Below are 57,533 nucleotides of genomic sequence, written 5' to 3'. Positions count from 1 at the left end.
GCTCGATGGAAGATCACAACATCACCGGCCTGGCTTACTGGCATAACGGCATGAAGCAGCTGTCGGCGACTCAGCCGCTGCGCCGTCCTGAGGACGCCCGCGGGCTGGCCTTCCGCATCCAGCCATCAGCCGTGCTGGAGGCCCAGTTCGGGCAACTGGGTGCGCCGACTCAGAAGCTGCCGTTCGCCAAGGTCTATCAGGCGCTTGCCTCGGGTACGGTTCAGGGCGCCGAGAATCCCTGGTCGAACCTACACAGCCAGAACCTGCATAGCGTTCAGCCGTACATCACCGAGTCCAACCACGGGGTGCTCGACTACATGCTCGTCGCCAACAATCGCTTCTGGTACAGCATCCCGCACCGGGTTCGCGTCGAGTTGGAGACCATCATCGACGAGGTCACGTACGAGGTGAACAAGGAGGCCGAAGCACTGAACCAGGCGCATCGGGAACAGATCATGCGCTCGGGGAAAGCGCAAATCCTGACGCTCTCCAGCGAAGAGCGGATGGCCTGGCGCGAGGCAATGCGTCCGGTCTGGAAGCAGTTCGAGCCGGTTATTGGCGCAGACATCATCCGCGCCGCCGAACGGGTAAATCACTGATCGCGCCGCCCGTGCCCCATGGCGCCGGCCCTGCGGCTGGCGCCTGACCTCCTTGTTGCATGACGCAGGTCAGCTCGTTATAGTCCCGGCCCGCATCAAAGACCGAACCTGCACATTTCCTGGCCCGGATGGCGAAATCGGTAGACGCAAGGGACTTAAAATCCCTCGATGGCAACATCGTGCCGGTTCGACCCCGGCTCCGGGCACCAGTAACCACGCGGGTTCTAGCGATCAAGCAGAACCACTGCCATTTCTGCACTACTCATTTTTTCCGCAACTCGTCCCTCCCCGCCCGTCCTGGGCACGCCTACACCCTTACGCGCTACAGCCTGCCGACGCCTTTTTGCCACCTTCTTGGCTAGCAGCTTGGGTCGACCGTGAATGTCTTGGTCGTGTCGACCAGGCCCAGCTTGTCCAGCGTCCGTCGCCCAAGCAGCACCGGGTAGTTCATCTTGTCCCGGTCATTGAGCGAAAACTGCTCCTCGAACACTTGGTCGCCCAGGCAGATTTTCATCATGACCACCGGACGATCCTCCGCACCGGCGGCGCCACGGACGGTCAGATCGCGCACCAGCTTGCGCTCTATGCGATTTTCGACCTCCTCTTCCGTATCGATATCGTCGAGCTCCAATGTGAAGCGCACCCAGTCCTCGCCGTCTTTCTCGAACCGCTCGATATTCTCGGCGTGAATCGACGACGTCAGCGCGCCGGTATCGAGCTTGAACTTGGTGGCTACCTTGTCAGGAAATACCAGGCCCTCTTCGACCCAGCCGAAAACCTTCTTCGTATCGGCATACGCGGGCAAGGCCAGCCACTGGGCTGCGGCAAGAAGACAAACACCAAGGGCAAGGCGGCGTTCGGGATGCTTGTTCGATGGCATGTCGATCCTCAGACAGTAATTGGACGCACTGTTGAGTCGGTCAGCCTGAAGATGTTCCGTCGGATAGCCTGCCTGATGCCGATTCGCTAGCCCGAGGAGGCGTGAGCCTCTGATCCCTAATCGCTTGCACGTGCGAAGGCTATGCGACCCTCGCGCTGATCGAGGGTCGTCATTTCAGGAAAGTGAGATATCTGATAGCTGGCCTGCGGGCCGCACTATTCGTCCAGCCGAGGATCGATGGCACATCGAAACGAGCACAAACAAAAAGCCCCAAGTGCTAAGCACTTGGGGCTTTATTGACTGGAGGCGCGAACCGGAGTCGAACCGGTCTAACCGGATTTGCAATCCGGGGCATAACCGCTTTGCTATCGCGCCGTAAACAATAACGCCGCATAAGCGGCGTCATCGAATAATTTGGAGCGGGAAACGAGACTCGAACTCGCGACCCCGACCTTGGCAAGGTCGTGCTCTACCAACTGAGCTATTCCCGCGTCGTGGTGACGGGCGCCATTCTATCGGCTTGAGGCTTCCCGTCAAGCCCTTGATTAAAAAAAGCTTTATGAGCGCCGCTCGGTCGTGAGGTGCGGCCATGCAGCCATCAGGTAGGCAACCATTGACCAGAGCGTCAGCGCGGCCGCAACCACCAGTAGCGCGTAACCCAGCCAGACCCACGCACTCATAGTCGGCGGATTACCCAAGAGGATGACCAGCGCCGTCATCTGAGCCGCAGTCTTCCATTTGCCCAGATTGGACACCGCAACCTGGGCCCGGGCACCGAGTTCGGCCATCCATTCCCTCAATGCCGACACGACAATCTCGCGGCCGATGATGATCGTTGCCGGCAGACTCAACCAAAGGTTCGCATGTTCTTCCACCAGCAGTACCAAGGCGACGGCCACCATTAGCTTGTCAGCGACGGGATCGAGAAACGCACCGAACGGCGTACTCTGCTGAAGGCGCCTTGCAAGATAACCATCGAGCCAATCGGTCAATGCGGCGATCAGAAACACGAAGGAAGCGGCCAGGTAGCTCCAGCCGAAAGGCAGGTAGAACAGAAGGATGAAGATAGGGATCAGGGCGACGCGCAGGAGCGTTAAAAGGTTAGGGATGTTCATCAGCACGACCGATCCACTGGTTTAACGGAAGATTATTCACTGTGCAGCGTTGCATAAATCGACTCGGCGAGCTTCTTGCTGATTCCCGGCGCCTTGGCGATCTCGTCCAGGCTCGCCCTGCACAGTTCCTGAAGACCCCCAAAGTGCTTCAGCAGTTCGCGCCGACGCTTGGGGCCTACGCCCGGCACGTCTTCGAGGCTGGAGCTGCGACGCGCCTTGCCTCGACGCGCTCGGTGCCCGGTTATCGCGAAGCGGTGCGCCTCGTCCCGTATCTGCTGGATGAGGTGCAGCGCTGGCGACGTACCCGGCAAGGTGAACTCATGCTCGGCATCGTTCAGATAAAGCGTTTCCAGGCCAGGTTTGCGCGTCACCCCTTTGGCTACGCCCAACAGGACGAACGGCGGAACGTTCAACGCCTGCAGCACCTCGCGCGCCATGTTCAGCTGGCCCTTTCCGCCATCGACCAGCAGCACGTCGGGAAGCTTGCTCCCCTCCTCCGAGGCCTTGCGAAAACGCCGGGTCAGCGCCTGGTGCATCGCCGCGTAGTCATCCCCCGCCGTCACGCCTTCGATATTGAATCGGCGATAGTCCGACTTGAGTGGCCCCTCCGGACCGAACACGACACAGGACGCGACGGTCGCTTCCCCGCTGGAGTGACTGATGTCGAAACACTCCAGGCGCTTGGGCGGTTCATCGAGCCCGAGCGCATCGGCCAGGGCGAGATAACGCGCCGACAGGTGCTGCCGGTTGGCCAGCCTCGCAGCCATCGCCTGCTCGGCATTGGTGAGCGCCATCTGCTGCCAGCGAGCCCGGGTGCCACGCACTCGATGGGCGATGCCGATTTCACGCTGATGAACCGCAGCGAAAGCATCGACGAACACACCGATGTCTTCGTGTATCGCATTGACGATGATTTCGGTCGGAAAGTCGCGCTCCAAACTGCCGAGGTAATACTGCTCCGTGAAGGCCAGCAGGACGTCCGCCGCGCTTTCCTCGACGGCGACCTGCGGAAAAAAGTTCTTGCTTCCCAGCACGCGCCCACCACGCACCGTCACCAGATGGACACAGGCGCCGCCCGGGCTCGCTACCGCAGCCACCACGTCGATATCGCCGCTACCGCCTTCGATGTTCTGCTGGTCCTGAACCCGTCGGATGATACCGATCTGGTCCCGTATGCTCGCCGCAAGCTCGAAATCCAGTTCGCCAGCCGCCGCCTCCATGGCTTTCGATAGTTCTTCGGCCAGCGCATTGCTCCGGCCTTCCAGGAACATGATCGAATGACGAACGTCGACTGCATACTCGTCCGGTTCGACCAACTGCACGCAAGGCGCCTTGCATCGCTTGATCTGATACTGCAGGCACGGACGAGTACGGTTACGGTAATAGCTGTCCTCGCACTGGCGCACCTGAAACGCTTTCTGCAGGAGGGCCAGGCTCTCCCGGATGGCACCGGCACTCGGGTAGGGACCGAAATAACGTCCAGCCGCCTTCTTGGCGCCCCGGTGAATGCTCAACCGCGGAAAGTCGCCATCCGATAGATGAACGTATGGATACGACTTGTCGTCGCGAAGAAGGATGTTATAGGGCGGCCGCCATTGCTTGATCAGGCTCTGCTCGAGCAGCAGCGCCTCGGTTTCATTACCCGTGATGGTGGTTTCGATCTGGGCGATACGTGCAACCAGCGCCCTGGTCTTGGTCACCAGGCCAGTTTGTCGAAAATAGCTACTCAGCCGCTTCTTGAGATTCTTCGCTTTGCCCACGTAAAGCAATTTGCCGTCGCCATCGAGCATACGGTAAACGCCTGGACGACCGCTGCATGCGGCAAGAAACTCAGCCGGGTCGAAACTGGCCATCTAGTTGACGTTGTCCACCATGCCATGCCGCACTGCCAACAATGCGAGTTCGACGTCGCTGGTTATGGAGAGCTTCTCGAAGATCCGGTAGCGATAGGTATTGACCGTTTTCGGCGACAGGCAAAGTTTGTCGGAAATGGCTTGGACCTTGTGGCAGTTGGCGATCATCAACGCGATCTGAATTTCCCGCTCGGATAGCAGATCGAATGGCGAGCCATTCACCTGCGGCTGGAAGGATTTCAAAGCCAGCTGCTGGGCTATCTGCGGACTGATGTAGCGCTGCCCGGCGAAGACGAGGCGTATCGCCTGGACCATTTCTCCCAGCGCGGCACCTTTCGTCAGGTACCCGGCCGCACCGGCCTGCAGAAGTCGAGTGGGGAACGGATCTTCCTCACAAACCGTCACCGCAATAACCTTGAGATCGGGATGACTGCGAAGAAGCTTGCGTGTCGCCTCCAGCCCACCGATGCCTGGCATCTTGACGTCCATCAACACAACGTCTGGCTTCAACTCGCGGGTACGCTTGATCGCTTCCTCACCGGAATCAGCCTGCCCGATGACCTGAACCCCGTCGATGTCAGCAAGCATCCTGACGATGCCAGCACGAACCAGATCGTGATCATCGACCACAAGCACCCTAATCAAGCCACACCTCATCTTGCGAACGAAGGGTCGAACGACAACCCCAGCGAAAGGCGCACTCTAGCAAAAAAGGGCGGCGTCCGGACACAGCCGGGGGCGGCGAGGCGATGCTGATTGATTTGCGCGGGGAAGCGAGATATGGCGGAGGCGGTGAGATTCGAACTCACGGAAGAGTTTCCCCTTCGGCGGTTTTCAAGACCGCTGCCTTAAACCACTCGGCCACACCTCCGCAGATGCGGGCGGCAATGGTACCCGATCGACACAGACTGTCAAACACTGCGGCTTGGACCGCACCGCGGCTCTGTTATGATCGAGCCAAACTGCGATATCTCGAGGAGACAGCCATGCGTGAACCAAACTATGCGTTAAGCCACACGCAAACCGAGCAGGGGGAAGTCAGCAAAGTTCTACGCAACACCTATGGGCTGTTGGGGATGACCCTGGCTTTCAGTGGGCTGGTGGCTTACCTGGCCATGACGGCCAATGCGCCTTACCCGAATATCTTCGTTGTTCTGGTCGGCTTTTATGGTTTGTTCTTCCTTACGGCCAAACTGCGCAACTCCGCATGGGGGCTGCTAAGCACGTTCGCACTCACCGGATTCATGGGTTATACCCTTGGCCCGGTGCTGAACATGTATCTTGGCCTCGCCAATGGTGCTGAGCTGGTTTCGTCCGCATTGGCGATGACTGCGCTGGTGTTCTTTGGTCTTTCCGCGTATGTGCTGATCAGTCGCAAGGACCTTAGTTTTCTTGGCGGCTTCATAACGGCCGGGTTCTTCGTTCTGCTTGGCGCCGTGCTGCTTTCGCTCTTCGTTCAGGTGCCGGGGCTGCAGCTCGCAATCAGCGCCGGCTTCGTGCTGTTTTCCTCGGTCTGCATTCTGTTCCAGACAAGTGCGATCATTCACGGTGGCGAAAGAAATTACATCATGGCCACCATCAGTTTGTATGTATCCATCTACAACCTGTTCCTGAGCCTGCTCCAATTGCTTGGCATCTTTGGCAGCGATGATTAATCACAGCTGAGATCAGGGCCCACCGAAATGGGCTGCCTTAAATCGACGGCCTGAAGAAGCGACAACCAGTGCCCGTATCGGTCGACGATGCGGGCATTTTCATATGTACCAAACCCCTTTCGTGCTCCTGACAGTATGTCTCCGCTCTCGCTGATCGAACGAACAGCAGACGGTACAAGCTCCATGCTCTCCAATACGAGCGGACGATTCGTTATGCAGCCGGAAACTTACCTCTCGTGCATGCAACAACGGCTCGACGCCAGCCCAGCGATAAGAATGGCTTTTGATCATTCAACTGGGCATGGATAGTTGGCAGTGGCCTTTCCGTCAGCAGCACGCAACCGATCAGCCATAGCTGACCTGCTATCGATTGCCTTTGAATCAGTAAAAACAAACGCCCCGACACGGGGCGTTTGTTTAGTGCTTTATTCACAGCATGCCCACAACTTTCTAGGGCTTGGGCCGCTATTTTGTACTCAAACGATGGTTATTCCACCTGCCGATCGATCTCCGCCGTCGCTCGCAGCATTTCACGGTAAGCAGCAAAGGCCTGCTGTCCGGCGCGCGACGAGAGAAAACGGCGATATTCCTGCCGATCGGATTCTGAAAGCTCAAGCTTCGGCTGGCTCACACCCGACAACGACACCACAGCGAAGCTGCCGTCACCCAACGCAAAGCCGTCGAATTCCGGCTGCCCGTCGTCTGGCTTCGGCATCTTGAATACCGCCTGAAGAATGGCCGGGTCAACGCCCTCTTGAACGCGTGACGCTGCTTCCACCTGCTGCCATTCGATATCGGTCGGCTTACCGGCTTCGAGCTGCTCGACCAGCTCCTGGCCGCGCGCCTTGGCTGCTTCAGCAGCTTGCTGGGCTTTCAAACGCGCTTCGATTTCACTGCGCACCACGGCTAATTCCTGCACTTGCGGTTGCAGATGCTCCTTGACCCTGACGACAGCAACACGGCCCGGGCTCAATTCGATGACGCCGCTGTTAGCGCCGCCCTGCAACACCTCCTCGGCGAACGCTGCCTGAACGATCTTGTTATTAGCGGCGATTCCCTCGCCGCCCTCACGACCGAAAGGCTTGGAAGTCTGGACAACAAGATTCATCGCTTCCGCTGGCTGCTGCAGGTCTGAAGCTTCGAATGCCAACCCTTCCAACTCGCGGCTAGCTTCGATGAAGAGCCGCTCCGCCTCGGCCGTCTTGAGCTCCTCGAGTAATCGAGGTTCAAGCTCCTCGAAGGTCTGCGCCTCGGCGCCTCTTACGCCAGTCAGCTTGATCAGGTGCCAGCCAAATTCGGTGCGAATCGGTTCGGAAACCTTCCCCTCTTCAAGCGCAAAAAGCGTCTGCTCGAACGTCTCGTCATAAACGCCTTTTCCCGCAAAGCCGAGGTCGCCGCCCTCGGCAGCCGAACCAGGATCGTCAGAGATCTCTTTTGCGAGCTGAGAGAAATCCTCCCCTGCCGCCAAACGTTGTTCAATCGCCTCCAACTGGGCTTTGGCCTCCTCGTCAGAAGTGTCATCGTTAACTTCGATCAGAATGTGAGAAGCCCGGCGCTGCTCGGAGAGACTGCCTAGGTATTCATCGTAAGCAGACTGTAGCGCCTCGGCTGGCACTTCCGCTTGCTCGACGAAGTTGGCTTTATCGAGTATCAGGTACTCAAGGACAACCTGCTCGGGCGTCTTGAAAAGCTCTTTGTTTTCTTCGTAATACGCAGCCACAGCATCATCGGTAACCGAAACATCCGTTTTGGCCGGAACGATGTGATAAGCGAAGTCTCTCGTCTGGCGCTCAAGTCCGGCGAACGCATCGATCTGGTTATCGGTAACGAAGGCAGTGCCCGCCACCCCCGCGCGCAGTTGACCAATCAACATTTCCCCTTGCAGCAATTGCCGGAATTCCAAACGGGAATAGCCCATTTGCTGCAGAACTTGATCGAAACGCGCCACATCGAACTTTCCATTCACCTGAAACTCAGGCGTCTGCACGATCAATTGATCCAACGCCTGATCGGAAAAGGCAAAATCCATGTCCTGCGTGGCTTGCAGCAGGAGCATGCGTTCGATGAGTGAATTGAGCGCAGATTCACGCAGCAATTGGTCGTTCAGTAAGGCCGGATCGAAGTCCCCGCCTAATTGCTGCAACAATTGTCGCCGCTGGAGATTGACCGCCTGCTCAAGCTGAGTCGTGGCAATATCTTCTCCATTTACCGTTGCAACCGAGTCACGGTTTGCCGCCGCATTGAAGATGGCATCAAATCCAGTCAATGCCAGAAGAACGATGATGACGCCAATGATCGTCTTCGCAATCCAACCTTGCGAATTATCCCTTATGTTCTGAAGCATGCATCCCCCGAATATTTGCAGTCGGGCTACCCTCAAGGGGCCAATAAAACAAAGGCGCATCCATAAGATGCGCCTTTGTTAATAGCAGAAATCAGCCGTGTGCCAGTCAGCCAACCAGTGCGGCCCGCAAATAACGAAACACCGGCTTGCCACTACCCCACTGAAGCCAAAATCAGTTCACGGCATCCTTCAATGCTTTGCCGGCTTTGAAGCCAGGGATCTTGGCCGCATCGATGCTGATCGGCTTACCGGTCTGAGGGTTGCGTCCGGTGCGCGCGGCGCGTTCCTTCACTGCAAAAGTACCGAAGCCTACCAGCACCACGGAATCACCGGCCTTGAGTGCATCCGTTACGGAGTCGATCACCGCATCGAGTGCGCGGCCCGCGACAGCTTTCGGGATATCAGCAGATGCAGCGATAGCATCGATCAGTTCCGATTTGTTCACTCGTAGTCCCCTTTATTCCTGTTGAGTCATAACTTTAATTTTGGGTATTAAGCAAAGCGGTGCAGGAGTGGCAATGACACAAAGGGCCGTTTTATAGCAACGGCCCCAAAAAGGTGTCAAGGAAGCCTCTCCGCTAATGCGTGCTGATTCGCTCCTTGGAATCAGACTCACGCGAGTCATCCTTTGCGGTCATGCTGGGAGCCGCGTCTGGCAAGGGCTCCGGGGCGTATTGCAGCGCAATTTGCAGGACCTCGTCAATCCACTTCACAGGCCGAATCTCCAGATCCTGCTTGATGTTCTCGGGGATTTCTCGCAAATCGCGGCGATTCTCTTCGGGAATAATGACAGTCTTGATGCCGCCTCGGTGGGCCGCCAGCAATTTTTCCTTGAGGCCGCCGATCGCGAGCACCTGGCCTCTCAGAGTGATTTCGCCAGTCATTGCTACGTCTGCGCGCACCGGAATTTGCGTCATGGCCGACACCAGTGCCGTACACATCCCTATGCCCGCACTGGGGCCGTCTTTCGGAGTGGCGCCTTCGGGAACGTGAATATGGATGTCCTGCTTTTCATGGAAGTCAGGCGCTATGCCTAGGCTGGCGGCGCGGCTACGCACGACGGTCAGCGCCGCTGTAATGGACTCACCCATGACGTCGCCAAGCGACCCCGTCTTGATCAGGCGACCTTTCCCAGGCACCGAGGCCGATTCGATCGTCAGCAGTTCCCCACCGACCTGCGTCCATGCCAGCCCAGAAACCTGTCCGATCTGATCCTGCTGCTCCGCCAAACCGTAGCGGAATTTCCGAACACCGAGGTAGTGCTCGAGCAGATCCGGCGTGACCGTTACGCTGATTCGCTTGCTGCCGGCATGTTCTTTCACGACTTTACGGCAGACCTTCGCAATCTGGCGTTCCAGACTGCGGACACCTGCCTCGCGTGTATAAAACCGGATGATGTCGCGCAAGGTAGCTTCTTCGAACGTGACCTCACCTGCCTTGAGACCATTGGCCTCGGTCTGCTTGGGGGCGAGATAGCGCGTCGCGATGTTGACCTTCTCATCCTCCGTGTAGCCTGGAAGACGAATGATCTCCATACGATCCAGCAAGGGCGCTGGAATGTTCATGGAGTTGGCTGTGCAGAGGAACATCACATCAGAGAGGTCGTAATCGACCTCGAGATAGTGATCGTTGAAGTTGTGGTTCTGCTCCGGATCGAGCACTTCCAACAGCGCAGACGCAGGATCGCCACGCATGTCGCTGCCCATCTTGTCGATCTCATCCAGCAGGAACAGCGGGTTCCTCACGCCGGCCTTGGTCATCTTCTGAATGAGCCTGCCTGGCATGGAGCCGATGTAGGTACGTCTATGCCCCCGAATTTCGGCTTCATCACGTACCCCACCGAGAGCCATGCGCACGAACTTGCGGTTCGTGGCACGTGCGATCGACTCGGCCAGCGATGTCTTTCCGACCCCGGGTGGCCCAACCAGGCAAAGGACGGGGCCCTTGAGCTTCTTGACGCGTTTCTGGACAGCCAAGTATTCGAGAATGCGGTCCTTGACCTCTTCGAGGCCGTAATGGTCCGCGTCCAGTACTTCTTCCGCCTTGGTCAGGTCGAGGCGCACCTTGGTGGCTTGCTTCCACGGCACATTCACCAACCAATCGATGTAAGAACGAACCACAGTCGCTTCAGCCGACATCGGTGACATCTGCTTGAGCTTATTCAGTTCGGCTTGCGCCTTGGCCTGTGCATCTTTGCTGAGTCCAGCGTTATCGATGCGGCGCTTGAGATCGTCGATCTCGTTATGCCCTTCTTCGATGTCACCGAGTTCTTTCTGAATAGCTTTCATCTGCTCGTTCAGGTAGTACTCGCGCTGGCTGCGCTCCATCTGTTTCTTGACCCGACCCCGGATGCGCTTCTCGACCTGAAGCAGGTCGATCTCCGCATCGAGCAACGCCAGCACATGCTCGACACGCTCGGAGAGCTCCGTGATTTCAAGAATTTCCTGCTTCTGCTCGATCTTCAGCGCCATGTGCGCCGCCATGGTATCGACCAAGCGACCAGGTTCATCGATGCTCGTCAGTGACGACAGCACCTCGGCCGGAACCTTCTTTCCGAGCTGGACGTACTGCTCGAACTGACTGAGCAGACTTCTGACAAAAACCTCAGCCTCCCTGTCGGCCGATTCGGGCTCATCAATGACCGCTACCTTTACCGAAACATGGGTCTGCGCAGTCAGAAAACGCTGGATGCGCCCGCGCTGCTCACCTTCGACGAGCACCTTCACAGTGCCATCCGGCAGCTTCAAGAGCTGAAGGACGGTGGCAATCGTACCGACGTCATAAAGCGCTTCGCTGTCCGGATCGTCGTCAGCAGGATTGCGCTGCGCGACCAGCAGAATCTGCTTGTCGCCGGTCATGGCAGCCTCAAGCGCTGCAATCGACTTATCACGCCCTACGAACAGCGGGATCACCATGTGCGGGTAGACCACGACATCACGCAAGGGCAAAAGGGGCAGTTCTACAGTCATCGTCATATCAATATCGCTCTGCAGCGGCCTGTGGCCGTATTACGAGGGGCTTCGCTCGTGACGCCAAGCCCCAGCGAACAATGCGAAAAGGAAGCAAGAAAGTGAAAAGGGGCCACGCGGCCCCTTATATCGCTACGCCTCCGGCGCTACTTTCGCCGGCGGTTCCGCACTTTCATAGATAAGCAAAGGCTTCGAAGCGCCCTCTATCACGCTTTCGTCAATCACCACCTTGCTAACGTCGGTCTGGGAGGGAATGTCATACATCGTATCGAGCAGAACACCTTCCAGAATCGAACGCAGACCACGGGCACCGGTTTTACGCTCCAGCGCTCGCCGCGCCACAGCCTTGAGTGCATCCGGCCTGAATTCGAGGTCAACGCCTTCCAGTTCGAACAGCTTTCCGTACTGCTTGGTCAGAGCATTCTTCGGCTCGGTCAAAATCTGGATCAGTGCCGGCTCGTCGAGTTCATCGAGGGTCGCGATCACAGGCAGTCGGCCAACGAACTCTGGAATAAGTCCGAACTTGACCAAATCATCCGGCTCCACGGCTCGCAGGGATTCTCCGACCTTCTTGCCCGGATCCTTGCTTCTCACCTCGGCGTTGAAGCCAATACCGCCTTGGGCCGCACGATTCTGAATGACCTTCTCCAGGCCCGCGAAGGCTCCACCGCAGATGAACAGGATGTTTCTCGTATCGACCTGGAGAAACTCCTGCTGAGGATGCTTGCGACCGCCCTGCGGCGGCACAGAAGCAACCGTGCCTTCGATCAATTTGAGAAGGGCCTGCTGAACCCCTTCTCCCGAAACGTCCCGGGTAATGGAGGGGTTGTCCGACTTACGCGAAATCTTGTCGATCTCGTCGATGTAGACGATGCCCATCTGGGCCTTTTCTACGTCGTAATCGCACTTCTGCAGCAATTTCTGAATGATGTTCTCGACATCTTCACCTACATAACCTGCCTCGGTGAGCGTCGTGGCGTCAGCGATCGTGAACGGCACGTTGAGCAGGCGGGCCAAGGTTTCGGCGAGCAAGGTCTTGCCGGAACCGGTCGGACCGATCAGCAGAATGTTGCTCTTGCCGAGTTCGACGTCGTCCTTTTTGTCACGCTGGTTCAAACGCTTGTAATGGTTGTAGACGGCAACCGCGAGTATCTTTTTCGCGCGCTCCTGGCCAATTACATATTGGTCAAGGATGCCGCTGATCTCCCGTGGAGCAGGCAGTTTGTGCGCATTGCTTTCAGCCTGAGCTTCCTGGACTTCCTCACGGATGATGTCATTACACAGGTCGACGCACTCGTCGCAGATGAAAACCGAGGGTCCAGCAATCAATTTGCGCACTTCATGCTGGCTCTTGCCGCAGAAGGAGCAATAAAGCAGCTTGCCGGAGTCCTCGCCGTTGCGGGTATCAGTCATTCACTCAATCCAATCGGGAAGGCTTGCAAAACAAGATGAAGGCAATCGTGGGCTTTTTCAAGCCCACGGGTCGGGGAGAAAAGGCAGGCGGGCGGGTTAAACGGCTAGCTGGCGACGAGTGAGCACCTGGTCGATCAAGCCATACTTCACGGCTTCTTCACCACTCATGAAATTGTCGCGATCGGTGTCCCGAGCGATGACGTCCATCGGCTGCCCCGTATGCTCAGCCAGTACCTTGTTCAGACGCTCGCGGATGGTCAGGATCTCGCGCGCATGAATTTCGATGTCGGACGCCTGCCCCTGGAAGCCGCCGAGTGGCTGGTGGATCATCATCCGCGAGTGCGGCAAGCAGTAACGCTTGCCTGCCGCACCGCCAGCCAGCAGCAACGCACCCATGCTGCACGCCTGGCCTACGCAGATCGTCGATACGTCAGGCTTGATGAACTGCATCGTGTCGTAGATCGACATGCCCGCCGTCACCGAACCGCCTGGCGAATTGATGTACAGGTGAATGTCCTTTTCCGGATTTTCCGCTTCGAGGAACAGCAGTTGAGCCACGATCAGGTTGGCCATGTAGTCCTCGACCTGGCCGACCATGAAGATCACACGCTCTTTCAGCAACCGAGAGTAGATGTCGTACGCACGCTCTCCGCGCGCAGACTGCTCGATTACCATCGGGACCAGTCCACCGGCGGCCTGGATCTCAGGTGCTTGCATCATATTGCTGACCATGTTCCTAACGCTCTCCTAGTCATGCCTAAAAACATAAGCCAGCATGTCGCTGGCTTATGTCTGTATTCCCGCGCTCGGTACGAGCTTAGCCGGCCTGCGCCGCTTCGGCAGGCTTGACGGCCTCCTCGTACGAAACGGCCTTGTCGCTCACCTTGGCGTGCTGCAGCACGGTATCGACAACCTGTTCTTCGAGCACGACAGAACGAACTTCGTTCAGCTGATCGTCATTCTTGTAATACCAAGCGACAACCTGCTCCGGCTCCTGATAGGCCGACGCCATTTCTTCGATCATCGAGCGGACGCGCGCGTCATCAGGCTTCAATTCGTACTGCTTGACCACTTCGGCCACGATCAGGCCGAGTACCACACGGCGACGTGCCTGTTCCTGGAACAACTCGGCCGGCAGCTGGTCGGGCTTGATGTTGCCGCCGAACTGCTGGACGGCCTGCGCACGCAAGCGATTGACTTCGTTGCTGATCAGCGCCTGCGGAACCTCGATGGGGTTGCTGGAGACCAGTCCATCCATCACCTGGTTTTTCACTTTCGCCTTGATAGCCTGGCGAAGCTCACGCTCCATGTTCTTCTTTACCTCGGCGCGGAAGCCCTCCAGGCCGCCTTCCTGAACGCCGAACTGCGCAAAGAACTCGTCGTTGAGCTCGGGCAGGACCGGTGCGCTGACGGTATTGACGGTCACCGTGAACTCAGCGGTTTTGCCAGCGAGGTCGAGGTTCTGATAATCCTCGGGAAAGGTCGGATTGATCACGCGCTCTTCACCGGCCTTGGCACCCACCAATGCGTCTTCGAAGCCAGGAATCATGCGGCCCGAGCCAAGTACCAGCTGCGTTCCCTTGGCGCTGCCGCCCGCGAATGCTTCGCCGTCGATCTTGCCGACGAAGTCGATGTTGAGCTGATCGCCGTTCTCGGCTGCCCTGTCCGCCGCTTCGAACCGGGTGTTCTGCTTGCGCAGGATATCGAGCATATTGTCGACATCGCTTTCGGCCACATCGGCCTGGAGGCGCTCGATTTCGAGGCCCTCGAAGCCGGCGACCTTGAATTCGGGGAACACTTCAAACGTGGCTACGTACTCGAGGTCCTTGCCTTTTTCGAACACTTTTGGCTCGACCGACGGAGCACCGGCCGGGTTGAGCTTCTCCGCCACGACCGCTTCATAGAAGGTTGCCTGGATGAGATCGCCCAGCGCCTCCTGGCGGGCAGCCGCTTCGTAGCGCTGGCGGATGACGCTCATCGGAACCTTGCCCGGACGGAAGCCAGGGATCTTGGCTCGACTGGCAGTCTGCTGCAGACGCTTGTTGACTTCGGTCTCGATACGCTCGGCAGGCACGCCGATAGTCATGCGACGCTCGAGAGCGGAGGTGCTTTCTACAGAAACTTGCATGTATTTTCCTCGTTGCACAGACGTAAGCCGGCGAATCCCGCCGCAAAGTGGGCATGCATTCTAGTGGCTCGACCGAGATAAGTCACCTTCACGCAACCGCCTGCTCATAGGCAGGGAAATCGGCCTTTGAAACAGGCGATGCCGGACAGCCAGCGCTTGTCGAGTGAAGTCTCGCCCCCAACGTTCATGCGGTGGTCGCTGTTCGCAAACAGCGTTGGCCTATCCATTAGCCACAGGTGCATAGACTGTGGTGTCCATAATGCGTGTATTGGGGCCCTTCAACCTTCGATCGCCACGGAGCCAGCCTTCCACTTGCGCGGCGATTGCCCGGATTGCGCCTTGAATGCACGGGACAGGGCGGCTTCGCTGCCATAGCCAACTTCGGTTGCGATCACCTTCAACGGGCGGCCACGCAACAGGGCCTTCTGTGCCAGTCGCACGCGCCAACCTTGCAGGTACTGCCCCGGGGTGGTGCCGACCGTCTCGCGAAAAGTCGTGGCGAATACGCTGCGCGACAGGCCGGCTACGGTCGCCAGCTCGCTCAACGTCCAGTCCTGTGCCGGCTTCTCATGCATTGCCACCAGCGCGTTGCGTAGCCGCGGATGCGCCAGCCCGGACAGCAAGCCGCCCCGCATGTCGCCGCTTTCCATCAAATGTCGCAGCAACTGGATCATCACCACCTCCAACAGGCGCTCGACCAACGCGACGCGGCCGCAACGCTGTTCGAACGCCTCCTCAAACAGCAACGCCAGCACCGGCTCGGCACCGGCAAGGCGCTGCAGCGGCAGGCAGACAGCGTCCGGCAGCGCCGATGCGATGGGATTGCCTGCGCCGCCCGCAAACGTCAGGTGGGCGCAGACCATGTCCGCTCCGCGCTGCGGGTCGGTAACGAAGCGATGGGTCAACGGGCGCGGGAACAGCAGCAGGCTCGGTCGCTCGACCTGGAGCACGGTTCTTCCGTACTGCACCTCGACGGCGCCACTGCGCACCAGATGCAGTTGGCCATGTGCGCCATCGCTTTGCAGCGTATTGATGCCGCATAGCGCACCGGCATTAAACACTCGCGCACTGACAGGGAAATGAGCCATCAGTGCTTCAAGCCGATCGACCATTAAAAACTCCTGATCAATTTTTCAGGACTTTATATCACCATTCGTATCGATCATGCGGACACACTTCATCTCACCGGGCAATACCGACCGGCCATCAACCCGAGAGGAACTACCGCCATGAACGCTACCCTTCGCACCCTTGCCGCCAGCATGCTCGCGATCACGCTGCAGGCCGGCGCCACCGCCAATGCCGCGCAGCCTGCCACGCCCGCACAGATTGCAGACCGCGCCACCGTGGACGGCAACTACATCGTCACCGCCGACGGTGTGCGGCTGTATTACAAGGATTGGGGCCCAAAGGACGGCACGGTCGTCACCTTCAGCCATGGCTGGCCGCTAAACTCGGATAGCTGGGAATCGCAGATGATCTTCCTGGCCGATCAAGGCTACCGGGTGGTCGCACACGATCGCCGTGGCCATGGGCGTTCCAGCCAGCCGTGGGATGGCAATGACATGGACCACTACGCCGACGACCTGGCGGCGGTGATCGAAGCGCTCGACCTGGAAGACGTCACCACGGTCGGCTTCTCCACCGGTGGCGGCGAAGTGGCTCGCTACATCGGCCGCCACGGTACAGCAAAGGTCAAGAAGGCCGTGCTGGTAAGCGCCGTGCCGCCGATGATGCTGCAGACGGCCGACAACCCGGACGGCGTGCCGCTGAAAGTCTTCGACGGCCTCCGCGAGGCCTCGCTGGAAGACCGCTCGCAGCTGTACCGCGACATTGCATCCGGCCCGTTCTATGGCTTCAACCGTCCGGGCGCCAAGGTTTCGCAGGGGCTGATCGACAGCTGGTGGGCACAGGGCATGCAGGCCGGCCACAAGAACACCTATGACTCCATCGCGGCGTTCTCGGCCACCGACTTCCGTGAGGACCTGAAGAAATTCAACGTGCCCACGTTGGTGATCCACGGTGACGACGACCAGATCGTGCCACTCGATATCTCCGGCAAGGCGTCTGCCGCACAGATCAAAGGGGCTGAGCTGATCGTCTATCCGGGCGCCCCGCATGGCCTGACCGACACGCACAAGGATCGCTTCAACCAGGACTTGCTCGACTTCCTCAAGAAATGACGTCTGCTTCACCCCGCCGGCCATGGGCTTCCCATGGCCGGCCTCCTTCATTCAGTGGCCACCCCGCCTCGCATACCACACGACATTCCTCCCATGGATTGATTTCGATACAACCTGGCGGCTGACAAAGGCTCTGGAGCGAGGGCCGTCGTGATAGCGTTCAGTCCTTGCGTAAACCGCAACGGCTTACCCCTTGCTGGGGCCGAACCAAACTTTCCGCCATGAACGTGTCGCTGCGGCGTGCCTGGCTTGCCTCACCGCTGGAGTAGCTATGAATCGATCAAACGTTGCCATCCTGGCGCTAGCCACGCTGCTCAGCTTGACCCTGGCCGGTTGCGAGGTCGCCGAGGAGTCCGCACAGCAATTCACCGAGAAAGCCGAACAGGCCGTGCAGGAGCTGGCGCACGAGGCGGCGAGCGATACCCTTGATGCGCTCAACGAGCAGATCGATAAAGTGCAGAAGTCGACGACCGAGCTGTTGGGTCGACCGGAGGGCGAGACGGAGCAGGACAAGCCCGAGGCGCCGTCGGCATTGCCCCACGAAGGCATTGAGGCGTGAGTCTGCGCGACATACGCATCACGAAAGGGACATCGAGTCCATTGCAGATCGAAACGCTTCGAAGGGTTCAAGAGCCGGCGCGGCGGGCGCTTGGTGCCAGCCTGGCTGCTGGCGCCGCGCAATCGATCCAGCATGTCACCGCAGCCCGGCCGCTCTGTTGCTGCGCCACCAAGCCTTAGGCAACGAGCCTCTTCCAGCCACTGAATATAACGAACACCTTGCCGGCGCCTGACCTTGTTGCCGCCACGTACGGCCTCGCCAACGTGATCCGCACACCATCGTGGGAAAGCCCGGCACGCGCGGGCCTGATTTACGGCGAGCTTGTCGCTTCGGCGGCAGCCGTGACGGAGTTTCCGCTACCCCCGCCTTCTTCACCCTGCGCCCTTCCCCGCTCTGTCTGTACCTTCTAGCTAGCCACTCTGCTGTCGCCGCGACTCGAAGTCCGGCAAGGCTTGCCGCCATCAGCGAGCGCGCCATTCTCTCGATCGGACAAAACATAGAGGCAGCAAAAGCGGCGCAACCGGTCGGGCTGAGATCACACGAAACCAGTACACATCTCGCGCTCAGGAGCCGCTCGGATATCGCTATCAAGGAAACTCCGCCGCTGGGCCCATTGCCAAACGCAAGCCGCTGTCCTTGTTCGAGACAGGGCAATCGGCCCCACAGGCAGCGCCACCCAAGGATTTCCGATGAAACACACGAAACTCATCCACCATGGCGCGCGCGAAGGCGTCACGGGCTCCTGCCATCAACTCTGGATGGACGACACCTCGAGCCTGCTGATCGACTGCGGCCTGTTTCAGGGCACCGATGAGGGTCAGAACGACGAGTTGGCCCTGGATTTCCCCATCGAAGGCATCAAGGCTCTGATCGTCACGCACGTTCACATTGACCACGTAGGGCGAATTCCCAACCTGCTGGCCGCGGGCTTCGATGGGCCTATCCTGTGCAGCGAGCCCTCTGCCCGCCTGCTGCCGATCGTGCTCGAAGATGCGTTCCGCTTGTCGATCAGCCGCGACCAGGAGCAGTTGGAGCACTACCTCAAGGTCGTCGAGCAGCGCGTCATCGCGCTGCCTTACGACCATTGGTTCACCCTGCATGAAACCGTTACGGGGCAATGTCAGGTGCGCCTGCAGCCGGCCGGTCACGTGCTGGGGTCGGCTTACGTAGAACTGGAGCTGAGCTTCCATGAGACGAGCCATGAGCGGATCGTGTTCAGCGGCGACCTCGGGGCGCCCCATTCGCCCATCCTGCCCGATCTCGTACCTCCGGAACACGCGGACCTGCTGGTCCTGGAGAGCACCTACGGCGACCGCCGCCATGAAGACCGCGCGCATCGACGCGAGCGCCTGCAGGCGGCCATCGAGCGTGCACTGGCCGATCAGGGCACGGTGCTGATCCCGTCCTTCAGCATCGGCCGGACGCAGGAGCTGCTGTACGAGCTGGAAGAAATCCTCTTCGAGCAAAGCCAGTCGAGCGATGCGCAGGCCTCGGCAGAAGACAGGGGCAAGCCGGCCAAGGAAGAGTCGCCCGACATCGATTGGCCACAGATTCCCATCATTCTCGACTCACCGCTCGCCAGCCGATTCACCGCTACCTACAAGGAGCTGCAGGTCTTTTGGGACGACGATGCGCGGCACCGCCTGGAGGACGGGCGCAAGCCGCTGTCCTTCAAGCAGCTCATCACCGTGGACAGCCATGACGAGCACATGCGCATCGTCGCGCACCTTGCCGCAACGGCTCGCCCCGCGATCGTGATCGCCGGCAATGGCATGTGTTCCGGCGGGCGCATCGTCAACTACCTAAAGGCCATGTTGGGCGACCCGCGACACCATGTCGTGTTCGTCGGCTATCAAGGCAACGGCACGCCGGGGCGAGATATCCAGACGCACGGACCGGACGGCGGATTCGTCGATCTGGAGGGAGAGCGTATCGATATCCGTGCCAGCATCGACAGCGTTGGCGGCTACTCGGCACATGCGGACCAGGCCGATCTGGTCGGTTTCGTGACGCGCATGAAGCAATGGCCGAGCGAGATTCGCCTGATTCATGGCGAAGACCAGGCCAAGCAGCGCCTGGCCGAGGTGCTACGAGCGCGTTATCGCGAAGCGGGAAAGCAAGGACAGGTGACGATCCCTTAAGGCATGACACGGGGTATCGGCTTGCTGGCGCGCTGAATTGCCTTCTACAGTGATTATTCCTCTCTGTTCAGAAGCCTGCCCGATGCTCACCGATGCCCTCGCCCGCTTCCCGCGCCTCGAGCTGATTGACGGCGCCACGCCCCTGGAACATCTACCACGCCTCTCGCGTCACCTGGGTCGGGATATCTGGATCAAGCGCGACGACCTCACTCCGCTGGCCCTCGGTGGCAACAAGGCGCGCAAGCTCGAATACCTCGGCGCCGATGCGCAGGCTCTGGGCGCGGACGTGCTGGTCACTGCCGGCGCGATCCAGTCCAACCATGTACGTCAGACGGCGGCTCTGGCGGCCAGGCTCGGGCTGGGCTGCCTGGCGCTGCTGGAGAATCCGCTGGGGACGGCCGAAGGCAACTACCTCGGCAACGGCAACCGCCTGCTGCTCGACCTGTTCGGCTGCGAGATCGAAGCGGTCGCCAACCTGGACGATGCCGACGCCCTGCTGCAGACCGTCGCCGAGCGCCTGCGCGGCGCTGGGCGCAACCCTTACGTGGTGCCCATCGGCGGCTCCAATGCGCTCGGCGCCCTGGGTTACGTGCGCGCCGGCCTGGAGCTGGCCGAGCAGATGCATCGTACCGGCGAGGAGTTTGCCGCCGTGGTCCTCGCGTCTGGCAGCGCCGGGACCCACAGCGGCCTGGCCCTGGCGCTGGAATATGCTCGGCCGGGCAGCCGGGTGGTCGGCGTCACCGTGTCGCGGCTTCAGGCGACACAGCGGCCGAAGGTCGAAGGCCTGCTGCGAGGCACCGCCGAGCGGCTCGGCGTCGAGGTGCCGACGGGCCTCAGGGTCGAGCTGTGGGACCAGTATTTCGCCCCGCGCTATGGCGAGCCGAATGCCGACACCCTGGCGGCAATCCGCCTGCTTGCCGAGCAGGAAGGCGTGCTGCTCGACCCGGTGTACACCGGCAAGGCCTTCGCCGGCCTGCTCGATGGCATCGCCCACGGCGCCTTTCCCGGCCGGGGTCCGCTGCTGTTCCTGCATACCGGCGGTGCCCCGGCGCTCTTCGCCTATCATCCATGGGCGCTGTAAGCGCAGAGTTTTTATTCCTGAACGCTTGGTTACGATAACTTCTGATTGTTTTATCGAATAACAAGCTGCCTTTAGAGTTATATGACGTTTGTCCATTTTTATGAGGCCTGCCATGACATTTGCCACGCTGCGTCGTCGTTTCCTGCTCGGCGGCCTGAGCCTGCTGCTCGGCTCGAGCCTGTTCACCCCCGTGTTCGCCGCCGATCTGCTCGACGAGATCAGGGCCAAAGGCACCCTCGAGGTTGGCTTGGAGGGTACCTATCCGCCCTTCAACTATCAGGACGAGAACGGCCAGCTGACCGGTTTCGAGGTCGACTTCGCCAACGCCCTGGCAGAGGAACTGGGAGTCAAGGCGGCGTTCCAGCCGACCAAGTGGGACGGCATCCTCGCCGCCTTGGAATCAGGGCGCCTGGACGTTGTGATCAACCAGGTGACCATCTCCGACGAGCGCAAACAGAAGTACGACTTCTCCACGCCCTATACCGTCTCCGGCATCCAGGCGCTGACCCGCAAGGCCGATGCCGGCAGTATCAAGAGCCCGGCTGACCTGGCCGGCAAGAAGGTTGGGGTGGGCCTGGGTACGAACTACGAGCAATGGCTAAAGGAGAACGTGCCGCAAGCCGACATCCGCACCTACGACGATGACCCGACGAAGCTCCAGGACCTTGCCGTCGGCCGCATCGACGTGATCCTGGTCGACCGGCTGGCCGCCTTCGAGATGGTCGAGAAAACCGGCGATCGCCTGGCCGTGGCCGGTGACGCCTTCTCCCGCCAGGAGTCCGGCGTTGCCCTGCGCAAAGGCAACCCGGAGTTGCTCGCCGCCATCGACGCGGCCATCGCCAAACTGCGCGCCGACGGCACTCTGAAACGGCTCTCCGAGAAGTGGTTCGGGGCTGACGTCACGCAATGATCGAGGGCAACCTGCAGCTGGTGCTGGACTCGCTGCCCTTTCTGCTCAAGGGCGCCTTGTGGACCGTGGTGCTGAGCCTGGGCGGAATGTTCTTCGGCCTGCTGCTGGGCTTCGGCCTGGCCCTGCTGCGGCTGTATGGTTTTCGGCCGCTGCAGTGGCTGGCGCGAGTGTATGTATCGTTTTTTCGCGGCACGCCCCTGCTGGTGCAACTGTTCATGATCTATTACGGCCTGCCGCAACTGGGTATCCAGCTCGACCCGCTGCCGGCGGCGCTGATCGGCTTCTCGCTGAACATGGCCGCCTACACCGCCGAGATCCTGCGCGCCGCGATCGCGTCGATCGACCGCGGCCAATGGGAGGCGGCCGCCAGCATCGGCATGAGCCGCGCGCAGACCCTGTACCGGGCCATCCTGCCGCAGGCCGCACGCACCGCCCTGCCGCCGCTAGGCAACAGCTTCATCTCGCTGGTCAAGGACACCGCCCTGGCCGCCACCATCCAGGTGCCTGAGCTGTTTCGCCAGGCGCAGCTTATTACCGCACGCACCTTCGAGATCTTCACCATGTACTTGGCCGCCGCGCTGATCTACTGGTTGTTGGCCAGCGTGCTGGCACACTTCCAGGGTCGGCTGGAAGACCGGGTCAACCGCCACGAGAGGGACGCCTGATGATCTCCGTGCGCAACCTCAGGAAATCAATCAATGGCCAGGCGGTGCTCAAGGGCATCGACCTCGACATCGCGCCTGGCGAAGTCCTGGCGATCATCGGCCCCAGCGGTTCGGGCAAGACCACTCTGCTGCGCTGCCTCAATTTGCTGGAACCACCCAGCGGCGGACAGATCAGCGTCGGCGATATCCACATCGATGCCGGCAGACCGCTCAAGCCGCAGCAAAAGCTGATCCGCGAGCTGCGCCAGCACGTCGGTTTCGTATTCCAGAACTTCAACCTGTTCCCCCATCGCACCGCCCTCGAGAATGTCATCGAGGGCCCGGTGCAGGTGAAGAAGGAGCCGCGCAGCAAGGCCATCGAGCGCGGCCGAGCGCTGCTGGCCAAGGTCGGGCTGGATGGCAAGGAAGATGCCTATCCCAGGCGTCTCTCCGGTGGTCAGCAACAGCGCGTGGCGATCGCCCGTGCGCTGGCGATGGAGCCGGACGTCATCCTCTTCGACGAACCGACTTCGGCGCTCGATCCGGAGCTGGTCGGCGAGGTGCTCACTACCCTCCGCGGCCTGGCCGAGGAAAGGCGCACCATGGTCATCGTCACCCACGAGATGAGCTTCGCCCGCGACGTGGCCGACAGGGCGATCTTCATCGACGACGGGGTGATCGTCGAACAGGGCGACGCCAGGCGACTGCTCAGCGCACCGCAGCACGAGCGCACGCGGCAGTTCCTGAGCAAGTTCATCGGCGACCACCACGGGCACTGAAGCGCCCGTTCGCGCTGCCTCGATCGTTGGCCCTGGCTGAGACGCTAACGCAGTATCGGCGCCCTCGCCTTTGGGCGTGCCGGCCGCCACGAGCGCGGCCTATGGACCTGGACGCACCCTCGGCGCTTGGCGAACGGCTCGTCGGCCCTGGTTTGGCTTCGGCCTCTCTCTGGCAACGAATCGCCTTTGCCGGGTGCGCCGCGGAGGCGTCGGCCCGATTAGCCCCTCAATGCCGCTTCGATCGTCGCAATGTCGATTTTGCGCATGCCCGTCATTGCTTCGAATGCCCGCTTGGCCGCCGCTCGATCAGGGCTGGTATAGGCGGCCGTCAGTACGCGGGGCGTGATTTGCCACGACAGGCCCCACTTGTCCTTGCACCAGCCGCATTCGCTTTCCTGGCCGCCGTTATCGACGATCGCGTTCCACAAGCGGTCCGTCTCGGCCTGGTCGTCGGTGGCGACCTGGAACGAAAACGCCTCGGTATGTCTGAAGGCCGGTCCCCCGTTTAGCCCGAGGCAAGGGATCCCCATCACCCTGAACTCGACCGTCAGGACATCGCCCTGCTTGCCCGAGGGATAGTCGCCTGGGGCGCGGTGGACCGCGACCACTGCGCTGTCCGGAAAGGTTTCGGCATAGAAGGTTGCAGCCTCGAGCGCGGTACCGTCGTACCAGAGGCAGATGGTGTTTTTGCTGGTCATTTTTGGGCTCCAATTGACTGTTAACTGGATGTGGCTTCGCAGGTAGCGTGAAGCGCATATCTAGTCGTACAGGACTCGGTTAAGTCGACAAACCCCTCTCAGATTCATCGCGTCCGATGTGGCAGGCCGGGCATATGCCGCCCGTACTCTCGTTGCCGTCCAGCCTGCGCTTCGCGGATCGAAACGCATCCATTCAAGCTTTCCGGAAAACGGGGACGAAGAGCCTGGCGTGATGGTGTGCCGCTCGACGAAATGGAGCGAATGTGATTTCGGAGTAGGAGATTTCGGCCGAATGCATGATCCGACCTGACCGAGGTGCACCTGCCGGGCGGCGTGTCGGACGACCGCCTTGGGGTATCGCCCCGATGCGCTGAGGTGCGATGGTGCGGGACAAACCGCCAGACACAAAAAAGCCCCATTTACGGGGCTTCTAGAGTATTTCAGCGAAGGTCTGGAGACCTTGTGAAACCATCGATTGGTGCGGACGGAGAGACTCGAACTCTCACACCTTTCGGCACTGGAACCTAAATCCAGCGTGTCTACCAATTCCACCACGTCCGCGAATTGCGAAGTTAAAGCGCAAAACGCCAGGCACGAATGCCTGGCGTTTCGAATATGGGGTGGACGATGGGAATCGAACCCACGACACCAGGAGCCACAATCCTGTGCTCTACCAACTGAGCTACGCCCACCATATCGTTCTGCCCTACTCGTTGCGTCGCCGCTTGGCGCGCCCGGCAGGACTCGAACCTGCGACCATCCGCTTAGAAGGCGGATGCTCTATCCAGCTGAGCTACGGGCGCTCAATCTGCTTCTGCATGCAGGGCAGAGATGACGCTCGAATCAAGCAGGCTTCCAAAGCGCCGCCTGGTAAACAGGCTGTGCTCGGCAAGCGGGGCGCATGTTAAGAGGGGTTGCCGCCGGCGTCAACAACGAGTGCAAAAAATTTCTTTTTCATAAAGGGGTTAGACCTGGGCGCGGCATGCTTTGGAACTTGGGGAGCCGCGTGCGAGAATGCCGCCCCTTCGTCTTTTCACGGTTCAAGATTCATGACGGCACAACTGATCGATGGGAAGGAGATCGCGGCCTCCATCCGGTGCGAAATCGCCGCACGCGTTTCCGAACGGCGCGAGCAAGGGCTCAGAGCGCCCGGACTCGCCGTGATCCTGGTTGGAAACGATCCCGCATCCGAGGTGTATGTCGCGCATAAGCGCAAGGACTGCGAGCAGGTCGGCTTCACATCGGTCGCCCATGATTTGCCGGCGTCTACCTCGCAGGCCGCGCTGCTTGAACTGATCGATCGGCTAAACGAAGACGAAGAGATCGACGGCATCCTGGTCCAGTTGCCATTGCCGGCCCACCTGGACGCCTCGCAGCTGCTGGAGCGTATCCGTCCAGACAAGGACGTCGACGGCTTCCATCCCTACAACGTTGGCCGTCTCGCCCAGCGCATGCCGCTGCTGCGGCCTTGCACACCCAAAGGCATCATGCGCCTGCTCGAGTCGACCGGCATCGACCTGCACGGACTCCACGCCGTGGTGGTCGGTGCGTCGAATATCGTTGGCCGGCCGATGGCATTGGAGTTGCTGCTGGCAGGCTGCACCACCACCGTGACGCACCGGTTCACGCGTGATCTGAAAAAGCACGTGGAAGACGCGGACCTGGTGGTCGTGGCGGTTGGCAAGCCGGGACTCGTCAAAGGCGAATGGATCAAGCCAGGGGCAATCGTCATCGACGTCGGCATCAACCGGCAGGCCGACGGCACCCTGATCGGCGACGTCGCCTTCGAGACTGCCGCCGAGCGGGCCGCCTGGATTACGCCGGTACCTGGCGGCGTCGGCCCGATGACCCGTGCCTGCCTGCTCGAAAACACGCTCCACGCCGCCGACACCCTGCACCGCTAACACACCAATAAAAGGGCCGCCTCCACAACGGCCCTTTCGACTCAGCGGCCCGTTCCGGCAGGAAAATCCTGTCCGGGCGCCGGTCGCCCTTCGAGTGGTGGCAGCGCTTTGGCTTTCTCCAGATCGATACCGGCGCCCTGTGCGACACGACGGCCGTAGTCTTCGTCGCAGTGCCAGAAATGCCAGACCATTCGCAGCTGGATGTCTTCCGGGCAATCCTTCATGTCAGCGACCAAATTGTTGATCAGGTCGTCCCGCTCCCAGTCTTCGAACGTGCGATAGCGCTCGCCGGCCTGCGCATAGTCCGAGCGGGCCTTGGTGGTCTGATATCGACCGAGCGCGCCTTCGACCCACTGGGCATAGGGCTTGCTCGATAGCGGCGCCTCACGCAGGCCGCCCTGGCTGCTGGGCTCGTAGTTGACGTGAGGATTCTCGCCGCCGCCATCGACGGAGAACGCCATCTGCCCATCGCGCTGGTTGGTCGCCGTGTGAAATTTCGGCGCATTGATCGGCAATTGCAGATAGTTGGCGCCCACTCGGTAACGCTGCGTATCGGAGTAGGACAAGGTGCGGCCTTGCAGCATCTTGTCATCGGAGAAGTCGATGCCGTCGACCAGCACGCCCGTGCCGAACGCTGCCTGTTCGGACTCGGCAAAGAAGTTCGACGGATTACGGTTGAGCACCAGCCGTCCGACCGGCAACAGCGGGAACTGGTCCTCTGGCCAGCGCTTGGTGTCATCGAGCGGATCGAAATCGAGCTCGGGGTGCTCGCCATCCGCCATGACCTGGACGCACATCTCCCACTCTGGGAAATCGCCGCGCTCGATCGCGTCGTAGAGATCGCGTGTCGCGTGGCCCACATCCTTGGCCTGGATTTCGGCGGCCTGCTCGCTGGTCAGATTCTTCACCCCAAGCTTCGGCTGGAAGGAGAATTTGCACAGCACGGCCTGGCCTTGCTCATTGACCAGCTTGTAGGTGTTCACGCTGGAGCCTTCCATGTGCCGGTAATCGGCCGGGATGCCCCACGGGCTCTTCACCCAGGTCACCATGTGCAGCGCTTCGGGATGGTGCTGGACGAAATCGTAGAAGCGCCAGGCCTCTTGCCGATTGCTGATCGGATCCGGCTTGAACGCGTGGATCATGTCGGGAAACTTGATGGCGTCGCGAATGAAGAAAATCTTCAGGTTGTTGCCGACCAGGTCCCAGTTCCCCTCGACGGTATAGAACTTGATCGCGAAGCCACGGGGATCGCGCGCGGTCTCGGGCGAATCCTTGCTTCCGATCACGGTGGAAAAACGCAGGAAGACCGGCGTCTGCACGCCCGCCTGGGTCAGCACCTTGGCACGCGTGTATTTGCTGGCCGGCTCGTTGCCGATCTTGCCGTACGCCTCGAAAAAGCCATGCGCAGCCGTCCCACGCGCGTGCACCACCCGCTCGGGAATGCGTTCCCGGTCGAAGTGGGTGATCTTTTCGATGAACTGGTAGTTCTCAAGCGTCGCCGGGCCGCGCTCGCCGACACTGCGCAGGCTCTGATTGTTATGGACCGGATGACCCTGTCGGGTCGTCAGCGTCTTGGGATCGTCGCTCATGGCTCCTCCTCGGTTTATCGGTATTGGCTTCACGTACCGATACGTTGGAGAACCCCGCCGACCCTTGGTTCGCCGATCGACGATAAGCGTTGCCAATCGGCTTCATAGCGAAACGCCCTGCGATTGCAGGGCGTTCGAGGCGGCTACGCGATTACAGGCGGAAGCGAGCGACCAGTCCGTTGAGGTCGACCGCAAGCCTGGCCAGCTCTTGGCTCGCGGCGCTCGTCTGATTGGCGCCCGCCGAGCTCTGCAGCGACAGGTCGCGGATGTTGACAAGATTCTTGTCGACTTCGCGCGCCACCTGGGCCTGTTCCTCCGAAGCGCTGGCGATCACCAGGTTACGCTCGCTGATCTCGCTGATGGCGCGAGCGATCTCATCCAGCGCATCACCCGCCGCCTTGGCGACGTCGAGGGTACTGCGGGCGCGCTCGTTGCTCGACTGCATCGCGCTGACCGCTTTCTCGGCACCCTGCTGCACACCACCGATCATCTGCTCGATCTCATGGGTGGATTGCTGGGTCCGATGGGCCAATGCCCTCACCTCGTCCGCGACCACCGCGAAGCCGCGGCCCGCCTCGCCGGCCCGGGCGGCCTCGATCGCGGCATTGAGCGCCAACAGGTTGGTCTGCTCGGCGATGGAGCGGATCACGTCGAGCACCTGCGAAATGTCCCGCACCTTGTCCGCCAGTTGGCCGACCTCGCCGGACGTTGCCGTGACGTCATTGGCCAGGAGGTCGATCGACGACACGGTCTTGATCACCTGCTGGCGGCCTTGCTGGGCGATGCGATCCGAATCACGCGAGGATTCCGAAGTGGCCACCGCATTGCGCGCCACCTCATCGACCGCCGTGGTCATCTCGTTGACGGCGGCTGCGGCCTGCTCGATCTCGTGGTTCTGCTGATGCAGGCCACGGGTCGAATCCTCGGTCACGGCGTTCAGCTCTTCCGCGGCGGAAGCCAGTTGATTGGACGAGTGCGAAATGTTCTGGATGGTATCGCGCAGGCTTCCCTGCATCGTCCGCAGGGCCGCGAGCAGTCGCGCGGGCTCGTCCTTGCCGGTCACCTCGATGGTCTGGGTCAGATCCCCTCCAGCCACGGCTTCGGCGAGGGTAACCGCCTCGTTGAGCGGCTGGACGATGCTGCGGGTGAACGACCAGGCCAGCACGATGGTGAGCAACGCGGTGACCAGGATGGCACCGATGACCAGCGTGATCGCGCTTTCGTAGACGGCGCCAGAGCGCGCCGCGGCCGCGGCCGCCTCGTTGCGGTTGATCTCCAGCAGCTCCCTGAGCGCAGCGGTCATCTGGTCCGCATGGCCATTGATCGGGCCATTCTGCAACTCGATAGCCTCGTCACGCTGCCCAGCCGTTACAAGTCGCACGATCTCCCGCTGGATCGGCAGGTAACCGGCCAGCGCCTGATCGAATCGCTGATAGGCCTGGCGCTCGCTGTCGATCGTGACGCGCTCCCGGTAGGCCGCATTCTTGGCGTCGACCTGTTCATCGAGTTGCGTCAAGGTTTGTAGCGTGCCGGCAAGCTGTTGTGGATCCTGCTGCACCAGGGCTCGCATGGTGAGTGCCCGCAGCCGCATCGTCGCGGTACTCAACTCGCCCAGCGCGGTAATGCTCGGCAACCAGTTCTGGTCGACCTCGAGCGATTCCTTGCGCATGTCCGCCATTCGGGCCGTAGCGACGACGCCGAGCACCAATACGAGCAACGCGATCAGGCCGAAGCCCAGCGCGAAGCGATATGAAACCTTCAGATTCCGGAGAAACATCTCTACTACTCCAATAAAAGTGGTCGGCGGCCTTCCCCGGCGCCGTCCTGTCTCTTTTATCGGGCCATACAAGCTGAAACTTTAGGCAGCCAAACAAATGGCGCCAACTTGCCGCATGGCTATTTGATACCAAGTCGGGCAGCCAGACGATTGAGATTGGCCCTGTCCAGGCCGAGCGCGCGTGCAGTCGCGGCCCAGTTGCCGGCATGCCGTTCCAGTGCGATCGATATGAGCTGTCGCTGGTAGGCATCAGTGGCGTCACGCAGCGGCATGAGCGGCATTTCATGAACGGCCGCGACTGGCAGCACGGTCGGCATCGCCGCGGGCAGATCGAGGTCAGCGGCCGTGAGGCTCAGTATCTTCGGCCGCTGCGGGTGGCGCGCCAGGGCCTTGAGGCACGCCCGGCCGATCAGATGCTCCAGCTCCCTGACATTCCCGGGCCACTCATAGCCGAGCAGCGCCGCCTGCGCCTCGGCTGACAAGCGCAGGCTATCGACGCGAAGCCGCGGCCGGTTGTGCTCGAGAAAGTTACCGGCCAGCAACAGCACGTCGCGTCCACGCTCGCGCAGGGGCGGCACATGCAGCGGATAGACGCTCAGGCGGTGGTAAAGGTCGGCACGAAAGCGCCCTGCCCTCACCTCGTCGGCAAGGTCGCGGTTGGTGGCCGCGAGCACGCGTACATCGACGCGATGCTCGCGGTCCGAGCCGACACGCTGCAACTGGCCGCTCTGCAATACGCGCAAGAGCTTGGCCTGTATCGGCAACGGCATTTCGCCGACTTCGTCGAGGAACAGCGTGCCCCCGTCCGCCAGTTCGAACTTGCCGCTCCGCTCGCCCACGGCGCCCGAGAACGCACCGCGCACGTGACCGAACAGCTCGCTTTCCACCAGCGTTTCCGGCAGCGCGGCGCAGTTGAGGCTGATCAACGGACGGCGCGCACGAGACGACTGCGCGTGGATGGACTGCGCGACCAGCTCCTTGCCGACCCCGGTTTCCCCGCTGATCAGTACCGTGAGATCGCTTTCGGAAACCAGCCGGATTTCACCCAGCAGGCGCGCCATCGCCTCGCTCTGGCCGATCAGTTCGATCCGTTGCGCCATGCCAGCAACCTCGCGGAAGCGCTCGGCGAGCTCATGCTCGTCCTCGACCCGCCGGGCGAGACTGCTCATGCGCTCGCCCGCCTTCACCGTCGCGGCGGCCAGGCGCGCCACCGCTTCCAGGTTCTCCAGCGCGATCTGCCCGAAGCGCGCCGGATCGAGCGAGTCGAGCGTGAGCAGCCCCCAGGGCCGGTCATCGATGAACAGCGGGCATCCCAGGCAATCGTGCACCTCCAGATGGCCTGAGTGACAGGCGACCAGGCCATCGTAGGGATCGGCGAGGCCACAGTCGGCCGCGAACCGCGTCGCTCCACGCGCCTGCAACAAGGCGGCGAAGCGCGGATGGTCGGCGATCTGGAAGCGGCGCCCCAAGACATCGGCGCTCAAGCCGATGGCAGCGAGCGGTACCAGCTGATCGCCTTCGAGCTTGAGCAACGCAATGGCATCGCACGGCATGAGCGAGAACAACGCATCGAGCAGCCGGCGGTAACGCTCGGCTTCGGGCAACTCGCGCGCGAGATCATCGATCAGTGGCAGGAGCACCTGAATCAACGGGGTGGAAGCAGTCATTTCGACTCCAAATAAGTCATTTCGACTCGAACCGGTGCGAGTCTAAACGACACACACCTTGCCGCTAAGCCCCAATTTACGCGGTTTGCGTGTTGGCACGTTTGATGAAAGACAGGAAACACCAACACACCAACAGGGTTTCCCACATGCGCAACATTCTGCCTTTCGCCGTTCTGTCCCTCGCCTTCATCGCCTCGTCCGCGCACGCCGATCGCGTCGTCGAGGAAGTTTCCGACAACACCGCAGGGGGAGCCATCGGCGTACTCAGCGGAGTCATGGCCGGTGGTGCGGTAGGCGGACCGATCGGTGCACTCGTCGGCGGCGGCGCCGGTTTCTGGCTAGGACGCGCCGCGCAGGCCGAAAGCGGACTGAGCGAGCCGGCCTATGTCGTCGAATCGGCTTCGGGCGATCGCGAGGTGGTTCGTTCGCCGAATGCGCGTTTCGCCGCCGGCGACCTGGTCACGCGCAACGGCATTCGCATCGTGCCGGAACATTGATCGATCAATCGAGGAGTACCGCCATGCGCCACGACCCCATTGCCCTAAACCGCCTCGCCAATCTGCTGATGAGCAGTGGCCTCGGCCTGCTGCTCGTCGGCGTCCTGGGCGCTTACGTGCTGGATGGCAGCCTGACGCTGCCGGCCATCGTGCTGGCCCATGCGCTGACCATTCTTGGCCCTTCGCTGGTGAAGATCGGCTACGTGATGCGCCTGGCGGCCAGTCGTCAGGCCCGATTCGCCTGATAACGCGCTGCGCAATTACAGCCCAAAGGAACCTATCGATGAGCAATGAATTCGCGGGCCGTCTGTGCGTCGTCACGGGCGCCAGCTCCGGGATCGGCCTGGCGGTCACCCGCCGACTACTGGAGCAAGGCGCACGGGTCATCGCGATGGCGCGCAGCACCGACGCACTGGCGCCGCTCGCGGCCGAGTCGTACGGGCAGCTGATCACTTTCGATGGCAATGTCACCCGCCCGGACGATCTCGCCGAACTGGCCGAAATGGCTCGCCGGATCGGCCCGGTCGCCTGCGTCGTGCCCAATGCCGGCGTTGCCGAACTGGCCGATGCGCTGGATTGCGCGGCCTTCGAGCGGCAGTGGTCGGTCAATGGGGCGGGCGCGTTGAACACGCTGGCGGCGCTTCGCCCACATCTTTGCGAGGACGCGGCCGTGGTGTTCATCGGCACCTTCCTGGCCAACCGCAGCTTTCCGGGGCTCGGCGCCTACATCGCAACCAAGGCAGCCCTCATCGCACAGGCGCGTACGCTTGCCGTAGAGCTGGCGGCTTCGGGCATTCGCATCAACACCGTGTCACCTGGCCCTACCGCCACCGCCATCTGGGGCAAGCTTGGCCTGACGCCGGATGCGCTTGCCGGCGTCTCCGAGGCTGTCGATCCGCGCCTGCTCGGCGGCGGCTTTCTCGAGGCAGACGCCGTGGCGGACGTCGTGTTGTTCCAGCTGTCCCAAGGCGCCCGTGGCGTCTATGGCCAGGACTGGGTCGTCGATAAGGGCTACACCCTGGCGTAAGGCGTCATCCACAAAAACCGAGCTACCAACGGAGCCGATACCGCCCGAGAATCGAAGCGCCTGCTGCCGCAGCGCACCAGCCGTCGGGTGGATTCAAGCGCGAAGCGGGCGGCCCACGCCGTCACCGTCGCGCCTCAATGGACCTCGGCCTGGCGGCGTCGCGGCAGGATGTCGAGGAAGTTGTCCCGTGCCACGCCGCGCGCCGTGTCGTCCTCAAGCGCGTCGAGAAACGGGACGAACGCGTGCATCGCCTTGCCGAGGTTATCGAAGCTGCCCACTACATCGGAGCCCAGCATGAAACGCGTCGGGTACTTCTCGATCAACGCTACCCATCTGGGATCGGGCTGCTCGTTTTCGTCCAGCAGATAGGGGTGGAGCATCGTCCATGACAGGTCGATATAGAGATTCGGGTAGTCGGCGAGCAGCCGTGTCACGGTTTGCAGCAGGAAATCGAGCTTCTCCTGATGGCGATGAATTTCCATGCTGGTTCCGGCGTGCGCCCAGATGAAGCGGACATGCGGATGGTTGCGCAGCGGCTCCTCGATCTCCTCCAGGTACAGCGGGTTACGCTCGCGCTTGGAGGTGATGTTGGAGTGCACCATCACGGGCAGGTCGTACTCAGCCGCCAGGTGATAGACACGGGCCAGGGCTTCGTTATTGGCGCGCGGGGTGTCGCCATAGGTGAGCGCCGTGAGGTCATCGTGGCGGGTGAAAATCTCACCGATGCCCTGCCAGAAACCAGGGTGCAGTTCCAGCATGCGCCGGATGTGTGCGTCGGCATTCTTGTCGGTCGGATTGAAGCCGGTCAGGAAGGGATGAAAGCGCTTCTGCTGTTCTTCCGGCAGGCTGGTAACCGCATCATGGACGAACACATCGGTCGCGCTGAACCAGTAGGCCCCCGCATCATCCCCGGCGTAGTAGCGGGGCCGCTTGGGCTCGTCTTCATGCCACTTCTTGGCTACCGAGATACCGCTGATCATGGCGTGGTCGATGCCAGCCTCGTCCATGGCCTTGACGAGTCGTGTGATGCCGTCGGACTCCTGGAAGAAATCCACGTAGTGCAGATGGGCATCGCTAAAACGGTATTCACTGGCGACTACGGGTGCTGCAAGGGCAAGGCAGAAAGGCAAGGCGAAGCGGAACATGAACAAGCGTGCATCCTCGAGAAAGACGCTGCGTAGACACCGGCGCGCCTGCGCTCGTTCAGCCGTCATGCACGCCGGGGCCGGAGCCGGAAACGAAAAGACCCGCTCGAAGCGGGTCTTTTCCAGCCACTGGGGTCAGGCCGACATTTCCACCAACAGCTTGTTCAGCCGCTGAACATAGGCCGCCGGGTCCTTCAGGCTGTCGCCTGCCGCGAGCGCGGCCTGATCGAACAGGATGTGCGTCAGGTCGCCGAAGCGGTCTTCATCCGGTTCGGCATCGAGCTTCTCGATCAGCGGGTGTTCCGGGTTGATCTCGAAGATCGGCTTGGACTCAGGCACCTTCTGACCGCTGGCCTCGAGAATCTGGCGCATCTGCAAGCCCAGATCCTGCTCGCCGATCGCAAGGATCGCGGGCGAGTCGGTCAGTCGATGCGAGACCCGCACCTCGGCGACCTGCTCACCCAGCACCTGCTTCAGGCGCTCGACGAGCCCCTCCTTCGCCTTGGCCACTTGCTCCTGGGCCTTCTTGTCTTCCTCGGTATCGAGCTTGCCAAGGTCCAGGTCGCCGCGCGCAACGTCAACGAACGACTTGCCGTCGAACTCGGTGAGGTAGCTCATCAGCCACTCGTCGATGCGATCGGTCAGCAGCAGCACTTCGATGCCCTTCTTGCGGAAGACTTCAAGGTGCGGGCTGTTCTTCACCTGGGCATGGGATTCGCCGGTGAGGTAATAGATCTTGTCCTGGCCGTCCTTCATGCGCCCGATGTAGTCGCCGAGCGAAACCGACTGCTCGCCGCTGGCATCCGTCGTCGAGGCGAACCGCAGCAGGCCGGCGATCTTCTCCTTGTTGGCGAAGTCCTCGGCGGGGCCTTCCTTGAGGACCTGGCCAAAGGCTTTCCAGAAGGTTTTGTAGTCGTCTGGCTTGTCCTTCGCGAGCTTCTCCAGCATGTCCAGCACCCGCTTGGTCAGGGCCGACTTCATCGAATCGATGACCGGGTCCTTCTGCAGGATCTCGCGGGAGACGTTCAGCGACAGGTCGTTGGAATCGACCACACCCTTGATGAACCGCAGGTACAGCGGCAGGAATTCGTCGGCCTGATCCATGATGAACACGCGCTGGACATAGAGCTTCAGCCCTCTCGGCGCTTCGCGGTGATACAGGTCGAACGGCGCACGGCCGGGCACGTACAGCAGCGAGGTGTATTCGAGCTTGCCCTCGACCTTGTTGTGGCTCCACGCCAGCGGATTCTCGAAGTCGTGGGCGACGTGCTTGTAGAACTCCTGATACTCCTCGTCCTTCACCTCGGCGCGTGGACGGGTCCAGAGCGCACTGGCGCGGTTGACGGTTTCCCACTCGGGCTCGACCGGCTCGTCCTTCTCCTCGCCGTGATGCTCTTTCGGCAACTCGATGGGCAGCGCGATGTGGTCGGAGTACTTCTTGATGACATTGCGCAGGCGCCAGCCATCGGCGAATTCGCTCTCCTCGGCCTTGAGATGCAGAACGATGCGCGTGCCACGCTCCGGTTTATCGACCGTGGCGACTTCGAACTCGCCCTCGCCACGGGACGACCAATGCACACCTTCGCTGGCCGGCATACCGGCACGACGGCTGTAGACATCCACCTGGTCGGCAACGATGAAGGCGGAGTAGAAGCCGACACCAAACTGGCCGATCAGGTGCGAATCCTTCTTCTGGTCGCCGGACAGATTCTTGAGGAAATCGGCGGTGCCGGACTTGGCGATGGTCCCGAGGTGGGTGATCACATCCTCGCGGCTCATGCCGATACCGTTATCTTCGAGGGTGATGGTCCGGGCGTCCTTGTCGAAGCTGATGCGGATCTTCAGGTCCGCCCCACCCTCGAGCAGCTCCGGTCGCGCGAGCGCTTCGAAGCGCAGTTTGTCGGCGGCATCCGAGGCATTGGAAATCAGCTCGCGAAGGAAGATTTCCTTGTTCGAATACAGCGAATGAATCATCAGGTGAAGCAGTTGCTTCACCTCGGTCTGGAAGCCCAGGGTTTCTTTTTGAGTTTCCACACTCATGGTCATCAGAACTCCACGTGGTCGAAGGCAACCGCAAAGCGGCGATGTCACGCAGATGGGGCCGGCGTGCGGGATTTCAAGCCGCACGCCTTAAACCCGTTCGTCAGTCGAGCCGTTCCAGCAGCACGATTTCACCGGGCGACAGGACATAGGCGGCCTGCCCCGGGCCTTCGCGGGAGCGCAGTATCGAAAGCCGGCCCTCGGCATCGAGCCCGGCGAAAGTGCCGGAAGCGACGCCGCCTCGCTCGGTATGCGCGCGCAGCCGCTGGTGCAGGAAACGCTCGGGATGTCGGAGGACCGTTTCCAGCAGGAGCGGATCGTCACGGGTCGCGTGAAGCGCCTGTGGCGTCTCCGGAACGGCCGGCGCCGCAACGCGGGCAGGCCTGACGCGTTGACCATCCGTGGACACCTGCCAGCCGTCGGTGGCTTTCGTCAGCTCGAGCGTCAGCCGCCGCGCCTGGCCATCGATGCGCGCGTCCACCGTCAGGCGGACCTGCGTCGCCGGCCATTGCACCGGCGGCAACGGCGCCAGCTCGATCCGCTCGGTGGCGTAGCGACGCTGCAGATGGTCGAGCACGACGTAGGCCAGCGTCTGGTCGGAGTCGACGGTACGATCCGGGGGCATCGCAGCGAGCGCATCGCTAGCCAGTTTCACCTGGCCGCTCAGGCTGGTATCGGACGCCGGCGGAAGCACGAGGTGGAAATCGCCCGCCATCGTGCGAGGCGCTTCGGCCGTCAGGTCCAGGTGCAGGGTATAGCCACGGTCGAAGCGTTGAACCTTCGGTTCGCCGAATTCCGACTCGCGCCACCGCAGCTCGACCACCGGCAGCGCGCCGCGATCGGTTGGCAGCACGCCCAGGCGCACGGTGCTACCCGGCTCTTCGGGCAACTGGATCGTTACCTCGCGCATCGCCTGGCCCTCGGTGCCCTGGCGCAGCATCAGCGTTCGCCCCTCGAGCTCGGCCAGCGTCGGGGCGAAGGACTCACCGCGAAAGGTGCCGGTGAGTGCCTGGCCGGTTTCGTCGGCCGGCAGGCGTAACCACTGAAGGCTGAGCAGCGCTGCGAAGCGCTCGGCATCACGGTTCGCCAGCAGCGAGACACCGACGATCAACGGGACGAAGCCCAGGCAGAACACCAGCATGGCCCTGCGGGCTCGGTTCCAGTCGCGAAAGAGGTACAGCAGCAGTCCTGGCGGCAGAAGGCTGGCGCAGCCCCATAGCAGGCTGCGTTGAAAGGCAAGGCTGATCAGCCATACCAGGCCGGCCAGCATGAGCAGCAGGCCGCTCAGAATGAGCAAGGCATCCATTCGAAGTATCCCAGAGTCGATGAAATCGCCGCGCTGGGCTCAGGGCTCGTCGACCTTGAAATGGCAACGTGCGGTGGCGATGGGCTCGCTCTGGCGGGTTTGCCAGGCCGTTATCGAGACATTGGCAACCCGCCGCCCCTGTCGCCAGACCTGGCAAGCAGCGAAGGTGTCACGATAGTGACCGGCTCGTAGGTAATCTATCGAGAAGTCGATGATTTTCGGCAAATGTGGCGCACCCATGAACATCAGCAGGTGCAGCATCGCGGCATGCTCCATGAACCCGGCGATGACGCCGCCATGCAAGGCGGGCAGCATCGGGTTACCGATGTTTTCCGTGTTTTGCGGCAACCGGAAGACCATCTCGTCGCCCAGGCGCAGGCACTCGATGCCGATCAGCTGGGCATAGGGCACCAGCTTGATCAGTGCGTCATAGTCGTTGCTGGCGTGGGCCTGGCTGACCAGGTCATGCAAAGTCCGCCCGTTCACGCGTTCTGCCCTCCTGCCGCCGGATGCCCCTGGCGCCCCATCCGCATGAAGGTGCCGACGACATGGGCGATCGGCTGGTCGATGTCGTCCTGATAGGCAACGCCGCGGGTAAAGATCACCGTCGGCGTGACTCGGTAGCATTCGGCAAAGCCGAACACGTCCTTGCCCGGTTCGGCCGGATGCATGTAGTCGATGCGCAGATCGAGCGTGGGGCAGATTTCCAGCTCCGGCAGCGCACACGCCGTCGAGATGCCGCATGTGGTGTCCATCAACGTCGTGATGGCTCCGCCATGAATCCCGCCCGTCTCGGGATTGCCGATGATCTTTTCGCTATAGGGCAGGCGCAGCGTGAGCACATTCCGGTCGGCATGCTGGACGCTGAGGCCCAGCACCTGGCAATGGCGCAGGCAGGCAAGGAATTGCCGGGTGCGCTGCAGGATCAGTTCGTCACTCATCACTCACTCCGTTCAAGGCCGGGCATCTTAGCCGCACGCCCGGTTGCGACCTATTCCTTGATCGCCTCGCTGCTCAAGGTCGGCGTATACACCATGACGCTCAGCACGTCGGAATGAAATTCCCGCCGGTAGAGGATCAGCACGACGCCGGTCGCCACCACCATGAAGAACCAGGGGCTGACGAACCACGAGAGCACAGACATTCCGAAGTAATACGCCCTCAGGCCGAAGTTGAACTGGTTGGCCGCCATCGAGATCACGCGCGCCGTGCGCTGGGCGAAGGCCTTGCGCTCAAGGTCGCTGACATTCCGCTCGCCCACCATCGGCGCCGAGCCCACCAGCACGGCGGCGAAGTTGTATTGGCGCATGCACCAACTGAAGGTGAAGAACGCATAGACGAAAACAATCGCGAGGCACAGCAACTTCACTTCCGACAGGCCACGGCTGGCCGGTTGCACGAACGGCAGATCGGCCAGCAGCGACACCGCTCGATCGGACGCGCCGAGCGCCGTCAGGATGCCAGCCAGGATGATCAGCGTGCTCGACGCGAAGAAGGAGGCGTTACGCTCGAGATTGCCAATGACGTTGGCGTCGGCAATCCGGTTGTCGCGCAGCAGCATCCGCTGCATCCAGTCTTCCCGGTACAGGTGCAGCACGCTCGCCAGGCAGGCCGTATCCCGCGCACGCCAGCCGGCGTAACGGGTATAGCCGGCCCAGCACAGAACGAACCAGACGACCGCCAGCAGATGCGGCCACAGATGAGCACTGTCAGTCATGTTGTCCCCGCGGGTGATGACACGGCGGCGAGTATAGTGCGCCGCCGTGTCGTTCACGCAGCCGATATCAGGCCGGATGCGTTGGGCGTAGCCGATCGATGACAGCGGCGACCACGAGCGTGAGCATGACCGGCACGAGCCAGCCCAGGCTCTTGTCGGCCAGCGGCAGCTGGGTGAAGAACGCCGGCACCACCGCGTTCAGTCCGGCCGCTGCGAATCCATCGGCAATGCCGAATACCAGCGTCACCGCCATGACCGGAACGAACACGGTCGACGGTCGCCGCCACCACCGGCTCATCAGGCTCAGCCCGACCAGCACGATTGCCAGCGGATACAGACCGACCAACACCGGCACCGAAACGCTGATCAGCTGGGTCAAGCCCTGGTTCGAGACCAGCAGGCTGAACGCCGAAAACACCACGACGACGGTTCGATAGGACACCGGCAGCAGCGCGCTGAAATACTCGCCGCAGGCCGTCACCAGGCCAACGGCAGTCGTCAGGCAGGCGAGCGTGATCACCACGGCGAGCAACAGGTTGCCGGCCAGCCCGAAACGGTGATCGACATAGGCGGTCAGGATCTGCACGCCGTTTTCAGCGCCGGCGGCGATCTCATGACTGGTTGCCCCAAGGTAGAACAGCGCGAGGTAAACCAACGAGAGCCCAGCCGCGGCCATGAGGCCCGCCACGATCGTATATCGGGTGATCAGCCGAGGTTCGCGAATGCCGCGGCTCTGGACGGCGGTCGTGATCACGATGCCGAACACCAGCGCGCCCAGCGTATCCATCGTCAGGTAGCCATCGAGAAAACCCTTGGTGAACGGCGCGCGGGCATAGTCCGGTGCCGGCACACCGACAGGCCCGACCGGCATGAAGATCGCGGCGCCACCCAGCAGCAGCAAGGCGACGATCAACAGCGGCGTGATGAACTTCCCTACCCTGTCGACCAATTCGCCCGGCGTCAGCGATAGAAACAGCACCAGGCCGAAGTAGAGGCAGCTGAACACCAGCAGCGCCATGTCGGACACGCCGGTGAACGGCACGATGCCCATCTCGAAGGAGACAACCGCCGTGCGCGGCGTCGCGAACAGCGGGCCGATCGCGAGGTACACCGCCACGGCGAGCGCCACACCCGCTATTCGGCCGATGGGCGAAGTCAGTTGATCCATCCCACCGCCGACACGGGCGAGCGCCACCACCGTCAACAGAGGGAGCCCCACCCCGGTCAGCAGGAAGCCGATGGCGGTGATCCAGAGTTCGCTGCCAGCCGCCATACCGGCGCTTGGCGGGAAGATGATGTTCCCCGCGCCCAGGAACAGCGCGAAGGTCATGAAACCCAGTGCCACGACATCGTAGCCTTTCAAACGAGTCATCGAAAATTCTTACCGCAGGTGAATTGCCGGAGACTGCCAGAGCGTCGTCCGGTCCGTAATGCAAAGGGCCACCCGAAGGTGGCCCTTTGTGTGAAGCAGGCGCTTAGGCCTTCTTCATTTCCCAACCGGTCAGCTCGGCGAGTGCCTTACCGATGTCGGCCAGCGAACGCACGGTCTTCACACCAGCATCCTGCAGGGCGGCGAACTTCTCGTCCGCAGTGCCCTTGCCACCGGAAATGATGGCGCCGGCATGGCCCATGCGCTTTCCGGGCGGTGCGGTGACGCCCGCGATGTAGGACACGACCGGCTTGGTGACGTTGGCCTTGATGTAGGCCGCGGCATCTTCCTCGGCCGAACCACCGATCTCGCCGATCATGACGATCGCTTCGGTCTTGGGATCGTCCTGGAACAGCTTCAGGATGTCGATGAAGTTGGAGCCCGGAATCGGGTCGCCGCCGATACCGACGCAGGTCGACTGACCGAAGCCGGCGTCGGTGGTCTGCTTGACCGCTTCATAGGTCAGGGTCCCGGAACGCGACACGATGCCGACCTTGCCCGGCAGGTGGATGTGACCGGGCATGATGCCGATCTTGCACTCGCCGGGGGTGATGACGCCCGGGCAGTTCGGCCCGATAAGGCGGACGCCCAGCTCATCGCACTTGACCTTGCAGTCCAGCATGTCGAGGGTCGGGATGCCTTCGGTGATGCATACGATTAGCTTGATGCCGCCGAACGCCGCTTCCAGGATGGAGTCCTTGCAGAACGGAGCCGGAACGTAGATCACCGACGCGTCGGCGCCGGTCGCTTCGACCGCTTCCTTGACGGTGTTGAACACCGGCAGGCCGAGGTGAGTGGTGCCGCCCTTGCCGGGGGTCACGCCGCCGACCATCTGGGTGCCGTAGGCGATGGCCTGCTCGCTATGGAAGGTACCCTGGCTTCCGGTGAAACCCTGGCAGATGACTTTGGTGTCTTTATTGATCAGGACGCTCATTACTTACCCTCCGCGGCCTTGACGACTTGCTGGGCAGCGTCGGTCAGGCTGGTTGCCGCGATGATGTTCAGACCGCTTTCGGCCAGGACCTTGGCGCCCAGCTCCGCGTTGTTGCCTTCGAGGCGAACGACCACCGGCACTTTCACGCCGACTTCCTTCACCGCACCGATGATGCCTTCGGCGATCATGTCGCAGCGCACGATGCCGCCGAAGATGTTCACCAGAACGGCCTTCACGTTGCTGTCGGACAGGATGATCTTGAACGCTTCGGTCACGCGCTCCTTGGTCGCGCCGCCACCGACGTCCAGGAAGTTGGCCGGCTTGCCGCCGTGCAGGTTGACGATGTCCATGGTGCCCATCGCCAGACCGGCGCCGTTGACCATGCAGCCGATGTTGCCTTCCAGCGCGACGTAGTTCAGCTCGAACTTCTGCGCATGGGCTTCACGGGCGTCGTCCTGCGACGGGTCGTGCATCGCGCGCAGCTTCGGCTGGCGGTACATGGCGTTGCCGTCGATGTTGATCTTGGCGTCCAGGCAGTGCAGGTTGCCGTCCTTCTTGATCACCAGCGGATTGATCTCGAGCAGGGCGAGGTCGTAGTCCTGGAACAGCTTGGCCAGGCCGACGAAGATGTTGGTGAACTGCTTGATCTGGTCGCCTTGCAGGCCCAGCTGGAATGCCAGCTCACGGCCCTGGGAAGGCTGAGCGCCAACCAGCGGGTCGACGGTGGCCTTGAGAATCTTCTCGGGCGTCTCGTGGGCGACTTTCTCGATCTCGACGCCACCTTCGGTAGAAGCCATGAAGACGATACGACGGCTGGAACGATCGACCACGGCGCCGAGGTACAGCTCCTTGTCGATGTCGGTGCAGGATTCGACCAGAATCTTGCTGACCGGCTGCCCGTTGGCGTCCGTCTGGTAGGTCACCAGGCGCTTGCCGAGCCACTGAGCGGCGAAGGCCTTGGCCTCTTCCTTGCTCTTGACCAGCTTGACGCCACCGGCCTTGCCGCGGCCGCCCGCGTGGACCTGGGCTTTGACGACCCACATGTCACCGCCAATCTTGTCGCATGCCTCGGCCGCTTCGTCCGGGCTGTCTACGGCGAAACCCTTGGAAACAGGCAGGCCGTACTCAGCGAACAGCTGCTTACCCTGATATTCGTGAAGATTCATGCTTTTCTACCGTCTTCGTTGGTATTGCGCATTTTCGGCGCTGCGTGAGCCGCGCCACCTTCAGGACGCGTCCTCGCCACGCGTCGAATGACCACGGCACCGTGATCATTCGATTCGAGACAGGCGACAGCGCCCCGTGATGACTGCCAGACCGACAGTCGGACGGTGTCCGCGTGCCGAAGCACGACGGTAGCCGCCGATGTTTTCTTATTGTTTAGCGTTTCTTGCGGTTGGCCACGTGAATGGCGTGACCGTTGACGGCCAGGGCCGCCTCGTGCAGCGCCTCGGAAAGCGTCGGGTGCGAGAACACCATCATGCCGAGGTCTTCGGCACTGGTGCCGAACTCCATGCCGATCGCGCCCTGCTGAACCAGCTCGGCGGCGCTCGGGCCGATTACATGAACGCCCAGGACACGGTCGGTCTTGGCGTCGGCGATGACCTTGACCAGGCCGGTGGTGTCGTTGGCCGCCATCGCGCGTCCGCTGGCCGCGAACGGGAAGGTACCGATGTTCAGCTCGACGCCCTCGGCTTTCAGGGCCTGTTCGGATTTGCCGACCCATGCGATTTCCGGGTGGGTGTAGATGACCGACGGAATCAGGTCGTAGTTCATCTGGGCCTTGTGGCCGGCAATGCGCTCGGCAACCATCACGCCCTCTTCGGACGCCTTGTGTGCCAGCATCGCGCCGCGCACCACGTCACCGATGGCGAATACGCCCGGTACGCTGGTTGCGCAGTAGTCGTCGACGAAGATAAAGCCACGCTCGTCGAGATCAACGCCGCTGTCGGTCGCCAGCAGATCGGTGGTGACCGGACGACGGCCAACCGCGACGATCAGCTTGTCGAAGGTCAGGTTCTGCTCGCCGTCGGCATCGGTGAAGTTGACGGTCACCTGGTTGCCATCGACCTTTGACCCGGTAACGCGCGCGCCGAGGCGGATCTTCAGGCCTTGCTTGGTGAGGACCTTGAAGGCTTCCTTCGCGATCTGCTCATCGGCGGCGGGTAGGAACTTGTCCATCGCTTCGATGACGGTCACGTCGGACCCCAGACGGGCCCAGACCGAACCCAGCTCCAGGCCGATCACGCCCGCGCCGATGACACCGAGGCGAGCCGGTACGCTCTGAATGTCCAGGGCGCCGGTGGAGTCGAGGATGACCTGCTGGTCGACCGGGGCCGGCGGAATATCGACCGGCTTGGAGCCCGATGCCAGGATGACGTTGTCCGCGGCCAGGGTCTGCTTGTCGCCGTCCAGGCCGGTCACTTCGACCTGCTTGCCGGCCAGCAGCTTGCCGTGGCCCTCGAAGACGGTGACGCCGTTGGCCTTCAGCAGCGCAGCAACGCCGCCGGTGAGGTTCTTAACGATCTGGTCCTTGCGCGCGATCATGGTCGCCACGTCCATCTTCACCTCGCCGGTGCTGATGCCGTGCACGTTGAAGCTTTCATGCGCCTCGTGGAACTTGTAGGAGCTGTCCAGCAGCGCCTTCGACGGGATGCAGCCGACGTTGAGACAGGTACCGCCCAGTGCGGTCTTGCCTTCCTTGCCCTGGTACTTCTCGATGCAGGCTGTTTTCAGTCCCAATTGAGCGGCGCGGATGGCGGCGACGTAGCCGCCGGGGCCGGCGCCGATCACGATGACGTCGAATTTCTGGCTCATGTTCATTCCTCTTCGCAAAAGCGGGCATGACGCCGCAGGCGCGAACGCCTGCGGCGGCGACTCAGATGTCCAGCAGCAGGCGAGCCGGGTCTTCCAGCAGGTCCTTCATGGTTACCAGGAAGGTAACCGCTTCCTTGCCATCGATCAGGCGATGGTCGTAGGACAGGGCCAGGTACATCATCGGCAGGATCACGACCTGACCATTCACCGCCATCGGACGCTCCTGGATCTTGTGCATGCCCAGGATCGCAGTCTGCGGCGGGTTGACGATCGGAGTGGAAAGCAGCGAACCGAACACTCCGCCATTGGAAATGGTGAAGGTGCCGCCGGTCATGTCTTCGATCGTCAGCTTGCCGGCCTTGGCCTTCTTGCCGAAGTCGGCGATGCCGCCTTCGATTTCCGCCAGGCTCATGAACTCGGCATTGCGCAGCACCGGTACTACCAGGCCACGATCGCTGGAAACGGCGACGCCGATGTCCTGGTAGCCGTGGTAGACGATGTCATTGCCGTCGATGGACGCGTTAACGCCCGGCTGGCGCTTGAGCGCTTCGACCGCCGCCTTGACGAAGAAGGACATGAAGCCGAGGCGAACACCGTTGTGCTTCTTCTCGAACAGATCCTTGTACTTCGAACGAAGGTCCATGATCGGCTTCATGTTGACTTCGTTGAAGGTCGTCAGCATTGCCATCGACGACTGGGCCTCGACCAGGCGTTCGGCCACCTTGGCGCGCAGGCGAGTCATGGGAACGCGCTTCTCGACACGGTCGCCCGCAGCGAAGATCGGTGCAGCTGCAGCCGGGGCGGACGGCTTGCCCGCCGGAGCACTGGACGCACCGCTCTTCTTGGCCTCCACCGCCGCGACCACGTCTTCCTTGGTGACGCGACCGCCCTTGCCGGTGCCGCGGATGCTGTTGGGATCGATCCCGTTCTCTTCGGCCAGCTTGCGCGCTGCCGGGGCCAGAATGGGGTCTTCGCCACCCTCGGACGGGGCGGCAGCGGGCGCGGCGGCAGGCGCCTGGGCTTGAGCCGGTGCAGGCGCGGCGGCCGATGCGGTAGCGCCTGCATCGAGCCGGCCCAGCAATTCGCCGCTCAGTACGGTGTCGCCCTCGTTCTTGACGATCTCGGACAGAACGCCGTCTGCCTCGGCGAGAACCTCCATAACGACCTTATCCGTCTCGATGTCGACGATCAGCTCGTCGCGCTTGACGGCTTCGCCCGGCTTCTTGTGCCAGGTAGCAACGGTGCCGTCGGCAACCGATTCGGGGAACGTTGGGGCTTTGATCTCGATGGCCATTAGTCAGGTGTCCTTTTGATTCGGTTTACACCGGAGCCGCTCGGGCAGCTCCGGTACGAAGGGATTAAACGGTGAACGCGTCCTGCAAGAGTTTTTCCTGCTGCTCGGCATGCATCGAGGCATAACCGACCGCCGGAGCGGCCGAAGCCTCGCGACCGGCGTATTCCAGGAACAAGCCTTTCTTGTGTGCGGTAGCCACGCGACGCATGTGATGCTGGCTGCAGTACCACGCCCCCTGGTTCATCGGCTCTTCCTGACACCATACGATGTGTTCGAGGTTCTGATACGGCGCCAGCACTTCAGCAAGATCGTCCTCGGGGAACGGATACAGCTGCTCGATACGAACGATCGCGATGTCCTCGCGCCCTTCGTTGCGGCGCTTGTCCAGCAGATCGTAGTAGACCTTGCCGCTGCACAGGACCAGCCGATTCACCTTCGCCGGGTCGAGCTGATCCACTTCGCCGATGACGGTCTGGAACGACCCGTCGGTCAGCTCTTCCAGCGTCGAGATGGCCAGCTTGTGACGCAGCAGCGACTTGGGCGTGAGGGCGACCAGTGGCTTGCGCAGCGGGCGAATCACCTGGCGACGCAGCATGTGGTAGACCTGAGCCGGCGTGGTCGGTACGCAGACCTGGATGTTGTGCTCGGCACAAAGCTGCAGGTACCGCTCCAGGCGTGCGGACGAGTGCTCCGGCCCCTGCCCTTCATAACCATGCGGAAGCAGCATGGTGAGCCCACAGAGGCGGCCCCACTTGTGTTCCCCGCTGGTGATGAACTGATCGATCACGACCTGTGCACCGTTGGCGAAATCACCGAACTGGGCTTCCCAGATCACGAGTGCGTTAGGCGTCGTCGTCGCGTAACCGTACTCGAACGCCAGCACCGCCTCTTCCGAAAGGAACGAGTCGTACAGGTCGAACCGAGGCTGGTTCTCGTACAGATGCTGCAGCGGCAGATAGGGGGTGCCGTCCTTCTGGTTATGCAGCGCCGCATGGCGGTGCGAAAAGGTCCCGCGGCCGACGTCCTGGCCGGTGATGCGGATGGGATGACCTTCGAACAACAGGGTCGCGTACGCCATCGTCTCGGCGTAGCCCCAGTTGATCGGCAATGCACCCGCACCCATCTTCTGCCGGTCTTCCAGAATCTTGGCGACCTGGCGCTGGACTACCAGACCTTCCGGCAAGTCCAGCAGCTTGTTGGACAGCTCCTGCAGCGTCTTGAGGTCGAAGCGGGTGTCGTGGCGTGCCGTCCAGGCGTGGCCCAGGTAGGGGCGCCAGTCCACGAAGAGTTCCTTGTTCGGTTCCTTGACCAGGCTCTTGACGACGTGCAGCCCGTTATCGAGGGCATCGCGATACTCGTCGATCTTCGCTTGCACCTGCTCGGCGGTAAGCACCGCACCCTGGATCAGGGCATCGGCGTACAGCTCACGCGTGGTACGTTGCTTGGCGATCTTCTGATACATCAGCGGCTGGGTGCCGCTCGGCTCGTCGGCCTCGTTGTGGCCGCGACGGCGGTAGCAGATCAGATCGATGACGATGTCGCGCTTGAACTGCATGCGATAGTCGACCGCCAGCTGCGTGACGAACAGCACGGCCTCCGGATCGTCCGCGTTCACATGGAAGATCGGCGCCTGGATCATCTTCGCCACGTCGGTCGCATACTCGGTGGAGCGCGCATCCTCCTGGCGACTTGTGGTGAAGCCCACCTGGTTGTTGATGACGATGCGGATGGTGCCTCCCGTCCGATAGCCGCGGGTCTGCGACATCTGGAAGGTTTCCATCACCACGCCCTGGCCGGCCACGGCCGCGTCACCATGGATGGTCACAGGCAGCACCTTGTCACCGGCCGGATCGTTGCGGCGATCCTGGCGAGCACGGACCGAGCCCTCGACGACCGGAGACACGATCTCAAGGTGAGACGGGTTGAAGGCCAGCGCGAGGTGCACCTCGCCGCCCGGCGTCATGACGTTCGACGAGAAGCCCTGGTGGTATTTGACGTCGCCCGAACTCAGGCCCTCGACCTTCTTGCCTTCGAACTCGTCGAAAAGGTCGCGCGGGTTCTTGCCGAAGGTATTGACCAGTACGTTGAGGCGGCCACGGTGCGCCATCCCGATGACGACTTCCTTGGTGCCATAGGAACCGGTCCGCTGGATGATCTCGTCCAGCAACGGGATCAGGCTTTCACCGCCTTCGAGGCCGAAGCGCTTGGTGCCCGGGTACTTCGTGCCGAGGTACTTCTCGAGACCTTCCGCGGCGGTAAGACGCTCGAGCAGGTGGCTCTTGAGCTCCGGCGAGAAGGATGGCCGGCCGCGAACGCTTTCCAGACGCTGCTGGAACCAGCGACGCTGCTCCGAATCGACGATATGGGTGAACTCGGATCCGATGGTGCGGCAATACGTCTCTTGCAGCGCCTGGTGAATCTCCCGCAGAGTCGCCTCATCTTTGCCTATCGAAAGATCGCCGGTGCGGAACACGGTATCCAGATCGGCATCGGTCAAGCCGTAGTGATTGACCGAAAGGTCGGCTGGCGCCGGGCGTTCACGCAGACCGAGCGGATCGAGCGTCGCTGCCTGATGGCCACGCATGCGATAGGCCTGGATCAGACGCAGTACTTCGACCTGCTTCTTTTCGTGATCGCTACTGACACTGCCCGCTGACACGGGCTGCGCGCGGCGCTGGTTCTTGGCGAGCAGCACGAAATGCTCCCGCACGGTCGAGTGCGACACATCGGTCGTCGCGCTGCCATCGGCTGGCAACTTCTGGAAGTACGAGCGCCACTCATCTGGCACCGCATTGGGGTCGTGCAGGTAGAGCTCGTAGAGCTCTTCCACGTAGGCCGCATTCCCACCGGATAGGTGGGCGCTGTCCCACATGCGCTGCATTACGCTTTCTTGCATGCTCGGTCACCCTCGATAAGGGGACACCACCGGCGGACATCGCAGGTGCCTTCCTGAGTCCTCGTAGCGACTCAGGAAAGCCACCACAACCCCGCAGATAGCCCGGGTACCAGCCCGAGTGCCCCTGCTGGTCATCATTTCAAAGCGGAAACCCGCTTTGTGAGCAGGCTCCCCGGCTAAAACTACGGCGCCGAGTTGAGCTGGCGCCGCAGAGGTTCGTGAAGCGATGCCCCAAGTTTCTCGGGGCATGCGGGACCGATCAGGTCCCGCTTTGGAGCAGCATGTTGCGAATGTGACCGATGGCTTTGGTCGGATTCAAACCCTTCGGACAGACGCTGACGCAGTTCATGATGCCGCGGCACCGGAACACGCTGAACGGATCATCCATGGACGCCAGTCGATCGGCCGTTTTGGTGTCACGGCTGTCGGCCAGGAATCGATAGGCCTGAAGCAGCGCAGCCGGACCGAGGAACTTGTCGGGATTCCACCAGAACGACGGACAGCTCGTTGAGCAGCACGCACACAGGATGCATTCGTAGAGTCCGTCGAGCTTTTCACGATCCTCGGGACTTTGAAGGCGTTCGATAGCCGGTGGCGGCGTATCGTTCATCAGGTACGGACGAACTTTCTCGTACTGCTTGTAGAAGATGCCCATATCGACGACCAGATCGCGAATGACCGGCAGCCCCGGCAGCGGCCGGATCACCAGCTTGTTGCCCTTTACGACAGACGAGAGCGCGGTGATGCAGGCGAGCGCGTTCTTGCCGTTGATGTTCATCCCGTCCGAACCGCAGACGCCCTCACGGCAAGACCGGCGATACGAGAAGCCCTGGTCCTGCTCCTTGATCAAGGCCAGCACATCCAGAACCATCAGATCCTTACCATCGGTATTGACCTGAAATTCCTGCATGAACGGCTTTTCGTCCTGCTCGGGGTTATAACGATAAACACTGACTTGCAACATATCGGAACCCCCTTAGTAAGTCCGAACCTTGGGTTCGAAAGCCGGAACGGTCTTCGGTGCGAAATTGACCGCCCGCTTGGCCACGCGTTTTTCACCTGGGAAATACAGGGTGTGGCACAGCCAGTTCTCATCATCGCGCTCTTCGAAGTCTTCGCGCGCATGAGCGCCGCGTGATTCCTTGCGCGTTTCGGCGGCGATGGCAGTAGCCTCGGCGACTTCGAGCAGGTTCTGCAACTCGAGCGCCTCGATGCGGGCCGTGTTGAACGCCTGGCTCTTGTCGGCGATCTTCACGTTGGCGATGCGCTCGCGCAGGGTTGCCAGCTGGGCGATGCCCTTCTGCATGTATTCGCCCGTACGGAACACACCGAAGTAGTTCTGCATGCAGCTCTGCAGCTCTTTGCGCAGCGGTGCGACGTCTTCGCCACTGGTGCGCTCGTTCAAGCCTGACAGGCGGCCAAGCGCAACGTCGAGGTCGGTCTCGGTAGCTCCGCGGTACTCGATGCCTTCCTTGAGTGCCTTTTCCAGGTGCAGGCCTGCTGCACGACCGAAGACAACCAGGTCGAGCAGCGAGTTTCCGCCCAGCCGGTTCGCGCCATGCACCGACACGCAGGCGACTTCGCCGACCGCGAACAGCCCTTCGATGATGCGATCGTTTCCGTTGGCATCCTGGGTGATCGCCTGACCATGAATGTTTGTAGCGACACCACCCATCATGTAATGGCACGTCGGAATGACCGGAATCGGCGCGACGACAGGGTCGACGTGGGCGAAGGTCTTGGACAGCTCGCAGATACCAGGCAGGCGGCTATGAAGAACCTCTTCACCCAGGTGATCCAGCTTCAGCAACACGTGGTCGCCATCCGGGCCGCAGCCATTGCCGGCGATAACTTCCTTGACCATCGACCGGGCCACCACGTCGCGGCCTGCGAGATCCTTCGCATTGGGCGCATAGCGTTCCATGAAGCGCTCGCCATGCTTATTAATGAGGTAACCACCCTCGCCCCGGCAACCTTCGGTAACCAGAACACCCGCACCGGCAATGCCCGTCGGGTGGAACTGCCACATCTCGATGTCCTGAACCGGAACGCCCGCACGCAGCGCCATGCCGACACCGTCACCGGTGTTGATGAGCGCGTTGGTCGTAGAGGCATAGATCCGGCCGGCACCGCCGGTTGCGAGCACCGTGGCCTTGGAGCGGATGTAGACCGTCTCGCCGTTCTCGATGCAGATGGCGATGATCCCAACGATGGCGCCGTCCTGGTTCTTGACCAGGTCGACCGCATACCACTCGTTGAGGAAGACGGTGTTGTTCTTCATGTTGCCCTGATACAGGGTATGCAGGAGCGCATGGCCGGTGCGGTCAGCTGCGGCGCAGGTGCGAGCGGCCTGCCCGCCCTTGCCGAAGTCCTTCGACTGTCCACCGAAGGGGCGCTGATAAATACGACCCTGTTCGGTACGGGAGAACGGCAACCCCATGTGCTCCAGCTCGAATACGGCTTCCGGGCCGACCGAGCACATGTATTCGATGGCGTCCTGGTCGCCGATGTAATCCGACCCCTTGACGGTGTCGTACATGTGCCAGCGCCAATCGTCGTTCGGGTCGGCCGATGCGATCGCACAGGTAATGCCACCTTGCGCCGAAACGGTATGCGAGCGCGTAGGGAATACTTTGGTGACCACGGCAGTCTTGTGGCCGGACTGAGACAGCTGCAGGGCGGCGCGCATGCCGGCGCCGCCGCCACCCACGATGATGGCGTCGAAAGAAAGCGTACGAATATTAGCCATGACTCAGAAACCCCAAAGAATCTGCACACCCCAGACGAACAACGCGAACATCACGATGCCGCAGGCTGCCTGGAAGAGAAAACGCACCGCTGTGGCCCACTTGCCGATCGCCATGTTGGTCAGGTAATCGGTCGAGATGGTCCACATGCCCACCCAGGCGTGGATCGCCAGGGCCACCAGTGCCAACAGACTGAAGATGCGCATCCAGCTCGTGGAGAACAGCGCGCTCCACTGCGTGTAATCCAGACCAGGATTGAGCAGCAGGTAACCGAGCAGAAAGATGAAATAAGCGGCCAGCACAACCGCGGTCACTCGCTGGGCCATCCAGTCGTAGAGACCCGAACGCGAGAAATTCGTAACGTTGGTTACCATACCCATACCCCCGCCAGGATGATCAGGACCGCAGAAAGGATCAGCACGATCTTCGAGCCGCGCTTGCCGCCCTCCAGGGTTTCGCCGTAGCCGGCGTCCATGACGAGGTGGCGGATCCCGGCCACCAGGTGATACAGCAGTGCGGACAGCAACGCCCAGACCACCAGCTTCGCCAGAGGATTGCCGAAGTAGCCCTGAACGCGCTCGAACCCTTCCTCGGAAGAGAGCGAAGCATCCAGCGCCGCCAGCAATACGGCGATGCCGATGAACAGGATGACACCGGATACACGGTGAAGGATCGACGTGTAAGCAGTGATTGGGAGTTTGATAGTCCTAAGATCTAGGTTTACAGGTCGTTGGCTTTTCACGGCTTATTTCACACTTGAGAGCCCGTTGACGCCGGGCAAAAAGTTGTTGGGAAAGAGTGCCTCTGAGGACACTGCCCGCCCATGAGTGACAACCTGAGAATGTGGCGCTGAGCCCCTGGCGGTCGGTCGCCGAGTATAGACAGTTAGGTGGCTAATGACAATGTGGTGAAGTGCCACCAACGGCTGATTGCAGACCGCCCGCCCGGCTTCCATCATGGCCGCTTTTTCATGGCGCGCCGCCACGCCGGAGCGTCTATGGCAGGGGGTGTGGCAAATTGACTTTGAGATTTATCTCACTATAGTGATGCGGGCCCTGCGTGGGGGGCCGTCTGATGATTTCAAGCATAAACAGGAGGCCTTGCATGGCTGACAAGAAAGCGCAGTTAATCATCGAGGGCGCTGCCCCCGTCGAACTGCCCGTATTATCCGGCACCGTTGGGCCCGACGTAATAGATGTCAGAGGATTGACCGCCACGGGTCATTTCACATTCGATCCAGGCTTCATGTCGACCGCTTCCTGCGAGTCGAAAATCACCTATATCGACGGCGACAAGGGCGTCCTGTTGCACCGTGGATACCCCATCGAGCAACTCGCCGAGAAATCGGATTACCTGGAGACCTGCTACCTACTGCTTAACGGCGAACTGCCGAATGCAGAGGAGAAGGCAAGCTTCGTAAGCGCCATCAAGAACCACACGATGGTGCATGAGCAACTCAAGACCTTCCTGAACGGCTTCCGCCGCGACGCTCACCCGATGGCCATCATGTGCGGCGTCGTCGGCGCGCTGTCGGCCTTCTATCATGATTCGCTGGACATCAACGACCCGCACCACCGCGATATCTCCGCCATGCGCCTGGTCGCCAAGATGCCGACGATGGCGGCGATGGTCTACAAGTACTCGATGGGTCAGCCGATGATGTATCCGCGCAATGACCTCGACTACGCGGAAAACTTCCTCCACATGATGTTCAACACGCCGTGCGAGATCAAACCGATCAGTCCGGTGCTGGCCAAGGCCATGGATCGCATCTTCATCCTGCATGCCGATCATGAGCAGAACGCCTCTACCTCGACAGTGCGCCTGGCCGGTTCGTCCGGCGCCAATCCCTTCGCCTGCATCGCCGCGGGTATCGCCGCGCTGTGGGGCCCGGCACATGGCGGCGCGAACGAAGCCGTGCTGACCATGCTCGACGAGATTGGCGATGTGTCCAACATCGAGAAGTTCGTCGCCAAGGCCAAGGACAAGGACGATCCGTTCAAGCTGATGGGCTTCGGCCACCGCGTGTACAAGAACTTCGATCCGCGCGCCAAGGTCATGAAGCAGACCTGCGACGAAGTACTGGCCGAGCTCGGCATCCAGGATCCTCAGCTCGAACTGGCGATGAAGCTCGAAGAGATCGCCCGCAACGATCCCTATTTCGTCGAGCGCAATCTCTACCCGAACGTCGATTTCTACTCGGGGATCATCCTCAAGGCGATCGGCATTCCGACGAGCATGTTCACCGTCATCTTCGCCCTGGCACGTACCGTGGGCTGGATTTCGCATTGGAAGGAAATGCTGTCAGGGCCTTACAAGATCGGACGTCCTCGTCAGCTCTATACCGGCCCCACCAAGCGCGATCTACCTCGCTGATCGCCGCAAAAAAAGGCTGCCACACAGGCAGCCTTTTTTGATTCACCCTATCGACCCGCCTTGCTCTCCGCCAACTCGCGCAGCCCCGACAGCGTATTGAATGGCGCATCGACGACGAACTTGTTCACGATCCATGCGGGAACCTCGCCGCCTGGCTCGGTATGCACCTCGTAAGTGACCTTGACCTTGCCCTCCGATACCGGCTCGACGCGCCAGTAGCCATCCAGCTCGCTTACACGCACATAGCCCGATTCTTCGGGCAGATAGGTAGGCGCGCCTTGCAAGGTGCGCTTGAACCCGCCACCGGCAAGCGGTTCGTTGGTCACATGGACGATCGAGTCACGCGGCTTGGCCGGCCAGGGCGTGTCGATGCGCGTATAACTCCATGCCTCGTTACCTTCCTGCTTGAGCAGACGCTGCGATTCGCAGGCATGCAGCCACTCGCATGAACCCTCCACATCTTCCTGGAGGCGCTTGATCACAGCCGCATCGGCGTTGATGGTCGTTTCGCCGCGAAAGGCCTTGAAGGTCGATCCTGGGACTTCCTTGAGGAAGACCTTGATGCCGTCCTCTTCCTTCGCCAAGGACCAATCGCTGGCATGGACAGGGATGGCGAACAACGCAGCCAGACAGGCAAGAGCCGATAAACGCATGAAACCTCCGAGATAGACGTAAGAGTCAGGCGGTAGCCTGTTCCAGCCAGCCAAGCAAGGCAATCGCCTGTTCCGCGTTGTCGCCACAAATTGCCGAATCGGCCTTGAAAGCGGAGCAAACCGCAGGCCGCTCAGGCTGACCGAATATTCCGCACCGAAGGTCTGGCGAGAGGTGCGTACAACGCACTCCGGCTGGCTTCCCGTCGGGATGACCTGCAAACGACGTCGATATTGACGGCGCGATGCAACAGGCGCCGCAGCCCACACGACATTCCATGTGACCTCCGAAATCTAAGCGCGACGAATTCTAGTGAAGTCACTTCACAACCGCACGAGCCGGCGCGCCGAAAGGCCAAGCGCTTGGCCGAGCAAGCCGCAGCCGGTCCTGGCCACGCAGCGCGTCAGCGCTACGATGAGCCTCGACGAAACCGCTCCACACGGGTAACGACAGCCGGTGGCCGCTGGGTCGGGAAGTCGGGCCTCCGCATCGCTCGCCAGGGCGGCGATTTCGGCGCCGATGACGTCCGACCCGAGCTTGGGCATACTGCTCAACCTTTTCCAACCCACTCAGGAACAAGCATGTTCAAGGTCAACGAATATTTCGACGGGTCCGTCAAATCCATCGCCTTCGAAATGGAGGCCGGCCCCGCCACCATCGGCGTCATGGCCGCCGGTGAATACGAGTTCGGTACGAGCCAGAAGGAAATCATGCATGTCGTCTCTGGCAGCCTCGAGGTGAAACTGCCAGGCAGCGATGGCTGGGAAATCTTCGCAGCCGGCAGCCGGTTCAACGTTCCGGCTAACAGCAAGTTCCAGCTCAAGGTGAAGACCGACTCGGCCTATCTCTGCGAGTATCGTTGACCGAAACCGGCGAGCTCGGACTCGCCGGCATCACCCTCCGCTGGCGGATTCCCACTCCGCCAGCCGAGCCAGAAAATGCGCCTCGTCCAGAAGCTGAACACCCAGCGATTGCGCCTTGGCCAGCTTAGAGCCCGCACCTGGGCCGGCAACCACAGCCGTGGTCTTTGCCGAAACCGAGCCCGCGACCTTGGCACCCAACGCCTCCAGGCGCGCCTTGGCATCGTCCCGGGACATGCTTTCCAGCGTCCCGGTCAGCACCCAGCTCTGCCCGCTCAGCGGCAGCCCCTGCGCCGAACGCCGCTCGCTCTGCCAATGCATGCCGAATTCACGCAGCTGCGCTTCCAGTTCCCGCGCGCGGACGGCGTTCTGCGAATCAGCGAAGAACTCGCGGACACTCTGAGCAGCCCGCTCGTTCAGGCGCTCCACCTGCCGCAGATCCAGCCAATCCGCATCGATGATCGCCGCCAGCGAGCCGAAACGATCGGCCAACCGCTGCGCCCCGGTTCGGGCAACGTACGGGATATGGAGCTTGTCGATTAGATCGGCCAAGGTGGCGATCGCCGCGTAGTCGGGATGAAGCGCCCCCTCCTCCTCTATGAAGATCCGAGCCTGCAACTGCTCTATTACCGACCGGTTGTGCGCATCGCTGAAAAACTCATGGATTTCATGCGCCACCTCCGCTCCCACGTCAGGCAGGTAGGTGAGGACCTCCGGTAATGCCACCTGAAGCCGAGCGAGAGAACCCAATGCTCTGGCCAGCAACTTCGCGGTCTCCTCGCCGACATCGGGGATGCCGAGCGCATAGATGAAGCGCGCCAGGCTAGGACGCCGGCTCGCCTCGATCGCCGCGATCAGGTTACCGGCCGAAACATCACCAAAACCCTCCAGCGCGCGTACCTGCTCGAACGTCAGGCAATACAGATCGGCCGGCGAAGACACCAGGCCCGCCTCGACCAACTGGTCGACGATCTTGTCGCCGAGCCCCTCGATGTCCATCGCCCGACGCGAGACGAAATGAATGATCGCCTGCTTCAGCTGAGCACGGCATAGCAGCCGACCGACGCAGCGATAGATGGCGCCCTCGCTGAGCGTTTGCCGCCCTTTGCCACGCCGCAACAGTTGGGTTCGCTCCACCCGGGAGCCACAAACCGGGCAGGTCTCAGGTATGTGCACGGGTTGGGCTGCGGGTGGCCGCCGCTCGGCTACCACGCCAAGGATTTGCGGAATGACGTCACCGGCGCGGCGCACGATCACCGTGTCACCGATCATCACGCCCAGCCGAGCGACCTCGTCCATGTTGTGGAGCGTCGCGTTCGCGACCGTCACACCGGCGACCTGCACCGGCTTCAAACGGGCGACCGGTGTCAGCGCGCCCGTACGACCAACCTGGAATTCGACGTCTAGCAGCTCGGTCAGCTCTTCGCGCGCCGGAAATTTGAAGGCGATGGCCCAGCGCGGCTCGCGCGCACGGAAACCGAGCGCACGCTGGCTGGCCAGCGCATCGACCTTGAACACCACGCCATCGATCTCGTAAGGCAAGGCGTCCCGCCGCGTGCCGATATCGCGGTAATAATCCAGGCATTCGGCAACGCCGCTCGCTGTCCTGAGCTCGCGGCTGATTGGCAAGCCCCATGACTTCAGCGCATGGAGGACCGCTACATGGGTTTCCGGCAACTCGCCCTCGAAGCGGCCAACGCCATAGGCGCAAAGCTCCAGCGGGCGGGCCGCGGTGATCCTCGGATCGAGTTGGCGCAAGCTTCCAGCCGCCGCGTTGCGCGGGTTGGCGAAGGTCTTGCCACCCGCCTCCAGCTGGCGGGCGTTGAGTGCCTCGAAACCGGCCTTGGGCATATAGATTTCGCCGCGCACCTCCAGCACCCGAGGCCAGCCCTTGCCCTGCAGCTTCAACGGAATGTTGCGGATGGTGCGCACGTTGGCGGTAATGTCTTCGCCGGTCGTACCGTCGCCTCGCGTCGCACCCCGAACGAGCACGCCCTCTTCATACAACAGGCTAACCGCCAGACCATCGAGCTTTGGCTCGCAGCTGTAGTCGACGGCAAGGCCGGCATCGAAGAGATCGCCGGCAGGCAGGTCCAGCCCCTCACGCACGCGGCGGTCGAAGTCGAGCAACTGCTGCTCTTCGAACGCATTACCGAGACTGAGCATCGGCAACTCGTGTCGTACCTGGCCAAAGGCCGCGAGCGCCGCGCCGCCGACTCGCTGCGTCGGCGAGTCGGGCGACACCAGCTCGGGGTGCTCGGCCTCCAGTGCCTTGAGCTCTTGAAAGAGTCGATCGTACTCGGCATCGGGAATGCTCGGCTCGTCGAGCACGTAGTAGCGATAGTTGTGGTTTTCTATCTCGCTGCGCAGCGTGCTGATGCGCTCGGCGGCTGATTGAGCGGAGGGCATGGTCCTGACGATCCAATGACGACCGGGCCGCGGCTCATGGCCCGGCCGGGAACGATGAAAACACAGCCGACGCGAAGAGCGGCCCGAAAGCAGCTTCGATCGGCCGGCTGGCCGATTAGCGCTTGATCGTGAGCTGGCGCCGCTCGAATTCGGCGATGCGCTGGCGGTAATGCTCGATCGTCTGGGCAGTCAGCACGCTGCGCTGGTCGTCCTTGAGTTCGCCGTTGAGTTCGGAGGCCAGCTTGCGCGCCGCCGCGACCATGACATCGAAGGCCTGCTTCGGATGGCGCGGCCCGGGCAAGCCGAGAAAGAAGCTCACCGCCGGCGTCGTGAAATGATCGATGTCATCGAGGTCGAAGGTGCCGGGCTTGACGGCATTGGCCATCGAGAAAAGGACCTCGCCATTCCCAGCCATGCTCTCGTGACGATGAAAGATGTCCATCTCGCCGAAACGCAGTCCGCTTTCCAGAATGTTCTGCAACAGGGCCGGACCGCGGAAG

50 protein-coding genes and 7 tRNA genes (2 of these 57 cut by a window edge) are annotated in these 57,533 nt (G+C 61.6%); 16 read left to right on the top strand and 41 right to left on the bottom strand.

Features of this window, described 5'->3' with window-relative positions; translation table 11 throughout:
• Together D7325_RS08945 and D7325_RS08940 are read left to right on the top strand one after the other, a co-directional pair.
• On the top strand, positions 1–599 hold the 3' portion of the coding sequence (locus tag D7325_RS08945) for a TRAP transporter substrate-binding protein (RefSeq protein ID WP_425452291.1). It extends 382 nt beyond the left edge of the window; only the last 599 of its 981 coding nucleotides appear in the window; its start codon lies off the left edge, out of view; it ends in the stop codon at positions 597–599.
• A gap of 122 nt (positions 600–721) precedes the next feature.
• Positions 722–808: transfer RNA gene (locus D7325_RS08940), tRNA-Leu, on the top strand.
• Positions 809–957: 149 nt separating this feature from the next.
• On the opposite strand, the gene rloA3 is transcribed toward D7325_RS08940, so the two are convergent.
• The 7 genes from rloA3 to D7325_RS08905 all read right to left on the bottom strand — a co-directional run bounded on the left by rloA3 (position 958) and on the right by D7325_RS08905 (position 5,318).
• The gene (gene rloA3 / locus D7325_RS08935; RefSeq protein ID WP_120995212.1) at positions 958–1,479 is read right to left on the bottom strand and encodes a retropepsin-like aspartic peptidase RloA3; all 522 of its coding nucleotides are present in this window, start codon (positions 1,477–1,479) and stop codon (positions 958–960) included.
• Positions 1,480–1,780: 301 nt separating this feature from the next.
• Positions 1,781–1,854: transfer RNA gene (locus tag D7325_RS08930), tRNA-Cys, on the bottom strand.
• 40 nt (positions 1,855–1,894) lie between these two features.
• Positions 1,895–1,970 (bottom strand) — tRNA-Gly (locus tag D7325_RS08925).
• A gap of 66 nt (positions 1,971–2,036) precedes the next feature.
• The gene (gene pgsA / locus D7325_RS08920; protein ID WP_120995561.1) at positions 2,037–2,594 is read right to left on the bottom strand and encodes a CDP-diacylglycerol--glycerol-3-phosphate 3-phosphatidyltransferase; all 558 of its coding nucleotides are present in this window, start codon (positions 2,592–2,594) and stop codon (positions 2,037–2,039) included.
• A 32-nt stretch (positions 2,595–2,626) separates the two neighbouring features.
• Positions 2,627–4,447: an excinuclease ABC subunit UvrC gene (uvrC, locus tag D7325_RS08915; RefSeq protein WP_120995211.1), complete on the bottom strand. Its 1,821-nt coding sequence runs from the start codon at positions 4,445–4,447 to the stop codon at positions 2,627–2,629.
• Entirely contained in the window at positions 4,448–5,092 is a 645-nt protein-coding gene (gacA, locus tag D7325_RS08910; RefSeq protein WP_120995210.1) for a response regulator transcription factor GacA, read from the bottom strand.
• 136 nt (positions 5,093–5,228) lie between these two features.
• Positions 5,229–5,318 (bottom strand) — tRNA-Ser (locus tag D7325_RS08905).
• Between the two features lie 115 nt (positions 5,319–5,433).
• Here D7325_RS08905 and D7325_RS08900 point away from each other — a divergent pair.
• Positions 5,434–6,102, top strand: coding sequence for a Bax inhibitor-1/YccA family protein (locus D7325_RS08900; protein WP_120995209.1), 669 nt, complete (start codon positions 5,434–5,436; stop codon positions 6,100–6,102).
• 487 nt (positions 6,103–6,589) lie between these two features.
• On the opposite strand, the gene D7325_RS08895 is transcribed toward D7325_RS08900, so the two are convergent.
• The 7 genes from D7325_RS08895 to D7325_RS08865 all read right to left on the bottom strand — a co-directional run bounded on the left by D7325_RS08895 (position 6,590) and on the right by D7325_RS08865 (position 16,068).
• Positions 6,590–8,446, bottom strand: a complete 1,857-nt coding sequence (locus D7325_RS08895; RefSeq protein ID WP_120995208.1) for a SurA N-terminal domain-containing protein — start codon at positions 8,444–8,446, stop codon at positions 6,590–6,592.
• Between the two features lie 172 nt (positions 8,447–8,618).
• Positions 8,619–8,891, bottom strand: a complete 273-nt coding sequence (gene hupB / locus D7325_RS08890; RefSeq protein ID WP_120995207.1) for a nucleoid-associated protein HU-beta — start codon at positions 8,889–8,891, stop codon at positions 8,619–8,621.
• Positions 8,892–9,024: 133 nt separating this feature from the next.
• Entirely contained in the window at positions 9,025–11,421 is a 2,397-nt protein-coding gene (lon, locus tag D7325_RS08885; RefSeq protein WP_120995206.1) for an endopeptidase La, read from the bottom strand.
• Positions 11,422–11,547: 126 nt separating this feature from the next.
• A complete protein-coding gene (gene clpX / locus D7325_RS08880; RefSeq protein ID WP_120995205.1) occupies positions 11,548–12,828 on the bottom strand; it encodes an ATP-dependent Clp protease ATP-binding subunit ClpX in 1,281 nt (426 codons plus the stop codon).
• Positions 12,829–12,924: 96 nt separating this feature from the next.
• Entirely contained in the window at positions 12,925–13,545 is a 621-nt protein-coding gene (gene clpP / locus D7325_RS08875) for an ATP-dependent Clp endopeptidase proteolytic subunit ClpP (RefSeq protein ID WP_120995560.1), read from the bottom strand.
• A 100-nt stretch (positions 13,546–13,645) separates the two neighbouring features.
• Positions 13,646–14,956 (bottom strand): trigger factor, encoded by a 1,311-nt coding sequence (gene tig / locus D7325_RS08870; RefSeq protein WP_120995204.1) that lies wholly within the window; start codon positions 14,954–14,956, stop codon positions 13,646–13,648.
• Between the two features lie 278 nt (positions 14,957–15,234).
• Complete coding sequence (locus tag D7325_RS08865) at positions 15,235–16,068, bottom strand: AraC family transcriptional regulator (protein ID WP_120995203.1); 834 nt, start codon at positions 16,066–16,068, stop codon at positions 15,235–15,237.
• 117 nt (positions 16,069–16,185) lie between these two features.
• Between D7325_RS08865 and D7325_RS08860 the strand changes: the two genes are divergently transcribed.
• From D7325_RS08860 to tcyN, 7 genes are all read left to right on the top strand, one after another.
• Positions 16,186–17,139, top strand: a complete 954-nt coding sequence (locus D7325_RS08860) for an alpha/beta fold hydrolase (RefSeq protein WP_120995202.1) — start codon at positions 16,186–16,188, stop codon at positions 17,137–17,139.
• 271 nt (positions 17,140–17,410) lie between these two features.
• Positions 17,411–17,698 carry a hypothetical protein gene (locus D7325_RS08855; RefSeq protein ID WP_120995201.1) on the top strand — a complete coding sequence of 96 codons (288 nt, stop codon included), beginning with the start codon at positions 17,411–17,413 and terminating at the stop codon, positions 17,696–17,698.
• Positions 17,699–18,387: 689 nt separating this feature from the next.
• On the top strand, positions 18,388–19,839 hold the full coding sequence (locus tag D7325_RS08850) for an MBL fold metallo-hydrolase (protein WP_120995200.1): 1,452 nt from the start codon (positions 18,388–18,390) through the stop codon (positions 19,837–19,839).
• An 82-nt stretch (positions 19,840–19,921) separates the two neighbouring features.
• Complete coding sequence (locus D7325_RS08845; RefSeq protein ID WP_120995199.1) at positions 19,922–20,920, top strand: D-cysteine desulfhydrase; 999 nt, start codon at positions 19,922–19,924, stop codon at positions 20,918–20,920.
• A gap of 112 nt (positions 20,921–21,032) precedes the next feature.
• Entirely contained in the window at positions 21,033–21,830 is a 798-nt protein-coding gene (tcyJ, locus tag D7325_RS08840; protein ID WP_120995198.1) for a cystine ABC transporter substrate-binding protein, read from the top strand.
• Positions 21,827–22,495 carry a cystine ABC transporter permease gene (gene tcyL, locus D7325_RS08835; protein ID WP_120995197.1) on the top strand — a complete coding sequence of 223 codons (669 nt, stop codon included), beginning with the start codon at positions 21,827–21,829 and terminating at the stop codon, positions 22,493–22,495. Before tcyJ ends, tcyL begins: the two co-directional genes overlap by 4 nt.
• A complete protein-coding gene (tcyN, locus tag D7325_RS08830) occupies positions 22,495–23,253 on the top strand; it encodes an L-cystine ABC transporter ATP-binding protein TcyN (protein WP_120995196.1) in 759 nt (252 codons plus the stop codon). Before tcyL ends, tcyN begins: the two co-directional genes overlap by 1 nt.
• 218 nt (positions 23,254–23,471) lie before the next feature.
• Here tcyN and D7325_RS08825 read toward each other — a convergent pair whose 3' ends face one another.
• From D7325_RS08825 to D7325_RS08810, 4 genes are all read right to left on the bottom strand, one after another.
• A complete protein-coding gene (locus tag D7325_RS08825; RefSeq protein WP_120995195.1) occupies positions 23,472–23,951 on the bottom strand; it encodes a VOC family protein in 480 nt (159 codons plus the stop codon).
• A 476-nt stretch (positions 23,952–24,427) separates the two neighbouring features.
• Positions 24,428–24,512, bottom strand: a tRNA-Leu gene (locus tag D7325_RS08820).
• A gap of 55 nt (positions 24,513–24,567) precedes the next feature.
• Positions 24,568–24,643: transfer RNA gene (locus D7325_RS08815), tRNA-His, on the bottom strand.
• A gap of 34 nt (positions 24,644–24,677) precedes the next feature.
• A tRNA-Arg gene (locus tag D7325_RS08810) sits at positions 24,678–24,754 on the bottom strand.
• A gap of 246 nt (positions 24,755–25,000) precedes the next feature.
• On the opposite strand from D7325_RS08810, the gene folD reads away from it, so the two are divergent.
• Positions 25,001–25,855 carry a bifunctional methylenetetrahydrofolate dehydrogenase/methenyltetrahydrofolate cyclohydrolase FolD gene (gene folD / locus D7325_RS08805; RefSeq protein ID WP_120995194.1) on the top strand — a complete coding sequence of 285 codons (855 nt, stop codon included), beginning with the start codon at positions 25,001–25,003 and terminating at the stop codon, positions 25,853–25,855.
• A 41-nt stretch (positions 25,856–25,896) separates the two neighbouring features.
• Here the strand turns inward: folD and D7325_RS08800 are convergent, their stop codons facing one another.
• From D7325_RS08800 to norR, 3 genes are all read right to left on the bottom strand, one after another.
• Complete coding sequence (locus D7325_RS08800; protein ID WP_120995193.1) at positions 25,897–27,444, bottom strand: catalase; 1,548 nt, start codon at positions 27,442–27,444, stop codon at positions 25,897–25,899.
• 151 nt (positions 27,445–27,595) lie between these two features.
• Positions 27,596–29,221, bottom strand: a complete 1,626-nt coding sequence (locus tag D7325_RS08795; protein WP_120995192.1) for a methyl-accepting chemotaxis protein — start codon at positions 29,219–29,221, stop codon at positions 27,596–27,598.
• 119 nt (positions 29,222–29,340) lie between these two features.
• Positions 29,341–30,888 carry a nitric oxide reductase transcriptional regulator NorR gene (gene norR, locus D7325_RS08790; RefSeq protein WP_120995191.1) on the bottom strand — a complete coding sequence of 516 codons (1,548 nt, stop codon included), beginning with the start codon at positions 30,886–30,888 and terminating at the stop codon, positions 29,341–29,343.
• A gap of 92 nt (positions 30,889–30,980) precedes the next feature.
• Between norR and D7325_RS08785 the strand changes: the two genes are divergently transcribed.
• Genes D7325_RS08785 through D7325_RS08775 form a run of 3 tightly spaced genes read left to right on the top strand, consistent with a single transcriptional unit; the run spans position 30,981 to position 32,412 of the window.
• Positions 30,981–31,385 carry a hypothetical protein gene (locus D7325_RS08785; RefSeq protein WP_245962055.1) on the top strand — a complete coding sequence of 135 codons (405 nt, stop codon included), beginning with the start codon at positions 30,981–30,983 and terminating at the stop codon, positions 31,383–31,385.
• A gap of 23 nt (positions 31,386–31,408) precedes the next feature.
• On the top strand, positions 31,409–31,630 hold the full coding sequence (locus D7325_RS08780) for a hypothetical protein (RefSeq protein ID WP_120995189.1): 222 nt from the start codon (positions 31,409–31,411) through the stop codon (positions 31,628–31,630).
• 38 nt (positions 31,631–31,668) lie between these two features.
• A complete protein-coding gene (locus tag D7325_RS08775) occupies positions 31,669–32,412 on the top strand; it encodes an SDR family NAD(P)-dependent oxidoreductase (protein ID WP_120995188.1) in 744 nt (247 codons plus the stop codon).
• Between the two features lie 134 nt (positions 32,413–32,546).
• On the opposite strand, the gene D7325_RS08770 is transcribed toward D7325_RS08775, so the two are convergent.
• The 16 genes from D7325_RS08770 to sdhC all read right to left on the bottom strand — a co-directional run bounded on the left by D7325_RS08770 (position 32,547) and on the right by sdhC (position 51,479).
• Positions 32,547–33,557, bottom strand: coding sequence for an amidohydrolase family protein (locus D7325_RS08770; protein WP_120995559.1), 1,011 nt, complete (start codon positions 33,555–33,557; stop codon positions 32,547–32,549).
• A gap of 135 nt (positions 33,558–33,692) precedes the next feature.
• The gene (gene htpG / locus D7325_RS08765; protein ID WP_120995558.1) at positions 33,693–35,597 is read right to left on the bottom strand and encodes a molecular chaperone HtpG; all 1,905 of its coding nucleotides are present in this window, start codon (positions 35,595–35,597) and stop codon (positions 33,693–33,695) included.
• A 103-nt stretch (positions 35,598–35,700) separates the two neighbouring features.
• Positions 35,701–36,903, bottom strand: a complete 1,203-nt coding sequence (locus D7325_RS08760) for an MFS transporter (RefSeq protein ID WP_120995187.1) — start codon at positions 36,901–36,903, stop codon at positions 35,701–35,703.
• Between the two features lie 39 nt (positions 36,904–36,942).
• Entirely contained in the window at positions 36,943–37,389 is a 447-nt protein-coding gene (locus D7325_RS08755) for a PaaI family thioesterase (RefSeq protein WP_120995186.1), read from the bottom strand.
• The gene (locus D7325_RS08750) at positions 37,386–37,844 is read right to left on the bottom strand and encodes a PaaI family thioesterase (protein ID WP_120995185.1); all 459 of its coding nucleotides are present in this window, start codon (positions 37,842–37,844) and stop codon (positions 37,386–37,388) included. The genes D7325_RS08755 and D7325_RS08750 overlap by 4 nt, the downstream gene beginning before the upstream one ends.
• A gap of 50 nt (positions 37,845–37,894) precedes the next feature.
• On the bottom strand, positions 37,895–38,620 hold the full coding sequence (locus D7325_RS08745) for a DUF599 domain-containing protein (protein ID WP_120995557.1): 726 nt from the start codon (positions 38,618–38,620) through the stop codon (positions 37,895–37,897).
• Between the two features lie 67 nt (positions 38,621–38,687).
• On the bottom strand, positions 38,688–39,992 hold the full coding sequence (gene brnQ, locus D7325_RS08740) for a branched-chain amino acid transport system II carrier protein (protein ID WP_120995184.1): 1,305 nt from the start codon (positions 39,990–39,992) through the stop codon (positions 38,688–38,690).
• Between the two features lie 103 nt (positions 39,993–40,095).
• On the bottom strand, positions 40,096–40,983 hold the full coding sequence (gene sucD / locus D7325_RS08735; RefSeq protein WP_120995183.1) for a succinate--CoA ligase subunit alpha: 888 nt from the start codon (positions 40,981–40,983) through the stop codon (positions 40,096–40,098).
• The gene (gene sucC / locus D7325_RS08730; protein ID WP_120995182.1) at positions 40,983–42,149 is read right to left on the bottom strand and encodes an ADP-forming succinate--CoA ligase subunit beta; all 1,167 of its coding nucleotides are present in this window, start codon (positions 42,147–42,149) and stop codon (positions 40,983–40,985) included. Before sucC ends, sucD begins: the two co-directional genes overlap by 1 nt.
• A 214-nt stretch (positions 42,150–42,363) precedes the next feature.
• Entirely contained in the window at positions 42,364–43,800 is a 1,437-nt protein-coding gene (gene lpdA / locus D7325_RS08725) for a dihydrolipoyl dehydrogenase (RefSeq protein WP_120995181.1), read from the bottom strand.
• A 61-nt stretch (positions 43,801–43,861) separates the two neighbouring features.
• A complete protein-coding gene (gene odhB, locus D7325_RS08720; protein WP_120995180.1) occupies positions 43,862–45,094 on the bottom strand; it encodes a 2-oxoglutarate dehydrogenase complex dihydrolipoyllysine-residue succinyltransferase in 1,233 nt (410 codons plus the stop codon).
• A 64-nt stretch (positions 45,095–45,158) separates the two neighbouring features.
• Complete coding sequence (locus D7325_RS08715) at positions 45,159–47,990, bottom strand: 2-oxoglutarate dehydrogenase E1 component (RefSeq protein ID WP_120995179.1); 2,832 nt, start codon at positions 47,988–47,990, stop codon at positions 45,159–45,161.
• A gap of 259 nt (positions 47,991–48,249) precedes the next feature.
• Entirely contained in the window at positions 48,250–48,954 is a 705-nt protein-coding gene (locus D7325_RS08710) for a succinate dehydrogenase iron-sulfur subunit (protein WP_120995178.1), read from the bottom strand.
• A 12-nt stretch (positions 48,955–48,966) separates the two neighbouring features.
• Entirely contained in the window at positions 48,967–50,739 is a 1,773-nt protein-coding gene (sdhA, locus tag D7325_RS08705) for a succinate dehydrogenase flavoprotein subunit (protein ID WP_120995177.1), read from the bottom strand.
• Positions 50,740–50,742: 3 nt separating this feature from the next.
• A complete protein-coding gene (gene sdhD, locus D7325_RS08700; RefSeq protein WP_120995176.1) occupies positions 50,743–51,111 on the bottom strand; it encodes a succinate dehydrogenase, hydrophobic membrane anchor protein in 369 nt (122 codons plus the stop codon).
• Positions 51,105–51,479, bottom strand: coding sequence for a succinate dehydrogenase, cytochrome b556 subunit (sdhC, locus tag D7325_RS08695; RefSeq protein ID WP_120995175.1), 375 nt, complete (start codon positions 51,477–51,479; stop codon positions 51,105–51,107). The genes sdhD and sdhC overlap by 7 nt, the downstream gene beginning before the upstream one ends.
• A gap of 362 nt (positions 51,480–51,841) precedes the next feature.
• On the opposite strand from sdhC, the gene gltA reads away from it, so the two are divergent.
• Positions 51,842–53,113 (top strand): citrate synthase, encoded by a 1,272-nt coding sequence (gltA, locus tag D7325_RS08690; protein WP_120995174.1) that lies wholly within the window; start codon positions 51,842–51,844, stop codon positions 53,111–53,113.
• Positions 53,114–53,160: 47 nt separating this feature from the next.
• Here the strand turns inward: gltA and D7325_RS08685 are convergent, their stop codons facing one another.
• Positions 53,161–53,766, bottom strand: a complete 606-nt coding sequence (locus D7325_RS08685; protein WP_120995173.1) for an START domain-containing protein — start codon at positions 53,764–53,766, stop codon at positions 53,161–53,163.
• A gap of 25 nt (positions 53,767–53,791) precedes the next feature.
• A complete protein-coding gene (locus D7325_RS19270) occupies positions 53,792–54,043 on the bottom strand; it encodes a YkgJ family cysteine cluster protein (protein ID WP_120995172.1) in 252 nt (83 codons plus the stop codon).
• A gap of 302 nt (positions 54,044–54,345) precedes the next feature.
• Here D7325_RS19270 and ppnP point away from each other — a divergent pair, with 302 nt between their 5' ends.
• Positions 54,346–54,627: a pyrimidine/purine nucleoside phosphorylase gene (gene ppnP / locus D7325_RS08670; protein WP_120995170.1), complete on the top strand. Its 282-nt coding sequence runs from the start codon at positions 54,346–54,348 to the stop codon at positions 54,625–54,627.
• A 30-nt stretch (positions 54,628–54,657) separates the two neighbouring features.
• On the opposite strand, the gene ligA is transcribed toward ppnP, so the two are convergent.
• Positions 54,658–57,033 (bottom strand): NAD-dependent DNA ligase LigA, encoded by a 2,376-nt coding sequence (gene ligA / locus D7325_RS08665; RefSeq protein WP_120995169.1) that lies wholly within the window; start codon positions 57,031–57,033, stop codon positions 54,658–54,660.
• A gap of 115 nt (positions 57,034–57,148) precedes the next feature.
• A protein-coding gene (gene zipA / locus D7325_RS08660) for a cell division protein ZipA (RefSeq protein ID WP_120995168.1) crosses the window boundary here: on the bottom strand, positions 57,149–57,533 show its end. 446 nt of this gene lie beyond the right edge of the window; the window shows 385 of its 831 coding nt (coding positions 447–831); its start codon lies beyond the right edge, outside the window — the gene reads right to left on this strand; it ends in the stop codon at positions 57,149–57,151.

It is taken from the genome of Stutzerimonas urumqiensis, from assembly GCF_003640395.1.
GTDB lineage: Bacteria > Pseudomonadota > Gammaproteobacteria > Pseudomonadales > Pseudomonadaceae > Stutzerimonas > Stutzerimonas urumqiensis.
The sequence above is the reverse complement of the archived record's forward strand: the minus strand, read 5'-3'. Positions and strand labels throughout refer to the sequence as shown.

Coding starts and splice junctions, on each gene's coding strand:
- D7325_RS08825 (WP_120995195.1), bottom strand. CDS start 23,951: ATGACCAGCAAAAACACCATCTGCCTCTGGTACGACGGTACCGCGCTC.
- clpX (WP_120995205.1), bottom strand. CDS start 12,828: ATGACTGATACCCGCAACGGCGAGGACTCCGGCAAGCTGCTTTATTGC.
- D7325_RS08900 (WP_120995209.1), top strand. CDS start 5,434: ATGCGTGAACCAAACTATGCGTTAAGCCACACGCAAACCGAGCAGGGG.
- norR (WP_120995191.1), bottom strand. CDS start 30,888: ATGACTGCTTCCACCCCGTTGATTCAGGTGCTCCTGCCACTGATCGAT.
- D7325_RS08770 (WP_120995559.1), bottom strand. CDS start 33,557: ATGTTCCGCTTCGCCTTGCCTTTCTGCCTTGCCCTTGCAGCACCCGTA.
- lpdA (WP_120995181.1), bottom strand. CDS start 43,800: ATGAGCCAGAAATTCGACGTCATCGTGATCGGCGCCGGCCCCGGCGGC.
- D7325_RS08745 (WP_120995557.1), bottom strand. CDS start 38,620: ATGACTGACAGTGCTCATCTGTGGCCGCATCTGCTGGCGGTCGTCTGG.
- tcyJ (WP_120995198.1), top strand. CDS start 21,033: ATGACATTTGCCACGCTGCGTCGTCGTTTCCTGCTCGGCGGCCTGAGC.
- brnQ (WP_120995184.1), bottom strand. CDS start 39,992: ATGACTCGTTTGAAAGGCTACGATGTCGTGGCACTGGGTTTCATGACC.
- folD (WP_120995194.1), top strand. CDS start 25,001: ATGACGGCACAACTGATCGATGGGAAGGAGATCGCGGCCTCCATCCGG.
- D7325_RS08850 (WP_120995200.1), top strand. CDS start 18,388: ATGAAACACACGAAACTCATCCACCATGGCGCGCGCGAAGGCGTCACG.
- lon (WP_120995206.1), bottom strand. CDS start 11,421: ATGACGATGACTGTAGAACTGCCCCTTTTGCCCTTGCGTGATGTCGTG.
- D7325_RS08750 (WP_120995185.1), bottom strand. CDS start 37,844: ATGAGTGACGAACTGATCCTGCAGCGCACCCGGCAATTCCTTGCCTGC.
- odhB (WP_120995180.1), bottom strand. CDS start 45,094: ATGGCCATCGAGATCAAAGCCCCAACGTTCCCCGAATCGGTTGCCGAC.
- D7325_RS08895 (WP_120995208.1), bottom strand. CDS start 8,446: ATGCTTCAGAACATAAGGGATAATTCGCAAGGTTGGATTGCGAAGACG.
- tig (WP_120995204.1), bottom strand. CDS start 14,956: ATGCAAGTTTCTGTAGAAAGCACCTCCGCTCTCGAGCGTCGCATGACT.
- uvrC (WP_120995211.1), bottom strand. CDS start 4,447: ATGGCCAGTTTCGACCCGGCTGAGTTTCTTGCCGCATGCAGCGGTCGT.
- pgsA (WP_120995561.1), bottom strand. CDS start 2,594: ATGAACATCCCTAACCTTTTAACGCTCCTGCGCGTCGCCCTGATCCCT.
- sdhD (WP_120995176.1), bottom strand. CDS start 51,111: ATGGTAACCAACGTTACGAATTTCTCGCGTTCGGGTCTCTACGACTGG.
- tcyL (WP_120995197.1), top strand. CDS start 21,827: ATGATCGAGGGCAACCTGCAGCTGGTGCTGGACTCGCTGCCCTTTCTG.
- D7325_RS08860 (WP_120995202.1), top strand. CDS start 16,186: ATGAACGCTACCCTTCGCACCCTTGCCGCCAGCATGCTCGCGATCACG.
- D7325_RS08710 (WP_120995178.1), bottom strand. CDS start 48,954: ATGTTGCAAGTCAGTGTTTATCGTTATAACCCCGAGCAGGACGAAAAG.
- sdhA (WP_120995177.1), bottom strand. CDS start 50,739: ATGGCTAATATTCGTACGCTTTCTTTCGACGCCATCATCGTGGGTGGC.
- D7325_RS08845 (WP_120995199.1), top strand. CDS start 19,922: ATGCTCACCGATGCCCTCGCCCGCTTCCCGCGCCTCGAGCTGATTGAC.
- sucC (WP_120995182.1), bottom strand. CDS start 42,149: ATGAATCTTCACGAATATCAGGGTAAGCAGCTGTTCGCTGAGTACGGC.
- D7325_RS08685 (WP_120995173.1), bottom strand. CDS start 53,766: ATGCGTTTATCGGCTCTTGCCTGTCTGGCTGCGTTGTTCGCCATCCCT.
- gltA (WP_120995174.1), top strand. CDS start 51,842: ATGGCTGACAAGAAAGCGCAGTTAATCATCGAGGGCGCTGCCCCCGTC.
- D7325_RS08760 (WP_120995187.1), bottom strand. CDS start 36,903: ATGGATGCCTTGCTCATTCTGAGCGGCCTGCTGCTCATGCTGGCCGGC.
- D7325_RS08855 (WP_120995201.1), top strand. CDS start 17,411: ATGAATCGATCAAACGTTGCCATCCTGGCGCTAGCCACGCTGCTCAGC.
- rloA3 (WP_120995212.1), bottom strand. CDS start 1,479: ATGCCATCGAACAAGCATCCCGAACGCCGCCTTGCCCTTGGTGTTTGT.
- D7325_RS19270 (WP_120995172.1), bottom strand. CDS start 54,043: ATGGAATGTCGTGTGGGCTGCGGCGCCTGTTGCATCGCGCCGTCAATA.
- htpG (WP_120995558.1), bottom strand. CDS start 35,597: ATGAGTGTGGAAACTCAAAAAGAAACCCTGGGCTTCCAGACCGAGGTG.
- D7325_RS08715 (WP_120995179.1), bottom strand. CDS start 47,990: ATGCAAGAAAGCGTAATGCAGCGCATGTGGGACAGCGCCCACCTATCC.
- D7325_RS08775 (WP_120995188.1), top strand. CDS start 31,669: ATGAGCAATGAATTCGCGGGCCGTCTGTGCGTCGTCACGGGCGCCAGC.
- tcyN (WP_120995196.1), top strand. CDS start 22,495: ATGATCTCCGTGCGCAACCTCAGGAAATCAATCAATGGCCAGGCGGTG.
- sucD (WP_120995183.1), bottom strand. CDS start 40,983: ATGAGCGTCCTGATCAATAAAGACACCAAAGTCATCTGCCAGGGTTTC.
- ppnP (WP_120995170.1), top strand. CDS start 54,346: ATGTTCAAGGTCAACGAATATTTCGACGGGTCCGTCAAATCCATCGCC.
- clpP (WP_120995560.1), bottom strand. CDS start 13,545: ATGCAAGCACCTGAGATCCAGGCCGCCGGTGGACTGGTCCCGATGGTA.
- ligA (WP_120995169.1), bottom strand. CDS start 57,033: ATGCCCTCCGCTCAATCAGCCGCCGAGCGCATCAGCACGCTGCGCAGC.
- D7325_RS08780 (WP_120995189.1), top strand. CDS start 31,409: ATGCGCCACGACCCCATTGCCCTAAACCGCCTCGCCAATCTGCTGATG.
- D7325_RS08795 (WP_120995192.1), bottom strand. CDS start 29,221: ATGTTTCTCCGGAATCTGAAGGTTTCATATCGCTTCGCGCTGGGCTTC.
- D7325_RS08800 (WP_120995193.1), bottom strand. CDS start 27,444: ATGAGCGACGATCCCAAGACGCTGACGACCCGACAGGGTCATCCGGTC.
- D7325_RS08865 (WP_120995203.1), bottom strand. CDS start 16,068: ATGGTCGATCGGCTTGAAGCACTGATGGCTCATTTCCCTGTCAGTGCG.